Raw genomic sequence first — 57,671 nt, 5'->3', positions numbered from 1 at the left:
TTTTTTAAAAATTTAAACATTATGCTCTTTTACATCAAAGCGATACCCTTGACCACGGACAGTAACAATGACCTCTTCAGGCCATTCATTTAATATTTTTTTCCTCAATCGCCCCATCAACACATCAATTGTATGACTTTCGCGTAATTCAGCATCTGGGTATAACTGGCGCATTAGTGATTCTTTACTGACAACTTTACCGTTATTGCGCATCAAGGTTTCGATAATGGTATATTCAAAAGCAGTCAATTTGATATTGGTGTTATTGATTGAAAACTCTTTCCGAGAAAGATCAATAAGAAAAGGAGAAAGGGCAACAACTTGTGAAGCCAATCCACTATTACGCCGCATTAATGCTTGTATACGAGCGTTAATCTCTTCTAAATGGAAAGGCTTGGTTACATAGTCATCTGCTCCTGCATTTAGCACAGTGACTTTCTCTTGCCAGCTTTCACGTGCAGTAAGTACAAGGATAGGTAAATTAATCTGTTCATTACGCCAGCGACGTAACATACTAAGGCCATCTTCTCCCGGCAACCCTAAATCGACGATAGCAATGTCAGGATGACTTTCTTTAAGATAATAATCAGCCTCTTTGGCATTCTCCGCAGCATCGACTTGATGCCCTATATCCCGCAATTGTACGGTTAAGTGATGGCGAAGTAATGCGTTATCTTCAACGATCAATATCCGCATAGTGATTCCTTATGCTAATCAATAATGTTTACTAAATAAATTTAAAATAGCTAATTAGTCAGTTTCGTCAATAAAGATTAAATGAGATCATAAATATATTATTGGCTAGACTAAGTATAGTCACAATTTATCCTTTATTGGTATGTTAATGAACGGAGCATTTAAAAACAAACATTTAGATTAAAATAACCAATGCATTTACAATTTATTTATATTTTATATAGAATTGCATTCTTGCCAGGTTAGAACTTCACTATCTTTCAGCCCTCAGTTTTATTGGCTTTGTAGGCAAGTTTTCACTATATATATCCAATAGAATTTCGAATTGTAGTACGACGATAAAGGAGTGAGTACAACACAGTTAAAACTTGAAAAACGACGGATATCGTTATCAATGTCCTAACTAACATTGCGAGTTATGTGTTTGAATAATTGATTGAGTAATATTAAAAACAGTAAGCTGAAGAGGTTATTGACTTACCGTTGAACGGTAAATTGAAGTGCACCTTTAAATGGAAATTCTCGTGTTGGGTATGAACGAAACAGATTTCACCCATACCCAAGGGGATAATTTTTTAGCTTTAAGTTACAGCTTGGTTACAGCTTGATTGCAACTTAAAATCTATTGAATAGCAACATTATTTTAATTTGTCGACCAATAAGGCCGCATAACCAATGTAGTTTGCAGGCGTCATAGCTTTAAGGCGTTCTCTTTCCTCTTCAGGAAGTTCAAGACCTTCAATGAAGGTTTTCATGCCTTCTGAATCAACACGCTTACCACGAGTCAGTTCTTTCAATTTTTCATATGGTTTTTCAATACCATAACGACGCATGACGGTTTGAATGGGTTCTGCCAATACTTCCCAGTTGTTATCGAGTTCGTCTAGCAAACGCTGTTTATTCACTTCTAATTTATTCAATCCCTTCATGGTGGATTGATAAGCAATCAACGCATAGCCCAGACCTACACCCAGATTACGCAGTACAGTTGAATCTGTAAGGTCACGCTGCCAACGTGAAACAGGGAGTTTGCTGGCAAGATGCCCCAGAACTGCGTTTGCTAACCCTAGATTTCCTTCAGAGTTTTCGAAATCGATTGGATTAACTTTATGTGGCATGGTGGAAGAACCAATTTCACCCGCAACGGTTTTCTGTTTGAAGTGATTCAGTGCAATATAACCCCATATATCGCGATCAAAATCGAGCAGAATGGTATTGAAACGAGCTAAGCAATCAAACAGCTCTGCGATATAATCGTGGGGTTCAATCTGAGTAGTATATGGGTTCCATTGCATGCCCAGAGATGTTACAAATGACTCGCTGAACTGATGCCAGTCAATCTGTGGGTAGGCAGCAAGATGAGCATTGTAGTTACCGACTGCGCCGTTGATTTTACCCAGAATTTCTACCTGCCCAAGCTGGTGGAATTGGCGCTCCATACGATAAACTACATTAGCCAGCTCCTTCCCAACGGTGGAAGGTGTGGCGGGTTGCCCGTGTGTACGTGACAACAGAGGCAGATCACGGTAGTTATGCGCCATACGTGTGATAGTATCGATTATTTGTCGCCATTGAGGCAGCAAAATTTCTTCACGGGCAGTTTTGAGCATCAGAGCATATGACAGATTATTGATATCTTCTGATGTACAGGCGAAGTGAATAAATTCAGCAACTTGATGCAGAGCAGGAACATGTTCGACTTTTTCTTTCAGAAAATATTCAACTGCCTTAACATCATGATTAGTTGTACGCTCAATTTCTTTGATACGCAATGCGTCCTGTTCATTGAAATTTGTAATAATTTCATTAAGGTAAGCGTTTGCGTCTGCACCAAAAGCAGGAATTTCTTTGATCTCTGCTGTAGCGGCCAGTTTTTGCAGCCAACGTACTTCAACCTGCACACGAAATTTCAGTAAGCCAAACTCACTAAAAATAGCGCGTAGTGCGCTGACTTTATCGCCGTAACGGCCATCAATCGGAGAAACAGCGGTCAGTGAGGATAATTCCATTGGTAGCAACTCCCGGATTTTAATTAACAGTTTTTGTTTAACAATTTTTACTTAGCAATGAGCAAGAATATCTTTTGCTTGTCGGCTCAGGCTTTGACGAGAAAACATAATTTGTAAGCGGTTGCCGCCGACTTGTTTCCATAAAACAACACAGCGAATACCCGCCAATAAAGCGGTTCTGATTTTTGCCTGAATTAATGGATTACGCAATACGTCAGGTGAGCCTGTAACCTGGATGCGAGGCCCTAATGGACTGATAACATCAACATAAATTCCAGCAAGGGCATTGAATATTCCCTCTGACATAGGTTCGAAGTAGGTTTGCTGACGTTCTAACTGGCTGATGCGATTTGCCAGTTCATTGGCTGCAGACTGATTTTTGCTTAGATAGCGCTCCAGCGCCATCAAGCTCAGTACATAGCGAGTCAGATCAGCTGAAACACCCCTGTGCGATGTGTTGAACATGCCCAGCATGGCATCAAGACCAATGCGCAGGTTACAGGCATTGTTGCCAAAAACATCCTGAGTAGATGTAGGGTTCATATTCAAGATACTGTTGACCATTATTTCAAAAGAATCAGTATCACACTGGCCTTCATGGGCAAGTGTTTGTACCAGACGGCCTGACTGGCAGATACCTGCCAATGCCAGTGTAATATCATAATAATTTTTAGCCACAATTACTCCTGTATACGTTGTTCGATCACACCACCGCCAAGACAGATTTCACCTTGATAAAATACGGCTGATTGACCGGGGGTGACAGCGGCAACAGGGCTATCAAAACGAACTTCAATTTTATCTTCGCTCAGGGGAACGACAGTACAAGGAATATCATGCTGACGATAACGTGTTTTCACTTCACAACGAATCTCTGTTTTTAGTGGTTGGCGATCAATCCAATGAAGTTGCTGAGCAATCAGACCGATAGACATCAGGCGAGGATGTTCATGACCTTGGGCGACAATTAGCATATTATTTTCGACATTCTTATCAACAACATACCATGGTTCTTCACCACCATCTTTGGTTCCGCCGATCCCCAGCCCTTTACGTTGACCAAGTGTATGATACATTAAGCCAGAATGCTGACCGATAGTCTCTCCATCCACTGTAACAATTGAACCCGGCTGGGCAGGGAGATAGCGCCCAAGAAAATCACGGAATTTACGCTCACCGATAAAGCAGATACCGGTTGAATCTTTTTTCTTTGCTGTGATCAGACCGATTTCTTTGGCAATGCGGCGTACTTCGGGTTTTTCCAATTCTCCAATTGGAAATAGACTCTTGGCAACTTGCTGATGGCTTAAAGTATATAGAAAATAACTTTGATCTTTATTGCCATCCAGGCCACGGAGCAATTGACTGATGCCCTTTACATCCTGACGGCGGACATAATGACCTGTTGCGATGTAGTCAGCCCCTAAATCTTCAGCCGCGAATTCTAGAAATGCTTTGAATTTAATTTCTTTATTGCAAAGAATGTCTGGGTTGGGTGTTCTGCCTGCTTTATATTCAGCAAGAAAATGTTCGAATACATTGTCCCAATATTCGGCTGCAAAATTGATGGTATGCAGTTCAAGGCCCAATTTGTCACAAACTGCTTGGGCATCAGCAAGATCAACAGCAGCCGAGCAATACTCTTCACCATCGTCTTCTTCCCAGTTTTTCATGAACAGCCCAGCTACCTGATAGCCCTGCTGTTGCAGAAGGTAGGCGGAAACTGATGAATCAACACCGCCGGACATTCCGACAATGACTTTTTTCTGGCTGTTATCTGACATGGATAATCTCACTGCGGAAAAAACAAACGCAATACTCTAACACGTTGGCAGTTTAGGTGCATCAAACGTCTTCATGCTCTTTCAATCAAGAACTTGTTTTCTGCATATACAATACAAGCAACGGTAACGTGTGGACTAAACAAAATTAATTTCTCTCCATTCCCCTGGGGATAATGTTCCCAATTGTATTGAACCCATACTGAAACGGATTAAGCGCAATGTAGGAAAGCCGACATGGGCTGTCATTCTGCGCACTTGACGGTTACGGCCTTCATGCAGGGTAATTTTGAGCCAGCTTACAGGGATGCTTTTCCGTTCCCTGATGGGAGGTGTTCGCTCCCAGAGCCATTCTGGTTCTTCTACCAACTCAGCACCGGCAGGCAGAGTCGGGCCATCTTTTAACGTGATGCCACAGCGTAATTTATTCAGGGCAGATTCATCAGGAATACCTTCAACCTGAACATAATAAATTTTAGCTGTTTTTTTATGTGGTTGCGCCAATTTAGCCTGTAATTTGCCATCATTGGTCAATACTAGCAGCCCTTCACTATCACGATCCAGACGACCTGCGGCATAAACATCAGTAAACGGAATAAAATCTTTTAATGTTGTTCTTCCCATTTCATCGGTGAATTGGGGCAAAACATCATAAGGTTTGTTAAATACTAACACCCGTCTGGGGGCTATTAATTTTTTTGCAGTATTGCCCTTTTTTCTTTGGCTGAATCGGTTAATTTGTGGTTTTTTAAAAGAGATATTTGTCATGATAAGCCATCGCGAAAAATTAGGGTGCGTATTATACCTTAAAACTGTGGCCATTGGCGTTTGCAGAATATTCAAGTAGTATTGACACGTCCCTTACAAAAATTTAACAAGGCATTGCGCTTATTTGAAAGGAGAGGTTAATGGAAAGCAAAGTAGTTGTTCCGACGGAAGGTAAAAAAATTACTATTGATGCCAAAGGTAAATTAAATGTTCCGAATAACCCTGTAATCCCTTATATCGAAGGGGATGGCATTGGTGTTGATGTTACGCCGGTCATGCTTAAAGTTGTTGATGCTGCAGTTCAAAAAGCTTATAGCGATGAGCGCAAAATTTCTTGGATGGAAATCTACACGGGTGAAAAATCCACCCATGTATATGGCAAAGATGTCTGGTTACCGGATGAAACTTTGAATCTGATCCGTGAATACCGCGTTGCCATCAAAGGCCCGCTGACAACACCAGTTGGTGGCGGTATCCGCTCACTGAACGTTGCACTGCGTCAGCAATTGGATCTATATGTCTGCCTGCGCCCAGTCCGTTACTATCAAGGTACGCCAAGTCCTGTTAAGCAGCCTGAATTGACTGATATGGTCATTTTCCGCGAAAATGCAGAAGATATTTATGCGGGTATTGAGTGGAAAGCAGGTTCAGCAGAAGCGGATAAAGTTATTAAATTCCTACAGGATGAAATGGGTGTTAATAAGATTCGTTTCCCTCAACAATGCGGTATTGGCGTGAAACCTTGTTCAGAAGAAGGCACTAAGCGTTTGGTACGTGCAGCGATTGAATACGCCATTGATAATGATCGTGAGTCGGTGACTTTGGTTCACAAAGGCAATATCATGAAATTTACTGAAGGTGCCTTTAAAGACTGGGGTTATGAACTGGCTCGCACTGATTTTGGTGGAGAGCTGCTAGATGGTGGCCCATGGGTTAAAATCAAGAATCCTAAGAACGGTAAAGACATTATCATTAAAGATGTCATTGCAGATGCTTTCTTGCAGCAAATTCTCCTGCGTCCAGCAGAGTATGATGTTATCGCATGTATGAACCTGAACGGCGATTACATTTCTGATGCATTAGCAGCTCAAGTTGGTGGTATCGGTATTGCTCCAGGCGCAAACATTGGTGATGAGTGTGCATTGTTCGAAGCAACACATGGTACTGCGCCTAAGTATGCTGGTCAGGATAAAGTAAACCCTGGCTCAGTTATCCTTTCCGCAGAAATGATGCTGCGCCACATGGGATGGTTCGAAGCGGCTGACCTAATCGTTAAGGGAATGGAAGGTGCAATCGCGGCTAAGACCGTGACTTATGATTTTGAACGCCTGATGGATAGAGCTAAGCTGCTGAAATGTAGCGAATTCGGTGATGAAATCATTTCCCACATGTGATTGATTGTTTAACTGAATAGATAACGGGAGCTTAATGGTTCCCGTTATTTTATTGTTGTAAAAAATCTTTCTGCAAAACCGATCAATTTTTGAGTTCAACTTCGCCACTAAAGTAATCCAATCTTTTTTCTAATCAGCATAATATTTATTTAATAAAAATACTTTTTCTTAAAATATATATTATTGTAGAAATACCATAAAGCTGGTCTCCCAAATCTTTTATGGGAGATCCAGCTTATAAAAATGTGAAACTAAATTAGGATTCGGATTCGGCAGTTAATGAGGATACAGATGCAGAATACAGAAAAGCAGCCCAATCACTATAGCGACAAACAAATATAGAAACAGGTTTTGAGGATAATGGGCTTGCTAACTTTTTAACTTTTTCCCTGATCTCTGCCGCAGAATTTGACGAAATTCCAACGTAAGATCCGGTAGGTAAAGCCATTAATTCTCCGGTATTGTATCTAATTGTGTTCCTAAAATCAATTATTCCCATTGATTCATTCAGGTAACTGTATTCTTTTAAAGTTGCACCAAAGATTTCAACACGAACCATGTAATTAAACATATATAGCCCTCTCTTTTATTTAAGAAAAAATTAGGTTATGTATTTGTGGACTACAGAAATTAGAATCACATTTCCATCTGTTTTTGGGAATGCGGAATGAATATAGCAGATGTTAATATTATCATGTCATATCAATAAATCACAGTAATTTGAGGAAACAGGCATGCAAATGAGAACTAATAGTAACTGAGAATATAAAGTAGACGACAGGTGAGGAATGAATAAAAATGATTTTAAAGTTTTATATTAATAAAATATTTGGATTTAAAGTTCATGGGAGATTTTTAATGTTTATTTAACGCAAGTATATTTTTGTAATAATTCTCAATTTTCAAATTCTATACTCAATGGTTTTGAAGATGCAGCGCGGCGGCAAGGGAGTGACAAATTCGTCGGGAACGAATTTGTTGTGGTCAATAACTTCCTGACACTTTTTTAGCCTCTTCCCACTGCCTTTCATATTCAACGGGAGAAATGCCTCCATTAAAACTATGGGGACGGACGTAGTTGTAATAGCCCCCAAATATTGCGTGATATCCCTTATCGCATCATGGATATCCAGATAACCTTCTGGTGGGTTCCATTCACTTTTCAAACGTCGAAAGACCTGCTCCATCGGCGAGTTATCATAGCAGCAGCCTTTGCGGCTCATGCTTTGGATGATCTTGTTTTGCCAGAGTTTTACCAATATTGATTTTCGCTGTTTATCCGAGGGAACGCCTCTGTGGGCTGTCATGAAAGAGATGAGAGAAACGTTGAGTTATCGTTCTTCTGTTGAGCGCTGGCTGGATGAAATGGTGCGACCGAATAACTTGAGGAATGATAACGAGTGTGCAGGCTGAGTTTTAGCAGTGTGTAATGTGTTCTGCGGTATAACATCAGAAACGATTTTGTTTTTGGGCACCAAAGGCATTTTTCCTAAAAGAGGGGAAAAGTTGTCGCCTGGACTACGCTTATCGCCCAAAAAGCCGGGCGATAAGCTCTGCAGACCAACATAGTGTCGCTGTCCTGCTGGATACCAGGCGATGCTTAAAACCAGAAGGCCTGATTTAGCGTTTGACAAGATTGGCGGTGGCGCGTTTTTTTAGCTGATCTCTTTTCAAATTATCTTTATGGTATAAGATTAAAAATTGTATAAAAATTTTGCCAAATAGCCCCTTTGGTGTTATTGTTGTAGTCAATAAACAGGTAGCTGATAGTCAGCGGCCTATCAACCCCATGAGGATGAAAAATGACAGTCATAACGATGAATATACATAATGCGATTAAATCTCTGAAAGAATCCGGTATGGATGAGGTACAAGCCGAGAAAATTGTAGAAATTATTGCGGATTTACAGAATATAAGTGTAGCTACAAAAGAAGATTTAAGGCAGACTGAAAATAATCTGAAAGCTGATCTTACGTCTATCAAAAACGATATGGATTGGCTGAAAAAATTGATCGTTACAGTTGGGGTTGCGGTTGTTATTGCAGCCATAAAGTATATTTTTATGGGTTGATTCATGTATGGGGCGATTTGCCCCATCTTTAAATGGAAAATGTATGCGCTTAATTGAAAATTACATACCTCCTTCAACAAATGACCTGGCTGATCTGAAATTTAGATTACAATTTACTGGTCAACAAATGGCTGAATTAGCTGGGGTATCTAATAGTAACCAATGGCGAAAATATACGGGGGGGGGGAAACCTCGTGATCTTAACCTACATATTCTATTTTTTATTGCGGCGCAATTGACACTGGATGATGAAAACTTATCCCGTATTTTAAATGAAATGAACAAACTAGGCGCTGAATTTGATCGGTTGAGTGTTGAAGAAAAGTTATCATTACTGAGTCATCAAGGTATAAGGTAAAGCCAGCTAAAATGGTAAGGCGTGTGGTGTTAAAATAGAATAATTGCACTGTAATAAATCGAATTCATTATTTTAACTAAAGGGATTTAATAGCCCTTTAGTTGTTTTCATATCTTATAAAAATATTATATTAATGATGATTTAAATCTGATAGCTCAACAAAATAGAGCGACGACGTGAGTCAGTCGCTCATAAGCATTTATTTGATACTTTGGGATAAAGCATGCCTTGTTTTTTCTTTACATGCTTTGACGGATTTATCCAGTGATTCGTCAAAATTCTGGTTGTTTGGAAATGTCCGCTTATTTTTTCTGACTTCGGTGACAGTTTGTTTGATAGAAGCAATAAACTCATCCTTGTTGCTATGGATTTCTTTAAGATCAAATCCCTTATAATTCAACTTACTGAAAACTCTCTGAGCTATTACATCTGGTGAATCGTTAGTTTTGAATGCATCTACAGAGGCTTTTCCAAATAAATCACAGTAAGTTTCTGCTGTTTTATTGATATTCGCATGAGCGGCATAAGAGAAAAATGGGATAAGGAAAAGTGGCAGTAAAAGACGTTTCATAATTTCCTCTTGATCGACTATGACCATGATAGTGTTGATAATATAAACAATAGTACATTATTAATTGTTTGCGTTGGATCTCAGTGAAAAATCGAACTTATTGAGAATATGTTTATTAGTTTTCCTGTTCCCCACATTTGTCTCTTTTACATAGGGCACGGAGTGATTTTATAGGATCATTTTTACCATTGATGTTAATGCGGACGAGAAGTTTGACATTTTTATCAGTAATTTTGAGAGCATCGACTTCAAGATAATTTCCAGAACCCGCTGAGAGTTTGGATACAACCAATTCTTTGGAACCATCTCCATCAATATCAGCAAAGGTAATTCTCGGTTTATTGTTGTCATCGAACACTGAACCATCCCGGGAAAAAATCTCTCCGGTTTCAAAATCTATGAGTTCTTTATCTCTGAAAACGGCGATGGAATAGCTACCAGCTGAGGCATTTTCCAGATCACCCACTGACAGGACTGCAAACCGTGTATCAGGCAAGTGAATCAATGTCCCATTTTTTGCAATTACTGGTGTTGATAACGATAGGGTGATTAGAGAGAAAACGGCAATATTTTTCATGATGTTACTTATACGCATAAATAATACTCCATTGTCTGCCCATATTCATGGGCTAAGATTTATATCGTAGCACGAATTTTGGAAAACTATATTCCTCATGAAAAATGTCACTCAAAATCTATTTGATATAGGTGGTATTTTGTTCAATTACAAATTAAGTATTAATTAATTTTATTATTTATAGGCGCTTTGTAATAGCGTTCTTGATGATAACGAGATCAATAATAGAGGAATATTTTGTGATGGAGGAGATTTTTGGTGTGATGATTGAATTTTATTTCATTGAAAAGATATCATTAGAATCAGCGGGAGTGGTGACTCCCGCTCCTTTTGTTAACTTCAACATATATTATGCTCTATGTGCTGTTTTTTTCTATTTTTTCGACAATTTTATTGTACTCTTTCCAAACAACCGACACTGGTGAGTTTAAACAACAGATAGAGATTGAACCACCTGTGGCAGGATGGTACTCATACTTTGATTTTCCTCTATAAACTCTTTTTGGCAGTATGTTGTCTGCGGGATTTTTTCTTTTTCGCTCTAACATCACTTATAACCTCGCTTGCAGATTATCTGATAGCCAGATAGTGGAATATTAACATGTCATTAACTTGTTATTGCTGTTTCCTGCTGCAAAAATAACAATCAAAAATTTTAATACGGTATGGTGGCTTTTTCCAACTATCACAGTATTAAAATTTAATAATCTCATTTTGAGAAAAACATTGCTATATGTTTTCAGAAATATTAGAGAGTTCAACATTAAATTTTGTAATTATTTTTATGTTTTTAATTGACTAGGTTATTACAACTTAGGTGATATGACGGAGAGTAACTATCTAAATTTGTTTAATGTACGCATATGACATAGCGCTAATAACTTTAAATTAACACATGTTTTTTGTATGGTTATTATATTGGCGTTGTTTTAAATTAGTTTCATTTTGGTTATAAAATTGCTTCCATTTTAAGTTTGGTTGTTAATTGATTCATATTGTTTGCTTATATTTAGCAAAGAAGTTAGCTCATGCCAATTATTCATAATATACGATTAATAGGCTTGAAATAGGGAATGATGCATTTATGAGTATTAATGTAAATGTTCACGAACGCTAAACTAAATGTAAAAATTTCATTAAAAGTTACCCATTGAAATAGATATTGTGTTACATTCTTTCCGTTTTACTGACTAGTATCTCTGTGTTTCTTGTATACAGCCTTGTGTTACTTGTTAATTATAAAGGAAATTAAGCACAATAAAATTTCGGCGGATACTGCATTATGGTCAGATAATGTTTGCTAATTAGTAAGGGGAAAATATCTTGACGGATCTGATTAACTTCATTAACAATATTCTTTGGGACTATGTACTAATATACTTGCTCCTCGGGGTTGGCCTTTACTTCACATTGCGTTCTGGTTTTATACAGCTTCGTCATTTTGGTCACATGTTTTCAGTTCTGAAAAATAGTAATAAATCAGATAGCTCTGGTATTTCATCTTTTCAGGCTTTATGTACCAGCCTTGCTGCTCGTGTGGGAACCGGTAACTTAGCAGGAGTCGCTATTGCAATTACTGCTGGTGGGCCAGGGGCTGTTTTCTGGATGTGGGTAGTGGCATTTATTGGTATGGCGACTGCCTTTGTTGAAAGCACGCTTGCTCAGTTGTACAAGACGAAAGACGATCAAGGAAATTATCGCGGTGGCCCTGCTTACTATATGGAAAAAGGGTTGAAGAAGCGATGGATGGGGATTCTGTTTTCATTCTTTCTTATTCTCGCGTTTGGTCTTGTATTTAATGCTGTTCAGGCAAGTTCAATTGCGGAAGCGGCTGCTTTTGCTTTTAATATTAAACCATTTTATGTTGGTATTGTATTAGTCATCACTAGCGGTGTAATTATTTTCGGCGGGTTGCGCTCCATCGCCAAAGTCGCGGAATTTGTTGTACCGTTTATGGCGATTGCCTATTTCATACTGGCACTTTGGGTTGTTGGTCACAATATTGAACGTATTCCAGAAGTATTTGCATTAATTATCAAGAGTGCTTTTGGTCTTCAGGAAGCAATAGCCGGAACATTAGGTTATGGCATTTCTCAGGCAATGTTGCAGGGTGTTCAACGTGGATTGTTCTCGAATGAAGCGGGAATGGGTTCTGCTCCAAACGCTGCGGCATCGGCTTCTCCATACCCACCGCATCCGGTTTCGCAAGGCTATGTGCAGATGTTAGGGGTGTTTATGGATACCATCGTTATCTGTAGCGCCACCGCGGTCATCATCCTCTCTTCTGGTGTTCTTAACGAAAATATTACTGCTATCAGCGGAATTGAATTGACTCAGCGGGCACTCTCATCGGCTGTTGGACATTGGGGAACGACATTCATTGCTATTGCTATTTTCTTCTTCGCCTTTACATCTATCATTGCTAATTACGCTTATGCTGAAAGTAATATGATATTCCTTGAGCGTAACCACACTGCGGGCTTATTTATCCTGCGCTTGGCATCACTGGGAATGGTTATGTTTGGCACATTAGCGGATGTTCCTTTAGTTTGGAATATGGCTAATGTATCGATGGCATGTATGGCTACTGTTAACTTGATTGCGATATTCTTGTTGTCAGGTATCGCAATGAAGCTTGTCAAAGATTATAACCAGCAGAGAAAATCGGGGCAGTTACCAACATTCAATATCAAGGATTATCCAGAAATTCAGCAGCAAGTTGAAAAGGGTATTTGGGATAATGATATGTTGAATAATAATCAGAAGACGTAATTGCTGGATATTGGAAGTTAGGGGTTTATATCCAACAGATTTCAGATTATCGCGTAACCAATAAAGCAATATTTGAAAGACAATTGGAATATGAATAACAGAACGTTATTCATATAGGATAATCATAAAAGCCGGATATTCGACTATTCCTTGAATGTCCGGCTTTTATTTGTACGTTAGATCCTGTCTGAAACTAAAAAACATCACATCTTCTTTAGTTTCATCTATTATATATACACAATGGATTTCAAGATTAGCAACTCGAACATGATAAAAAAATTAATGGCATGTGCATTTATTACTCTGTTAGTTGGTTGTTCTTATTCTCCTGAGCGAGAAGAGAGAAATGGTTATATTGTCGATTATTCTTATCCTTATTCGACCAATCAGGATATTGATTCGATTAAATTCCTTGTTTTGCATTATACTGCTTTAAATGATAGAAGATCTTTGCAGGCATTAACGGGAGGTAATGTTAGTGCACATTACCTCATTCCATCTCAGGCAAAATATGAAAATAAAGAGCCGATTATTTTCCAATTAGTCTCAGAAAAGCAAAGAGCATGGCATGCAGGAAAAAGTGAATGGAATGGATATCAAGGTCTAAACCATTACTCTATTGGTATTGAAATTGTTAATTGTGGTTTTAAGCAACAGTTTATTAAAAAAGAGTGGTGTTTATATCATCTATCGCAAATCGATGCAGTGATTAGATTGGCCAAAGATATTATTCAGCGATATCAAATTAAGGCGGTCAATGTTGTTGGTCACAGTGATATAGCTCCACTTAGAAAAAAAGATCCCGGTCCAGTTTTCCCATGGCAGTTACTTTATGAGCAAGGGATTGGTGCTTGGCCTGATCATGGGACTGTTAATAAATATTTGGCTGGAAGAAGTCCTGATATGCCTGCATCAGTGATTTCAATACAGAAGGCACTGTTTCGGTATGGTTATAAAATTCCTCAAACAGGGATACTGGATAATGAAACGCATAAAACGATTCAGGCATTTCAGATGCATTTTCGTCCATCCGATATTAATGGTACACCTGATGCTGAAACTGAAGCGATTGCTTTGGCTTTGGTCGAAAAATATCAAGGATAATTTATGCTTAATTCTCTTGAATGTAGATACATGAATTTCAAAATGCAGCACTTATTCTCTTGAGAAGGCTCCTGAGGAACATAGTTAACCGTATGTTTATAAAAAACGGAGGAGTGAGTTAGGGTAGCCAACAAAGCTGCAACTTGAGAGATGATGAATATAGAGTGCAACCATTTGTTGGGGTAGAAGAGACATTAAAAATGGAAAGTAAGTAAGGCGGCCGAGATAAGTGGCCGCTGATGATATTTACCTCATGATTGACAGTCATAGGTCAGATGCAATGGGAGCTTCACTTCAAGTTCTATATCTATGCTCTGACGAAAATCATAAGGTGTAATGCCATATTCTTTACGGAACATATATGTGAAATGAGATTGAGATCCGAAGCCGAAATCCAAAGCTATATCAAAAATAGGCAAAGAACTGTTTCTCAGCAGAGAAACTGCGCCAGCCAAGCGCCGTTGCCTTATGTACTTTCCAAGCGATATCCCTGTGACTTCTTTGAATATTTTCTGCATGTGCCAAAGGGAATAGCCAGAGTAAGCAGCAAGCTCTTCAAGATGAATGACACGGCCAAGATGGTTTTCTATCCATTTACTCAGTGCGCATACAAGTGCTAAGTGGTTATCTTGTGGCATTAAAATTTTAAATTGGTTAAAGGTGGGGAGAAGTATACACAACTTCTTTTCAAGATGACAAAACCCATCATTGTGGGCAGTGGCAATAATAAAACTAGGTGCTTCCGAGCGTAAAAACTTTTTATCCTATTTCACTAGGATGTTAACTACAATGAAATTATCCCAAGGTGGTTGAATTGAAAAATAAAAAAGTGATTTTAACATTGTGCCTAATAATTGTGCCTAATAGTAGTATGTCTGTTTTTGTATTTGCTGGAATTAGATATGCTTTGTGAACGAGGCAATGGAAAATGTGAATTAGGTGTTTGTTCTATTACCCGCTACATATACCCGCTACATACCTTTTTGATCTCTATCTCAATCATTATCCTGAATGTATGTGTGTTAACATACATCCATGGTATTCATTCTTTGTAAATGGTGTTTTAATATCCATCTAATTCTAATTAATAGACTAAATATCGAGTTAAATCAGCACATAACCAAAATTTATGATAGTTGAGACAATTTAAGTTCGACAAATTTTATGAAAATTGGGAGAGTGGGGTGATTCCTTGCTCTTTTCAGACTCAAAAAATACTCAGGTTCAAAAAAACAAATAGAATAACTTTTAATGAGACGGATTCTAAGCACCGCAAAAAGAGGACTAAATGGCAGGACAACAAGAACAATCCGCGCTTAAGCGTGGTTTAAAGAACAGGCATATTCAACTTATTGCTCTCGGTGGTGCAGTAGGTACAGGGCTATTTTTAGGTATAGCCCAAACCATCAAAATGGCAGGGCCTTCAGTACTACTTGGGTATGCAATTGGTGGATTTATTGCATTCTTGATTATGCGCCAATTGGGTGAGATGGTCGTAGAGGAGCCAGTCGCAGGGTCATTTAGCCACTTTGCTTATAAATACTGGGGCGATTTTGCTGGTTTTTTATCGGGTTGGAATTATTGGGCAATGTTCATTCTGGTCGGAATGGCAGAACTAACGGCCGTAGGCATTTATATCCAATATTGGTGGCCGGAAATTCCGACATGGGTTTCCGCCGCAATATTTTTTGTGCTGATAAATCTTATTAATTTGATTAATGTTCGATTATACGGTGAAACTGAATTCTGGTTCTCTATCATTAAAGTTACTGCGATTATCGGCATGATTTTCTTTGGAAGCTATTTGCTGATCAGCGGTAGTGGCGGGCCACAGGCAAGCGTCACCAATTTATGGCAGCAGGGCGGTTTTATGCCTAATGGGGTTTCCGGCTTGATCATGGCGATGGCGGTAATCATGTTTTCGTTTGGTGGATTAGAAACGGTAGGGATCACTGCGGCAGAGGCGGAAAATCCTGAGGAAAATATTCCAAAAGCAACCAATCAAGTCGTTTATCGAATCCTACTGTTTTACATCGGCTCACTGGCTATTCTGCTTTCACTTTATCCTTGGGGGAATGTAGTAGAAGGTGGTAGCCCATTTGTTTTAATTTTCCATGATCTGGATAGCTTTTGGGTGGCGAATATCCTGAATATGGTTGTATTAACGGCAGCATTATCTGTTTATAACAGTGGCGTATATTGTAATAGCCGGATGCTTTATGGTTTGGCTAAACAAGGCAACGCGCCCCGCATTCTGACCAAAGTGAATAAACGTAGTGTACCTGTTTTATCTATTGGGTTATCAGCGTTAGCAACATCAATGGGTGTACTGATTAATTATGTTATACCGGGTAAAGCATTTGAGTTGTTGATGGCATTGGTGGTAACAACGTTGGTTATTAACTGGATTATGATTTGCCTTGCCCATCTAAAATTCCGCGAAGCTAAGAATAATGAAGGCACTAAGACAAAATTCCGGGCATTGTGGTACCCGTTTGGAAACTACCTGTGTTTAGCATTTCTGGTGTTCATTCTTGTTATTATTCTGATGATGCCATCAATTAGTATTTCAGTTATTTTAATGCCATTCTGGATTGGTGTATTATGGCTGGGTTACTTAGTAGTCAAAGTAAAGAAAAAATCTGCTTAATTGTTAATCTATTCAGCGTATTTTCAGCTGGGTATTATGCCCGGCTGATTATTATCAGTATTCCTCCATTTTTAGCCTAATCTTAAAGGCTATTATGCGTTTTATCATAGCTTACTGACTCATAAGTAAGTAAGAGGTTTGTCATATGATTAAGGATAAATTAAAGTCACTTGATATGAATTATTTCATAGAAATAGTGTCATTAGTAGAACATATGAAGTGGCTAAATGACAAACTTCAGACTTTATAAATCTTATAAAGTTGTTTATCCATATATGGTGTAAAGATAAAAATATTATTATTGAATAATATTTAATAAATGATAAACAAAAAAGTAGTCTGATTATATGCAAGATGTTTATATTTTATGTTAATCAAGAGTTGAATGTAATTAGTGATAACTTTATAGTTATCGAAAATGGATTCTGGGCCATGATAACTCTCTATTCTACTCTGCAATAGGCGCAAAAAACAGCATTATATATTAGCTTAATTAAAGTTGTTTCTTTGGGTTGAATTTTTATTTTTGTGTATATTCATATGGTTAGGTTGATTAAAGATTGTTGTATAATTTAAAATCAGAATAGGTGTTAAGATTTTCAAATATGTGCGTTGGCTCCAGCACCTGAAAAAAATGGCTTGCGATTATATAAAGAGTATGTGATAAAACACATGGGTAAACGGAGTATAGTTCTGTTAATAAATAACAGCAACGAATACTAATTTGTTTATTTTCATGTCAATCGGCGAATTAAGTGATTCAAAGGAAATTTTTGAAATGGCAAAAATCACTGGTACTGTGAAGTGGTTCAACGAGTCAAAAGGTTTTGGTTTTATTACTCCAGCTGATGGTAGCAAAGATGTATTTGTACATTTTTCTGCAATTATGAAAGATGGATTTAAAACATTATCTGAAGGCCAGCAAGTTGAGTTTGAAATACAGGATGGTCCTAAAGGCCCTGCTGCCGCAAACGTCACAATTTTATAGTAATAAATTTATTTTGGTTGGTATTTAACTTCTGACCAAATATATTTATCGTTATTTTAGTTTCATTATCTGACGATAATCTATTGCAAATATCACTCTATTGGGATACTAATAGAGTGATTTTTATTTGGCTCGGGGCGTTCTTTGATTGAACTGAGAAGTACCCGTATTACCTGATCTGGATAATGCCAGCGTAGGGAAGTCATGGTATCTTTTATTTTGATACCCACTTTTCTTTTTCTGGTGAATAGGAGTCACCATCATGAGAATTAACTCACTAACTATCGCAGGGACTGATCCCAGCGGTGGTGCCGGCATTCAAGCTGATTTAAAAACCTTCTCCGCACTTGGCGCTTACGGTACAACGGTCATAACCGCATTGGTTGCCCAAAATACAAGAGGAGTCCAATCGGTTTATGATATTGATCCTCTCTTTGTTTCTGCCCAGCTAGAATCCGTATTTTCGGATGTTAAAATAGACAGCGCTAAAATTGGCATGTTATCCAATTCGGCCAATATCGCTGTAGTTGCAGAATCATTACGCCGTTATCCAGTTTCCCACATTGTATTAGATACCGTTATGGTGGCAAAGAGTGGTGATCCTTTGCTATTACCAGAAGCCATTGCGGCAATGATAGAGCAATTACTGCCAATCGTTTCTTTGATCACTCCTAATTTGCCCGAAGCAGCCGCCATACTGAAATGTAATCCTGCGGAGACAGAAAAGGAGATGCTACAGCAGGGAAGAGAATTACTTTTAATGGGATGTCAGGCGGTTTTACTGAAAGGCGGTCATTTGAACAATGAAGAAAGCCCGGATTGGCTTTTTACCCATGAAGGAGAGTGGCGTTTTACCGCGCCCAGAGTGAATACCCGACATACTCATGGTACCGGTTGTACATTTTCTGCGGCACTTGCTGCATTACGCCCACGTTATTCCGATTGGCAAAGCACTTTACCTTCTGCAAAAGCATACTTGCAAAATGCGCTGGCACAGGCAGATACTCTTGGCGTTGGTCAGGGGATTGGTCCTGTGCATCATTTTCATCAATGGTGGTGAATTAGAAAGATAGGATTGTTATTGAATAATGGGGATACCAGTATCCCCATTGTGAAATATACCTATCTCCTGAAATCCATCGGGTAACGATGAATAAAAAAGCTTGATTAGGCGATAGTAATATTCGTGTCGAGATAGACATCCTGAACGGAGTGAATTAACTCAACACCTTCTTTCATTGATTTCTTGAACGCTTTGCGGCCAAGGATCAATCCCATCCCTCCAGCCCGTTTATTGATAACAGCTGTGCGAACTGAATCACTCAGATCGTTATCTCCGGAAGCACCCCCAGAGTTGATTAATCCAGCGCGTCCCATGTAACAGTTAGCCAGTTGATAGCGAACCAGATCAATCGGATGCTCAGTAGTCAAATTGCTATAGACACGTTTATCAGTATGCCCAAACCCAATGGTTGTATAACCACCGTTGGTTTCTGCCATTTTTTGTTTAATGATATCGGCACCTATTGTTGCTGCCAGATGATTTGCCTGACCCGTTAAATCGGCACTAGTATGATAATCAACGCCATCCTTCTTGAACGCTGAATTCCGTAGATAGGCCCATAACACGGTAACCATACCTAACTCGTGAGCACGTTCGAAAGCAGCTGAAATTTCTTCTATTTGGCGACGTGATTCGGGAGAGCCATAATAAATAGTTGCCCCGACTGCGACTGCACCCATGTTAAATGCTTGCCCGACGCTGGCATATAAAGTTTGATCATATTGGGTTGGATAGGTTAATGCCTCGTTATGATTGAGCTTTACCAGAAACGGGATTTTATGGGCATAACGGCGAGAAACAGATGCGAGGACACCATAAGTTGAAGCAACACAGTTACAACCTGCCTCAATTGCCAATTCAACAATATTTTTAGGATCAAAATAAAGTGGATTGGCGGCAAAAGATGCACTGGCAGAATGCTCGACTCCCTGATCTACCGGCAAAATTGAGAGATAACCTGTTCCGGCCAGACGACCATGATTTAGTAAGGTTTGCATGGAACGCAGGACAGTATTAGGTCGATTATTTTCAATCATTACTCGATCGACGAAATCTGTGCCCGGGAGATAGAGATTTTCTTGTGGAATGGTAGTGCATTTGTGTTGTAATAAATTCTCTGCGTCTTTTCCTAATAACTTAGCGATATCAGTCATGATTAACTCCAGTTTGCAAAAGGCGCTACTGATTGTTGTTGATATTCAGATTAATAACAAGGCAAGTAGAAAGGGAAACAGCAGTGGATCGCTTCAGTTAATATAATAATTGCCAAAATCTGACCATTTTGTAGCAATGGAAAGTGAAATAATTTTTATCTGACAGAATGAAAAATAAACCTTAACCTATTCTATACCCGTCTCCTTTCAAGTTGCAGCTTTGTTGGCTGCGCTCACTCACCCCAGTCACATAGTTAGCTATGCTCCTGGGGCTTCTTCCCTTACTGTCGCGCTGCATCTTGAAATCCATTGGGTATATAACTGAATAATTTGAGTAGTGCTTTCTTAAAATTTCCTTCATGAAACTGAATAAATATTAATGATATTTATTGCGATATGATTCCTTTATTTATAATAAATAATGTTACTAAAAAATAATCAAAAAATAGCCAATGGCAGAGAGGGTAATCATTAAATTAATTTATTTTTATGGGACAGGGTTGAATTTTAACTTTTTGAAAATTAAATATTTTATTTTTTATCAAATAAAAGAAAAGGCCAGCCCAAGGGAGATTGAGCTAGCCAAGGAGGTGGTTCCTAGTCTTACAGTAACACTTTTTTAGTTCTTCATTTTTCAGGGCTGATAATACGAGAAATAAAATAATATTGATGTGATCTATTTCTAAAAAAGCAGAACAATTTCTTTAAAATCTTATTTAGAATTATTTCACTTTTCCTTGATCGTGCTTACCACCATTTTTACATCAAACGGCATATCTCTGCTTCCCAACGATAACCTAGTCCATAAATTGATCGGATAAAAGATTTATCCTCATCCAATTGCTCCAGTTTCCTGCGCAGGTTCTTGATATGGCTATCAATGGTGCGATCATTCACAATACGGTGGTCATTATAAAGATTATTCAACAACTGATCCCGCGAAAAAACTCGCCTGGGCTGGCTGGACATTATCTTGAGTAGTCGAAATTCGACGGGGGTTAGTTCAAGAACCCGTTCAAGATAGCGTGCCTGAAAGTGGCTTTCATCAATAGTCAAAGCTCCTTGTTCGCTAATAATATCCTGTGGACGGTAGCAACGCCGCAAAATTGTCTTTACTCTGGCTACCATTTCCCGTGGGCTATAAGGCTTACAAATATAATCATCCGCACCAATTTCCAAACCGAGCAGCCGATCAATTTCTTCTGTTTTGGCAGTCATTATCACAATCGGAACATCAGAAAATTTACGAATTTCCCGACAGACCGATAATCCATCAAGACCGGGTAGCATTAGATCAAGTAAGATAATATCGGGCTGGTTTTTTTGAACATAGTTAATAACTTCATCACCACGTTTCAGCCATTGGGTTTGATAATCAGCTGATTGCAGATAATCGACCAGCAGTCGCCCTAACTTTGGTTCATCTTCAACTATTAGAACGGTATATTGTGTGAAATACGTGCTCATGGTGTTTCAATTTTAGAGGATTTAAGCAGTGGTAATTCTACGTGGATTTGAATACCGCCTAAAGGCGATCTGGTCGCGCGGATAGTGCCATCATGCGCTTCAACGATATTGTAACAGATTGCCAACCCGAGTCCCGAACCGCCGCTTGAACGATTACGGGAGGATTCGCAGCGGTAAAAACGCTCAAAAACATGGTGGCATTGCTCAATAGTCAGCCCGGGAGCGCTATCTTGCAAATCGAATATCCATTTTTGTTGATCTGAATAACTTTGAATCATCACTTTTCCCTGATCAGCGGTATAGCATAGGCTATTTTCCAATAAATTTTGGAAGAGTTGTGCTAATCGATCGGGATCTGCAAACAGTGTCACATTTTCTTTGAAGCTCAATGACAATGTGATTTGCTTATCAGCAAAACGGCTCTGATAACTTGCGATGGAGATTTGCAATAGTTGATTGATATTTATCAGCTCTTTCCGATAAGACAGAGAACCTCTATCGGAAAGGGACAGTAAATGTAGATCGTTTACCAATTTTGTCAGGATGGTGACTTCCGCGAGTAAAGAATGGATGGTTTCCTGTGTCGGATGGCGTACACCATCCTGCAAGGCTTCTAACTCACCACGCAGAACAGAAAGTGGGGTGCGTAGTTCATGGGAGATATCCGTCATGTAGTCACGGCGCATTTGTTCATTTTTTTCCAGTGTATTTGCAAGCTGATTAAAGTCTGACGCTAATTTACCAATTTCATCTTTGCTGGATGGAATGACCCGAACACTAAAATCACCTGCTGCGAGTTTATGTGTTCCCTCTACCAGCCGTTTAACAGGGCGCAAGAGACTCCGGGAAAGGATAAAAGTAGCAATCAGTGCCAGTAAAGTTGAAAAACCGGCGATAACCCAACTTGTAAATTGTTGCTGATGGGCAAAACTGATATCAGCCTGACTGGTAATTTTGTCAGATTTGCTGACAATCACCCAACCGACAACCTTATCCTGATAAGTGACGGGCTTGCGATAGCTTTCTGCGGGGATATTTCCAGAGTAACCCACCAGACAATTCATCTGAGCATCTACAACCCAGAATTGGGTACGCCAACCCCGGGGCGGAGACCCCTGATGGCTGTCGCTATTTTGCTCAATGGTACGAATAATTTGAAAAATTACTTGATTGTTTTGAGTCAGAAAATCCCAACTACCGTATTGCTGATATTGTTCTGTTAGCGCTTCTGCCAGCGTTCCTGCCCGCATTTGACTATTTTGTTTTATATAGCCGATAAAGCCGTGCTGGAAACTGAGGCGAATGCCCCAGTGCATTGTCACTAATACCAGCATACAGGTGGCAAAAATTGCCAGAAACAACTTACTGCTAATACCTATTTTCATCATAAATTTCATGATGTTTTAGTGAATTGAGTTTTTACTGCCCGATGATTGCGCTTTTTCTCATGTAACCTATCAAAGAATAAATACACAACAGGAGTGGTATATAGCGTGAGAAGTTGACTCATTACCAATCCTCCGACAATAGTAATACCCAATGGGAAGCGCAACTCAGCACCATCCCCATTACTCAATACCAAAGGCAAGGCACCAAACAAAGCAGAAAGAGTTGTCATCATTATTGGCCGGAAACGCAATAAACAGGCCTGAAATATCGCCTCTTGAGCACTGAGTTTACCGTTTCTCTGCGCTTGAAGGGCAAAATCTATCATAATAATAGCGTTTTTCTTGACAATACCTATCAGCAGCATAATTCCAATCATCGCAATTAGGCTAAATGGTGTATTGAACAACTCCAATGCCAGTAAAGCTCCCACCCCGGCAGAAGGTAGGGTGGACAGGATTGTCAGCGGATGAATATGACTCTCATACAGTACTCCCAAAACCAGATAAACTGTCACGATAGTTGCGAGGATCACCAGCAATTGGGAACGTTCGCTATCCTGAAAATCTTGTGCAGTACCTGCAAAAGAGCTGCGCACTGCTGAAGGTACACTCAATTCTGTCATTGTTTTTTCTATCGCACTAATTGCATCGGACAGCGTGTATCCTGGTGCAACATCAAAAGCAATGGTAGAGGAAGCTGAAAGCCCTTGGTGGTACACGTCCAGCGGTGCATTGTCAGGATGCCAGCGAGCAAAGTAGGAAAGCGGAATGCGTTCTCCTTTGGCATTGATAATAAACATTTTTTCCAGCGTGCTTGGATCTTGGGTATATTGCGGAGCAACTTCCATTATCACCCTGTACTGATTTAATGGTTGATAAATTGTGGAGATAGGTTGTTGCCCAAAAGCATTACTGAGTAACTTATTGGCATCAGAGACATTGATCCCCAAACGCGCCATGACATCACGATCATAAGTAATCGCTATTTCAGCACCTTTATCATCTTCGTCTTCATCTGAGTTAACGTCCACCAGCTGGGGCAGTTTTTCCAACGCTCTCTTGATTATAGGACTCCATTTACGTAATTCACCAAAATCATCGGACAACAAACTAAATTGATAAGTAGATTTAGCCCCGCGTCCCCCGGATCTGAGATCTTGAACAGGAACTAAATATAAGCGGACTCCAGCCTCATTGGTGAGTTTGCCTCTTAAACGAGTGATGACTTGTTGGATACTTTCCGTGCGCTCTTCAAGCGGTTTCAGAGCAATAAACATAAAACCTGTGTTGATACTGTCACCACCTGTAAATCCCACGACATTGTCCACGGTCGGATCGGCATCGACTATCTGCATAAAACTTTTTACTTTTTCGCGCATAGATTGGAATGAAATGCTTTGATCAGCAACGATAAAACCCAGCATCTTCCCGGTATCCTGTTGAGGAAAAAAGGTTTTGGGAATACTGATATAAAGCCAGATATTCAGGGCGATAATGCCGGCCAGTGTTAGTAGGACCCAACGCGTATGATTAAGTATCCATTTCAGTGAGCGTCCATAAGCCTGTTGAAGTTTCAACAATACCTTACCGAATCCCCGCTTCTGTTTCTGCGATTTTATGGGTGGTGATTTGAGTAAATGAGCACACATCATTGGAGTTAACGTCAGAGAAACCAACAATGAAATGCCAATCGCGGTGGCGAGTGTAACCGCGAAATCTTGAAACAATCGACCAAGCAGTTCATCGATCAATACAAGAGGTATGAACACGGCAATGAGAGACAGACTCATGGCAAGTACTGTAAATCCAACTTCTCTGACCCCTTTAAGGGCGGCTTGCATTGGTTTTAGTCCGGCATCGAGATGACGGGATATATTCTCCAATACGACAATGGCGTCATCAACGACAAATCCTGTGGCGATGGTCAATGCCATCAATGAAAGATTATTCAGGCTAAAGCCGCACAAATACATGGCGGTAAAGGTGCCAATAAGTGATACCGGAACCGCAATCGCCGGGATAAGTGTAGCGCGGCCTGAACGTAAGAACAGGAATACCACCAGAATGACCAAAGCAACGGCAATGGCAAGAGCGCGTTCGACTTCTTGCAGGGAAGCACGAATAGTTGGCGAGCGATCTTGCGCAATGTTCAACTGAATACTGGCAGGCAGAGATTCTTGCAGGATGGGAAGTTGCTCTCGGATACGCTGAATAGTTGCGATGATATTCGCACCTGCTTCACGACGGATAACAATGGCAATCGCAGATTTATTGCCGGACATACCGGCTGCCCGAATATCTTCGACGGAGTTCTTAACATTTGCAACATCCTGCAAACGAACAGGAGCCCCATTATTATAATGCACAATAATGGAGCGATAGCTGTCTGCTGTTCTCAGCGCGTCATTGGTGTGCAATTGCCAGCTTTGTTTATCTGAATCAATATAACCCGTTGGACTCCTGACATTAGCATTGCTGATAGCGTTGCTGACATCGTTAAGAGAAACGCCTTGATTAAAAAGGGCATTAGGATTTAACTCAACGCGTATTGCCGGTAATGAACTACCACTAACACTGACTTGACTGACGCCTTCTATTTGAGAAAGTTTCTGTGCCATTCTGGTGGACGCGAGATCATACAGTTGTCCTTCACTATAATTGTCTGATGTGAGGGTCAGAATCATGATCGGCGCGTCTGATAAGTTAGCTTTATAATATCCCGGTTTGCTTGGCATACCTGAAGGCAACAAGCTTTGCGCAGCATTAATGGCAGCCTGGACATCCCGTGCTGCTCCATTGATATCCCGATTCAGCTCAAATTCCAGATAAATATAAGAGGTTCCCAATGAGCTGACGGAGGACATCTCTTTGACGCCTGCAATTCTACCTAATGCTTGTTCTAACGGCATTGTTACAGAAGATGCCATAGTTTCGGGTGATGCGCCGGGCAGAGAAGCATTAACTGTAATCACAGGAAAATCGACTTTCGGCAATGGTGATACAGGCAGCAAGATGAAGCTGAGTGCACCACACAGGGTGATGGCTAAACTCAGCAATGTTGTAGCAACTGGCCGCTGGATAAATAGTGCAAAAAATTTCACAGCGACTCCCGATGATTGGCAGAGGATTTATCCAGACTTATTGGATTGGATGGAGTTTCCTGATCATTTTGCTTATTTTTTCGGAAATGATTCGCTAACTGATCAAACAGCAGATAAATAACGGGAGTGGTGAACAACGTTAAGATCTGGCTCATGATCAGACCTCCCACCATACTGGCTCCTAATGGACGGCGCAATTCTGCGCCAATACCGGTACTGAGCATCAGTGGCAAAGCACCCAATAGTGCAGCCATGGTTGTCATCAATATGGGTCTGAAACGTAACAAGCAAGCTTGATAAATGGCCTCATAAGGAGGCATGCCTTGCTCACGTTCTGCTGCCAATGCGAAATCTATCATCATGATGGCATTTTTCTTCACAATACCGATCAGAAGAATAATCCCTATGATGGCGATAATATCTAATTCATATCCACTAACCATTAAGGTCAGTAAGGCGCCAACACCCGCTGTAGGTAAAGTAGACAATATTGTGATGGGATGAATAAAACTTTCATACAATATGCCAAGGACGATATACATCGCAACGACAGCAGCCAAAATCAGCCAAAGAGTATTACTGAGCGCATCTTGGAATGCCAGTGTTGCACCTTGGAATTGTGTGATTATGTTTTTTGGCATCTGAATCGCCCGTTCTGTTTCCTGAACTGCATTAACCGCTTGTTCAAGGGACGAATTCTTCGCAACATTGAACGAAAAAGTGACAGAAGGGAACTGTTGCAGATGGTTGATAGACAAATGTCCCAGTCGCTGTTCGATGGTGGCAATGGTATTAAATGGTACCATTTTGCCATCACTTCCCGTCAGATAGAGGTTATTGAGTGCGTCCAGCCCTGAATTTTTTTTCGTATCCTGCTCAAGAATGACTCGATACTGATTTGATTGAGTATAAATGGTTGAAACCAAACGCTGACCGAATGCGTTATACAACGCACTATCTACTGTTGCCATAGAGATCCCAAACCGACTGGCCAAATCACGATTCACATTAAGATAAGCCACTAACCCCTGATCCTGCCAATTATTGCCGATATCTGCCAGTTCAGATCGCTGTTTCAGCGCGTTTTGCAATCTAGGTACCCAGACACTGAGTTCATCAAGGGAGGTTGCCTGCAATGTAAATTGGTATTGCGTGCGGGATACTTGTGTATCAATAGTTAAATCCTGTGTCGGTTGCAAATACAACCTAACGTTAGGCACGCTGGTAACGCGGGCCTGTAAACGTGGAATAACTTCATCAATGCGCTCATCACGTTGACTGAGAGGCTTTAGCGTAATTTGGATACGGGTGTTATTCAGGGTTGGGTTGTTACCGTCAACACCGATAAATGTTGTAATATTATCCACGGCAGGATCTTGCAATAACAGGCTTGTAACCTGCCTCTGTTTATCCGTTATTGCGTTGAATGAAATGGACTGCGGTGCTTCCAGTGTCCCCTGAATCAGCCCATTGTCTTGCAAGGGAAAAAATCCTTTGGGGATCATGATATAGAGCAGAGCGGTCAAAACCATTGTCCCGAATGCAACACCGAGCGTAATCCAAGGATGATTCAGCACACGTCTCAGAAAAATGGCATATATCTCGATCATGCGTTCAAAGAAACGTTCACAGGCTTGTTCGAAGCGATTATGTTTAATTTCAGCTTCGGCTTTTAACATTCTTGCGCACATCATCGGTGTTAACGTTAGTGACACCACGGCAGAAACTAAAATTGCCACAGCCAGAGTGATAGCGAATTCCCGGAATAGACGACCAACAATATCCCCCATAAACAGCAATGGGATTAGTACAGCGATTAATGAAAAAGTCAGAGAGATAATCGTAAAGCCCATTTCTCCCGCCCCTTTTAGCGCAGCCGTAAGTGGTTTTTCTCCCCGTTCAATATAGCGGGAAATATTTTCTATAACGACGATGGCATCATCCACCACAAAGCCTGTTGCGATAGTCAATGCCATTAGTGTGAGGTTATTGACGGAAAAACCGAAAAAATACATAACAGCGAAAGTACCCATCAAAGAAAGGGGTACAGCAACACTCGGGATTAAAGTTGCAGTGATATTGCGCAAAAACAGGTAAATCACCATGATAACCAGCGCGATGGCCAGCAACAGTTCAAATTGAACATCCTTGACCGAATTACGGATTGTGACAGTGCGGTCGGTCAGCACTTCAACATTGACTGATTTGGGCAGGCTGCTGATCAATTCTGGCAGCATGTTACGGATATTATCTGTTGTCTCAATAACATTTGCGCCGGGCTGGCGTTGAACGTTGATGACAATGGCGGGTTTTTCATTGGCCCATGCGCCCAATTTGTTATTTTCAGCCCCCAGCTCGATAGTGGCAATATCACGCAAACGAATCGGGGCATCATTCTTATATGCCACAATTAAATTTCGGTAATCATCAATAGATTTCATCTGATCGTTGGATGAAATGGTAATTGAGCGTGTCGGCCCATCAAAACTACCTTTTGCTGAATTCACATTGGCCTTCATGATGGCGGAGCGAATCATATCACTGTCTAAGCCTTGAGAAGCGATGGCCTGAGCATTCAATTTCACGCGCACAGCGGGGCGTTGTCCTCCAGCCAGTGTCACCAGGCCAACACCACTGACCTGAGAAATACGCTGGGCTACACGGGTTTCTACCATATCTTGCACCTGCGTCATGGACAGGGCATCAGAGGTTACGGCCAGCGTCAAGATAGGGGGATCAGCCGGGTTAACCTTGCTGTAGATTGGCGGATAGGGTAAATCGTCAGGCAATAGATTACTGGCGGAGTTAATCGCCGCCTGTACATCCTGCTCTGCGACATCCAATGGCAAGGAAAGCTGGAATACCAGTGTAATAACCGAAGTACCACCAGAACTTCGGGATGACATCTGTTTTAAGCCGGACATTTGCCCGAACTGACGCTCCAGCGGAGCTGTAACGATAGACGTCATTACATCTGGGTTAGCGCCGGGATAGAGGGTTACCACCTGAATAGTCGGATAATCCACTTGTGGCAAGGCAGAAACGGGCAGCATCCGATACCCGATGAACCCTGCCAATAATATCGCAACCATAAATAACGTCGTAGCGACCGGTCGCAGTATAAACAGGCGGGATGGTCCCCCGCCTGTTATCGGAGAATCAGGTTGCATTACGGATTCTCCACTTCGTCGTTTTGTTGATTATTTGATTTTGCTGAATTGGTCTTATTGTTCGTGACATCAAGAGAGTTAACTGACAGCGGTTTTACAATCTCGACCTTTGCACCTTCGGTCAATTGGTCAATCCCGTCGGTGACAACACGGTCACCTGCCGACAAACCGCTGCTGATGACCACAAATTGACTATTTTGCAACCCGGGAACGACCTTATGTTTGCTGACTTTATTTTCTTTATCTACTTTCCAGACAAAATGACCAATACTCCCGATTTGCAATCCAGCACTGGGGATCACAATAGCATTTTCAAGTGTGTTAATTTTCATCTGAATATTGATGAATTGATTAGGAAATAGCACGTTGTCTTGATTATTGAACTGCGCTTTCATCTTGATTGTGCCAGTGGTGACATCAATTTGGTTATCAATACTGAGCAATTTACCCTGTGCCAATTGTAGTTGATTATTGCGGTCCCACGCGATGACATTGACATTTTCATGGTCTTTCTGAGCCTTCAGGACAGCGCTGATATCATTTTCAGGCAGGGAAAATATCACATCAACGGGATCGACTTGCGTAATGATTACAATCGGAGTTCCGCCAGCAGCAGATACATAATTACCGATATCAATGCGTTTTAATCCGACACGACCAGAAATAGGCGCAGTGATGCGGCTGTAAGCCAATTGCAATCCTGCTTCGTCCAGATCAGACTGGCTGGTTTTCAGGCTGGCTTCGCTCTGACGAACCAGCGAAATTTGTTTATCCAGATCTTGTTGAGATATCAGCTTACTTTTTGCTAATTGCTGATAGCGAATTAAATCCTGTTTAGCATTGGTCAATGTTGCCTGATCTTTAGCATATTGCCCCTGTGCCCGTGTCAACTTAACTTGAAAAGGACGAGGATCGATCTCCGCCAGCAAATTCCCTTTTTTGACGTATTGCCCTTCATTAAAATGCAGGCTTATTAACTGACCTTCTACAAGACTGGTTACAGTCACTGTATTTGTCGCTTGAACTGTTCCCAATCCTCCCAAGTAATGGGGCACAGATTTTATTTCAGTTGTTGCTACTTGTACGGGGGGAAGTGCTGGATTGTGTGCACTCTGTTGTGATTCTGAATCCTCGTTTTTATCTGATGTTGCAGGCGTGTTGAAATGTTTCCACGCAAAGAAAACTGCCACGACGATCACGGCTAACGCCGCAGCGAGTCGGAAAAAATAGGAACGGCTTTTGTTATTCATTTGCTCGACATTCTCTCAATGTTGTGGCGGTAATCGGTCATGCCGCATCTTATGCCAAAATAGATGCAAGAATATATTATTAGTGTAACTAGAGAGATTTAGTCAATAATGAAGAAAATATGGAGGTTATGTCAAAAAGGTTATGTTTCTGGTAGTAATTTTTCATGAATTTTGTGATAGGGAATGCGATGAGTCATGAAAAAGTGTGTTATGGGGAATATGGGGAATATGGGGAATATGGTGTTGTATTTTAACTGATCGTAAAATGTACTATGTTTATAATCCTGTTTGAGGCTTTGAAAGTGGATATATCAATCAGATATGCTGATATAAATGAGAGAGAATAAAAGCATCTTAAAGTACGCTGGGTATAGCGTCTGGGACGATAGAGTGTATTGATAATTGAAAAAATGCCGATGATTGAATCGACATTTTCTTCCATTGATTGCTTCATACCACATTACGGTATCTATCCACTCGTTATTTGTAATAAACCATCAGATAAGCTAGTCACACCAAAAACAGTGTTGCCAGTCCCAAAAAGATAAAGAATCCGCCAGTATCCGTAATAGCAGTAATCATCACGCTGGAACCAATCGCAGGATCTCTTCCCAGTTTCATCATAATAAACGGGATAAATACCCCCATCAGCGCTGCCATCAGCAGATTCAGTATCATCGCCATTGTCATAACACACCCCATAGCAAGATCACTATAAAGCAGATAGGTGATAACGCCCATTATTCCACCCCAAATGATGCCGTTAATCAGGGCGACCCCAAACTCCCTCAATATCAGATAAGAAAAGCTGCCTGTTTGAATCTGGTGAAGCGCCAGTGCACGAACGATCATAGTAATGGTCTGGTTGCCAGTATTACCACCGATGCCTGCTACGATAGGCATCAAAGTTGCAAGGGCAACAAGCTGGGAAATGGTATGTTCAAACAGGCCGATGACTCTGGAAGCCACAAAAGCAGTACACAAGTTTATTGCGAGCCATGTCCAGCGGGTTTTGACTGCTTGTCCAACGGGAGCGAAAACATCTTCTTCGCGGCTTAATCCCCCCATCCGGCGTATATTGTTGTCGGTTTCTTCATTTAAGGTATCAACAATGTCTTCAACTGTCAGGCGTCCCATCAAACGACCGTTGTTATCTACCACAGCGGCAGAGATTAAGTCGTAACGTTCGAATGCACTGGCGGCATCTTCGCCTTTTTGCTCCGGCGAGAAAGTCACGGTATCCGTATGCATGACTTCGGCAACTAATTTATCTGGCACGTTGATAAGCAATGTGGTGAGGGGAAGTTCTCCCTGAAGACGGTTTTTACGATCAATAACAAAGATCTTATCGGTTGTTTCAGGGATGGAGCCTCGTGAGCGTAAAAAACGTTGAACTGTACTGAGTGTAACGTTTCCTCGTACTGTCACGAACTCAAAATCCATCATCTGTCCGATACTGTCTTTGTGGTATTGCAATACTTCGCGGATGCGGTTGCGCTGGCTCGGCTCCAGATAGGTCAGTAAGCGGCGTGAAGTCTCTCTGGGAAGATGTTCCGCTATGTATGCTTGTTCATCCACATGCAAAGTGCCGATGGCGCGCAATAGTTCAACATCAGACATGTCTTTGATTAGGTTGTCCCAGATAGGAATGTAGGCTTCTACCAAAACTTCACCGCGCTGATTGTTGTCGATAAGCTTCCATAAAGCGAGACGCTCGTCATAGGGCAAGGCTTCCAGAATATCCGCAATATCAGCAGCATGCAGGTCGAGCAGTAATGTACTGACTTCCTCTATTTTCTCTAATAACTGTTCATCGCTGATGGCAGAAGATTCATCAGCTTGGCCTAATAACGTGTCAACAAATAGCTCATCATTAATGAACAGTGAGAACAGGTGTTGGCGAGCATGTGCCAATTTTTGCGAATGTTGATTGGCAACAGTCGCATTATTATTAGGTGTAAAGGTCGGTTGTAACATAATGTACCTTTAAAGCAGAAAATAGGCTAAAACAAGGGTGTTCACAATAACATAACCATAACATAATCTGGTATATTGCTCTTGAAAGCCCCTGTAACAACTATTCTGTTTTCGGGCTACTGAGTAGTTCCACCGATTGCTGTTGGGTTTGCTGGTGATGCTCTAAAGCTGCCATGAATGAATAGATAAAACGCCCAAATAAAATCAGAAAGCTGATAAGCAAGATCAATTTTGTAATTTGAACAGATTTCTTTTTCTTCTTCATAACGTGAGATCGTTAAGTCGATTCCTCTTTAATGTGTAAGTTCCAGCCAGTTACGTCACTCCAGTAATCCTGTTCTTTCTCCAGATCAAGTTGCACCAGAGCATTTTGCGTTAAATAATTTTTGGGCAGGTAGAGTGTCCAATGACTACGATCAGTCCCTAACCTTAGTATATATGGTGTTTTGGTAGATTGGCGTTGGTTATTCAATAATGTTGCCAGCCGCAATATCTTAAGTATAGGAAGATACTGCTTTTTCTTGAACAGATAGAAACGGGGATGCTCATGCACTTTCACTGCCTTGCGGTGATAGCGTACCAGTGTTGCCAGCAATGATTGTTGTTCTTGGTTGAATCCAGGCAGATCAGTATGTTGCAGTATATAAGCGGAATGGCGTTGTAACCCGCTGAGATTAATGCTTAAACCGACTTCGTGTAGCATGGCTGCCCACAATAGAATAGATTCCAGTTGTGGTTGCACCCGTTTAGGGTTTTGTCCTGCCCATTGCTCATAAAGATTTTTGGCGGTACTCCAAACCCGGTCGGCTTGTTCACGATCGATATTATAGTGTTCAGCAAGACTTTTGGCGGTTCTTTGGCGAATATCCTGATGACGGAATCGATCTTCCATCTCGTAAAGTACACCTTCCCTTAAAGCACCTTGAGACAGGTGTAATTCCTCAATATGCAGGGCATCGAAAATACCACACAAGATTGAAAGGCCGGGAACAAAAGTCTGCTTGCGGTCATCAGAAATTCCCGGCAGATCCAGCGCCTTGAAATTTTTATATTTCAGGGCTCGTTTCACCAGCATATTGAGTCGTTCTGGCGTGATCAGGCCATCTTTCTCGCCCAATTCCACTAATAGCTCATGGACAGCTTTAATTGTTCCCGATGTGCCCAAAGCAAAATCCCAGCCTTTTGTGCGAAATTGCCAGACAAGATTTTCTAGCTTTTGTGCTGCCTGAAGGCGTGCTTTACGGAAATTATGTTCATTGATCACATTATCAGGAAAGAATTGGCGGGCAAAACTGACACAACCCATGCGGCGACTTTCGATTAAGAGTGGCTCGAAATCTTCACCGATAACCAGTTCCGTAGAGCCACCACCAATATCAATCACTAATTTCCGGCCTTTTTCCGGTTGGGTGTGTTCAACACCCATAAAAATCAGGCGGGCTTCTTCATGGCCTGAGATGATTTCAATCGGGTAGGGGATAACTTCTTTTGCACGTTTTAAAAATTCTTGTGCGTTGGTGGCTTCGCGTAAGCTATGGGTTCCGACCAGACAAACATTATCAGCAGAAAACCCTTGTAATCGTTCCGAAAATAGGGAAAGACAAGCTAAGCCACGGTTTATGGCTTCTTCGCTTAATTCGTTTTTATTGTTTAAACTATCCGCAAGGAAAACCCGTTTTTTTAAACGTCCAATAACCTGTAGTGCACCGTTAACGATACGGGCGATTACCATATGAAAACTATTAGAACCCAGATCAATAGTGGCAATTTCTTGAGGTTTTGGCATAGGAGTGTCGTGTTTAAACAGCATAAATCAGGCTCTTGGTTCCGGTTGTTCACGATTTTTCAGATAATCATAAATCGCAATTTGAGCGCGGATTTTACGCTTATTTCCCCGTGGAACATAGCGATTGCTCAATTCTTTATCGATATAGCGTGCTTTGACGGTATCATTGAACTGCAATTCAAGGATATCCATAACTTGTTGTTTTAACATAGGATCAAGCAGGCAAACCGCAACTTCAATACGGTAATCGATATTACGGGTCATCCAGTCAGCCGATGAAAGGAAGATGTTTTCATCGCCTTTATTAGTGAAAACGTAAACTCGATCGTGTTCCAGAAACCGATCCACAATGCTGGTGACGTGGATGTTTTCACTAAAACCTGATTGATTCGGAATCAGAGAGCACATACCCCGCACCAGAATACGAACTTTGACGCCAGCTTCTGAGGCATCATAAAGTCTATCTATCAACTCTTTGTCAACAAGGTTATTGATTTTTAAAGTAATACCGGCCACTTCTCCTGCTTGTGCATTTTCGATTTCCTGGGTAATCAATCGATTGAGCATGGCCCGTGAATTTTGGGGTGATACCATTAAATTTTCAAATGTGACCGGGCGATAAGGGTTTTCAATAAAGTTAAATACCCGGCGCACTTCATTGGTGATTTCGGGCTTTGCGGTCAACAGAGAATAATCGGTATATAAACGCGCAGTTTTTTCATTGAAATTTCCCGTGCCGATATGGGCGTAATGGATAATTTTGTCCCCGGCAAGACGGGAAATAATGAATAGCTTAGCGTGAATTTTCAGGCCGGGAGCAGAAAAAATAACATGCACGCCCGCTTCGGTTAATCGCTTCGCCCAATGGATATTGGCTTCTTCATCAAAACGTGCCTGTAATTCCACCACAACGGTGACTTTCTTACCGTTATGCGCTGCATGGATCATGGAGTCAATAATGCGTGAGTCTTTTGCAACGCGATAAATATTAATCTTGATAGAGATTACACTGGGGTCGAAAGAGGCCTGACGTAGCAATTCCAGCACATGTTCGAAAGTGTGGTAAGGGTAATAAAGCAGGACATCCTTCTCCCGTATGGCATCAAAACCGTTACGGAAATGATCAAACCAACTATGGCGCAATCGTGGCATGGGTTTGTTCAGGAGATTCCGGTTCCCTTCATTGGGGAATTTGATGAAGTCTCTAAAATTATGATAGCGGCCACCTGCAATCACCGAGTCATCATTCGATAGTCCCAGTTTACTGCGCAGAAGCTCTACCATTTCATCAGGCATATCACGTTGATAGACAAACCGCACCGGCTCTGCCGTCAGTCTTTGTTTCAGTGTGGAAGACATCAGTTCCAGCAGACTGGACTCCATTTCTGTTGCCAGATCGTATTCGGCATCACGGGTCATTTTCATGGAGTAAACGTTTAAAGCATCGTAATCAAAGAATCCTTTGAAAATTTCATCCAGTGTATAACGCAAAATATTATCAAGTAATATCATTGACTTGCGTCTGCGAGGCATTTCTGGTGGCAAATTGACGAAACGAGGGACTTTATCCGATGGGATCTCCAGTAAAGCATATTGCGTTTCTTGCCCACGGATAATTTCAACGGCCAAATAGGTATAGTCATCCTTCAAAAACTCAACCAGATTGGTTTCTGAATTAATGACAATTGGCGTAATATGCGGTCGCAAATGTTGGCGAAAATATTGCCGTAACCAGATTTGTTGGTTCGGGGATATTTGCCGTTCATTAATCAGAAAAATTTGATTACGGGCCATTTCCAGCAGCAGATCGTTATAGAGATCATCAAATTCCTGATCAGTTTTGGCGACTTTGGCCTGAATTTTTCTCAATAGCTGGCGGGCGCTGGTCGCTGAACCCTGTTCTTCACTGATGAGAATGCGCCGTTTTACATCGACAAAGCGAACCTTGTAAAACTCATCCAGGTTATTGGAGTAGATCCCTAAAAATCTCATTCTTTCAATCAGCGGGTTACTTTTGTCAGCCGCTTCCTGAAGTACACGTTCGTTGAAAGAGAGCCAACTGAGTTCTTTTTCGGTATAGAGACGATCGTGGGACATTACTACTCCGTTTGGTTTTCCATTCAATTTGATGGGCCAGCACGCTGGTCTAGAATTCACGGGTCTTATTGGCAAAATAATAGTGTTGGAAAGTACACATCCGAATGGCCGTATGATAGGAGCCGTGCACAAAAAATTCATCGATTAATTCACCTTCCCGAGATGACAACTTACAGCAAGGTATAATCCTAATACAATGTTACCTTAACACAATATACCCGTCGTCTTTCAAGTTGCAGCCAGTAAAACCACAACTTGAAAGAGGAAAGGAGTAAGCTCTGGATTATTCTGATGCGTAACCTTGCGGCGGTAGAACATATCCATCCATTACGACTGTATTTCCTTTCAGCGTCAAACGCTCATCCAGAAACCAGCGAATAACCAAAGGATAGAAATTATGTTCTTGGATTTGGACTCGCTCGACAATATCTTCCTCTATGTCATCCTCAAAAATAGGCACTTTGGCTTGTAAAATAATAGGGCCACCATCTAACTCTTCAGTAACAAAATGAATGGAAGTACCATGTTCCCTATCACCATTTTCGATGGCTTTTTGATGGGTGTGCAGACCGGGATACTTTGGTAACAGGGATGGATGGATATTAAGCAAGCGACCATGATAGTGCTGTACGAAATCAGGGGATAGAATTCTCATATAACCCGCCAGAACCACTAAATCTGGTTGATATTGATCAATAGCCTTGAGTAAGGCGAGATCATGGCTTGTACGATCTATGTATGCTTTAGGATTGATAAAGTTGGTGGGAATATTTGCCTGTTCAGCACGTTGCAGCCCATAAGCATCCGCATTATTACTGAAAACTGCTGCAATATGCCCATTAATCCGGTTTTGCTGACAAGCATCAATGATAGATTGCAGATTGGTACCATTGCCAGATATTAGAACGACAATTCTTTTCATGGATTATCTTCGTTGAAGGAATTCATTTACCGACATACCCTTCATGTTTCAAGTTGCAGTTGGTAAAACTGCAACTTGAATTTATCGGGCATAAAACTTATTCATTGATAACGACAGGTTGCTCATCAGCGTTGAGTTCGGCAATTGTACCAATCTGCCATGCATTTTCTCCCGCTGCTTTCAAATATGAAATGGCCGATTCCGCTTGTGATTGAGGCAGAGCGATTATCATACCTACCCCACAGTTAAATGTGCGATACATTTCGTGAGTGCTAACATTGCCAGCTTGTTGCAACCATGTAAAGACTGCTGGCCACTCCCAGCTCGCAGAATTGATCCTTGCCTGCGTATTTTCTGGCAAAACGCGAGGAATATTTTCCCAGAAACCACCACCTGTGAGATGTACAATGGCATGCACTTCAACTTTTTCAATTAATTCCAGAATGGATTTGACATAAATTTGAGTAGGAACAAGCAGATGATCAGCGAGAGATTTTCCTTCAAGTTCGGTCGTTTCAGGGGTTGTCTGGCTTACTTCGAGAATTTTGCGGATCAGGGAATAACCATTGGAGTGTGGCCCACTGGATGCCAGAGCAATCAGTGCATCACCAGCTTGAACCTGACTGCCATCAATAATTTCTGATTTTTCAACGACACCGACACAAAAGCCAGCAACGTCATAATCTTCACCATGATACATACCCGGCATTTCCGCCGTTTCACCTCCGACCAGCGCACAACCTGCTTGTTTGCAGCCTTCCGCTATTCCCGTGATGACACTGGTGGCAGTATCAACATCCAGTTTGCCCGTGGCATAGTAATCAAGGAAGAAAAGTGGTTCAGCTCCTTGGACAATCAGGTCATTGACACACATGGCAACCAAATCAATCCCGATGGTGTCATGGCGTTTCAGATCTATGGCCAGACGCAGCTTAGTGCCAACACCATCTGTACCGGAAACCAACACAGGTTCACGATATTTTTGAGGCAGCGCACATAACGCGCCGAAACCACCCAATCCCCCCATCACTTCAGGGCGGCGGGTCTGCTTGACGACACTTTTGATACGATTGACTAAGGTATTACCAGCATCAATATCGACACCAGCATCTTTATAGCTAAGAGAGGTTTTGTTGGTCACTACGTAGCTCCCAGGCGGTTGCACTTGAATGAATAAAATAGAACAGAAATAATTCTAACAGTCTAAGCAAACGTTTGCGATAGCTTTATATGGGTTTTCTGTAAGATAAAAATTGCAGGAAAATATTTATGATTGATAAAAATTAATAGATTGGTAGTGGCTAGATACTAAAAAGGAGGTATAATCCCGCGATTTTTTTATCTGCCGGCTTATATTAGGAGAAACTCATGAAGATCGTTGAGGTTAGACATCCACTGGTTAAACATAAACTTGGTCTGATGCGGGATCATGATATAAGCACCAAACGCTTTCGTGAATTGGCCTCAGAAGTGGGGAGTCTTCTGACATATGAAGCAACTGCTGATTTAGAAATTGAAAAAGTGACTATTGAAGGGTGGTGTGGTCCGGTAGAGATAGACCAGATTAAAGGGAAGAAAATTACGGTAGTACCTATCCTGCGTGCCGGATTGGGCATGATGGACGGTGTACTGGAAAATATTCCAAGTGCGCGGATTAGTGTCGTTGGTGTATATCGTGATGAAGAGACACTGGAACCTGTACCTTACTTCCAAAAATTGGTTTCTGATATTAGTGAACGTATGGCATTGATTGTTGATCCAATGTTAGCGACAGGCGGTTCCATAATTGCCACCATTGATCTTTTGAAGAAAGCAGAGTGTCCTGTGATTAAGGTGTTGGTTTTGGTTGCGGCTCCAGAAGGTATTGCTGCACTAGAAAAAGCACATCCTGATGTCGAATTGTATACTGCTTCGATTGATGAACGACTTAATGAGCATGGATATATTGTTCCTGGTTTGGGAGATGCAGGCGACAAACTATTTGGTACTAAATAATATTCTGAACCGACTGAAAAATCGGCTTTTTTTGTTTCCAGTAAAATAATATATACCCAATAAATTTCAGATAGCAGCCAACAAAGAGGAAGTATATTAATAATTAGATGGTGAATGGATGGGGGGATGGACATTGGCAATAACCTCTCGTTTTAAGTAAAGCATTCGTTTCATTTATAGAGACTTTTTGTGGTAGACTTAGCTTTGTTCGTTATCCATTCTGTTTGAGGTGCTTCTGAATACACCGTCGCAGCTTTCGTTACCATTATATTTGCCCGATGATGAAACTTTTGCCAGTTTCTTTGCTGGTGAGAATATCTCCTTATTAGCTGCAATAAAATTGGCCATTAGTCAGTCACATGGCAGTTATATCTATTTTTGGTCCCGTGATGGTGGGGGCAAGAGCCATTTGCTTCATGCAGCCTGTACTGAATTATCCCGGCAGGAAGAAGCTGTGGGATATGTACCGCTGGATAAACGTGCCTATTTTGTTCCTGAAGTCCTTGATGGTATGGAACATTTATCATTGGTGTGCATTGATAATATTGAATGTATTGCTGGTGATCAGGAATGGGAGATGGCTATTTTCAATCTGTATAACCGCATCGTCGAAATTGGGCAAACTTGTCTGTTGATTACTGGTGATCGCCCTCCACGGCAGATTAACCTAACATTACCAGATCTGGCATCTCGTCTGGATTGGGGTCAGATTTATAAATTACAGCCTTTGTCTGATGATGAAAAAATGCAGGCATTGCAGTTGCGGGCAAAATTACGGGGTTTTGAATTACCTGAAGATGTCGGGCGTTTTGTGTTGAAGCGGCTTGATAGGGAAATGCAAACGCTGTTTAAAACGTTGGATGAGCTTGATCGTGCATCTATCGTAGCGCAACGCAAACTGACTATCCCGTTTGTGAAAGATATCCTTGAGCTTTGACTTAATAAGTTAAACATAAAACGGAGTCGGATAAAAAAGTGATAGAGAATATGTCCTATCACTTTTTTGTTTAGTTTTTATAGAAAAATGAATTTTTATCAAAAAAGATCAATCCAGAATTTCTTTAACTTGCTCTGGCGGGCGGCCTAAACGCGCTTTATCACCTGCAACAACAATCGGACGTTCTATTAATTTTGGATTTTCAGCCATTGCCTTGAGTAACGCTTCTTGGGATAGCGTTTTATCGCCAAGATTTAATTCCTTGTAGAGATCTTCTTTGGTTCTCATCAATTGCCGGACATCTTTGAAACCAAGTTGTTTCAAAAGTAAAGTAAGCTGTTCTACTGTTGGTGGGGTATCAAGATAGTGAATGATTTCAGGTACAATGCCGAGATCTTCAACTAGTTTGAGTGTCTCACGGCTCTTTGAGCAGCAGGGATTGTGGTAAAAAATAATTTGTTGCATGTAAAAAACCTCATTTCTTATATTGGCTATAACTTTCTTGTAGTTGGCGTAATTGATCAATACGGGCATCATACCGTTCTTGATCATAACTCCCCAATTTTGCTAACGCACTGGCCTTACCGAGGTATTCAATAGCCATGTCAAATTTACCTTGCAGTGCCAGGGTTTCAGCATAGGCAGCCAATTTTTCAGCCTGTTTACCTTGTTTTTCGGCAACGTCTATCAATAATGACCAGCCATTGAAATCATTGGGATTATTGAACGTATAACGAAACAGGAGTTGTGATGCCTGCGGGTACTGTTTGGCCTGAAAGTAAGCATTTGCAAGATTGATTTGCAGCACCGGATTGTTTTTTTGTTTCTTAAGGGCATCCTGCAAGCGATTAATCGCGCTGGTATATTGCTTTTTTTCGATATCGATATCCGTCATGGTATCAATAAACCAATTATTATTCGGCTGTTTATCCAATAATGGTGATAATACTGTTCCGGCTTCAGTAAATTTTTTATCTTGGGAAAGCAAAATAGCTCGTCCATAGGCAGCAGCAATCTGTTCTTTGGCAGTGCCTTGGCTATATTTATTCAATAATTGCTCAATATAGGGGCGCTGTTCTGTTGAATACATTGTCAGAATGCGGACGCGAGCGAGCAGAAAATACTGAGACTCAGGGACAGACTTAGTTGGATATTGATTTGCACGGTTACGTGCGTCAGCTAAACGGCTGTCAGGTAATGGATGAGTATATAGTATCTCAGGTAGCTTTGAGCTGTAGCGGGATTGATCTGCCAGAATTTGCATAAAGTCAGGCATACCATTCGGATCAAATCCTGCCTGGCTGAGAGTTCGCATTCCAATACGGTCGGCTTCTTGTTCATTTGATTGAGTAAAACTGATCATACCTTGCTGGAAACCTGCAAGTGTGCCGCTGAGTGCCGCCATCCCTGCTTGTGGATTGGCCATCATAAGCAGGATAGCGCCAAGAGTTCCGGCCCAGGCAAAGGGGCTTTTGCGCTGCTGCTCTTCCATTAAACGGGCTAAATGCCGTTGCGTCACATGAGAAATTTCATGGGCCATGACAGATGCTAGTTCACTCTCATTGCTGCTATAGCGCAGTAGTGCTGAGTGGAGCACTACATTACCGCCGAAAAAAGCGTAAGCGTTAATATTGGGATTGTTGATCAGATAGAAGTGGAAAGGGGTTTTTACTGAATCGGCGTGGCTGACTAATTTTTGACCCAGTTTGTTAATATATTGAGTCAATAAAGGATCATAAATCAGTGGTGCCTGAGCACGTATCAAACGTATATACAAATCACCCATTACCATTTCTTGGTTGATACTGAGGGTTGCCCCAGCCGTGGTACCGATATCGGGCAGTGAATCTTCAGTTGGTGCGGAGAAAACTGAAGTATTTCCCGATAGTAACAGGCTGATAAATAAGGCTATCAGGGTTTTTTGCGGCGTGTTTTTTTTCATAAGGCGATTCTCATAAAATTATCCTCGTAAAACAAAGCGCTCTAATTAGCTATTTGCCATTCCAGAGATAATATTAGCTTTTCAAGAACGTCTCAGGCGGAATTGAATTTCACTCCCTCAGTTACATTGGATTGCGGGAGTGAATTATGTCATCTGATTATTACTGGTTTACGATAAGTGTTGTTTCAGGTAGTCGAGTACAACCTGGTGATGGGTACTGGTTTTGAATGTATCAAAAGTGTGTTCAATATCGCCTTGTGGATTAATCAAGAAACTGATGCGGTGAATTCCGTCATAGGTTTTCCCCATAAACTGTTTCTTTCCCCAAACGCCAAATTGTTCTGCAACTTTATGTTCAACGTCAGAAAGCAATGTGAAATTCAGCCGCTCTTTTTCTGCAAAGCGGGATAGTCTTTCAGATGCATCTATACTTATGCCCAGCACTTCAACATTGAGACTCTTCAGTTCATTCATCGTATCACGCAAACCGCACGCCTGAACGGTGCAGCCTGGTGTCATTGCTTTAGGGTAAAAATAAACTAAAACCCGTTGACCTTTGAAATCAGATAAATTGATGGTTTCTCCATCTTGATCAGGAAGGCTGAATTGAGGGGCCTTATCACCGGCTTTCAATGGACTCATTACGCATTCTCCGTTTGATCGTTTTGATTTGAATGATTTTGTACGCTAATACTACTATACACTTCGTCTTTCAAACTATTTAAATGAATTTCTATGATTCTAAATGGTTTTGTACATTAATGCTGCCCTGCGCATTTAGTTCTGCACACAGATGGTGAAAGGTTTCTTTAAATCTTGTACCGTTATCATCCAATGGATGATGGCCCGTAATTTGAATTTGCAGGCGGGCTGGTTTTTTTCCTTCGGTGGGATGAGTTTTTGATACCAGCTCAGCAATATTAAGATTCTGAGTTGTGAACAGGCTGGTAAAACGTTCAACAATTCCTGGAAAATCATCAACATCAACTTTAACAGTAATCGTTGAAGGAAATTTTTTCTGAACACCACACCGGGTCCGTTTCATCACAATGAGTAACTCAAGTTCTGCGCCTTTCTGTGGCAAAATAGATTCGATCAGCGTAATTGAATTCCAGCTACCGGATAGCAACATAATAAAGGTAAATTCTTCGCCAAACATTGCTAAACGGCTATCTTCAATATTACAGCCGCATGTACTGACAAGGCGGGTAATGGTATTGACAATGCCGGGACGATCTGTACCGAGAGCAGTGATCACTAAAAAGTGTTGTTCTGATGTTGGCAAAGCGATTTTCCTTTAATTGTATTAGGTGCTTGCTGTGTATATGTTCTGTTTAAACATAAAAAATGATCAAGAGAAGGTCAATCGTATTTGTCTTGAGAACACGATTATAATTTTTGTTTAATCGGCTACACTTGGTATTAACAAAATTCATCGAAATCGCGTGTCTAAAGAGTTTTCTTCTGTATAACAAGAAAGTACCATGAACCTCTCATGTGCGGTTTAAGGCTTAATTAAGAGGAAATGGCAATGGTGAGCGAACATTCTGGTTTTACAGGCAGTATAGTTGCATTGATAACGCCAATGGATTCCGCTGGTCAGATCGATAAAGGCAGTTTGAAAAAATTGGTTGATTATCATATCGCCAATGGTACATCTGCGATTGTGTCTGTTGGAACAACAGGCGAATGTGCAACACTTAGCCATGATGAACATGTTGATGTCGTACTGGCAACACTGGAAATGGCCGATGGGCGCATTCCTGTGATTGCGGGTACAGGGGCGAATGCCACGGCTGAAGCTATTTCTCTGACTAACCGTTTCGAAAACACGGGCGTTGTGGGTTGCCTGACAGTGACACCTTACTATAATAGACCATCACAGGAAGGATTATATCTACACTATAAAGCGATAGCTGAGAATACTGACTTACCACAAATTCTGTATAATGTGCCATCTCGTACTGGATGTGATTTACTGCCGCCGACGGTCGCTCGCCTGGCGAAATTAAGAAATATTGTTGCAATTAAGGAAGCGACGGGGAACTTAAGTCGTGTTAGTCAGATCCAAGAATTGGTTAATGATGAAAATTTCATTTTGCTAAGTGGTGATGATCCAACTTTTGTCGATTTCATGCAGCTTGGCGGCAAAGGGGTTATTTCTGTGACGGCGAATGTTGCAGCAGCGGAAATGGCACAGATGTGTGAATTGGCTGGGCAGGGCGAATTTTTGAAGGCTCGTAGCTTGAACAGCCGATTGATGGAATTGCATCATAAATTATTTGTTGAACCTAGCCCGACGCCAGTCAAGTGGGCTTGCCGTCAACTGGGATTGATTGCCGATGACACACTGCGTCTGCCAATGATTCCGCTGACGCAAGAAGGGCAAATTCCAGTTGGCAATGCCTTGAAAGTGACTGGATTACTGTAAAATTTAGGGAATTTTAATGGCAACATTATTGCAAAAATCGAAGGTCATGAAGATTGCTGGCCTGTCATTGGTGGTTTTTTTGGCAGCTTGCTCCAGCGATCAGAGCTATAAACGTCAGGTAAGCGGAGATGAATCCTATCTTGAAACCCCTCCCCTTAAAATATTGAGCATCCCTGAGGGAATGACTTTACCGTTACAAAACGGTGAATATGATATTCCATCAGCGACTTCAACAGGCGCAGTGGGTAAAGAATTGGATATTCGTCCACCCTTGCAGGCTCTTGCGTTATTGACCGGCTCCCGTGTTGAGAATAGCGCACAAAGCAGTAAATTGTTGCTTGAAAATACCTCGGAATACAGCAAGTTGTGGTCACAGGTAAATGATTTGTTGGTGAAGAAAAATTATCAGATCAGTCAAAAAGATGATGCAGCCAGAACATTGACGACTGATTGGATCACATGGCAACGTTCGGATGAAAATATTCCTTATCAAGGGCGTTATCACATTTCGGTTGCTGAACAAAATTACCAAACAACGTTGTCTGTTTCGAATGATGGATTGAAACAGGGTGAAAAAAATATCACAGATCCGGCAGAAATCCAGCGTTACAATGTCTTGATGCTTAATGAATTAGCTGATGGTTTAAGTCAGAAACAAGAGGAAGCCAGTCAGAATAATGCCAAAGATTCTGGCGCGTTAACCGTACAAAGTGGCAGTGATAACACAGGATTAGCACAAATTATTGTTCGTGCGCCATACAACTTAGTCTGGAACAGATTGCCATATGCGTTGGAAAGCGTAGGAATGCAAGTAACGGATCGTACTCGCTCGACAGGTTCGATAGCCGTGACTTACAAAGGACGTAGTTCTTCGGATTGGAAAGCGTTGGGAGTAGAAGAACCCTCCATCAGCGAAGGTAGTTACAAATTACAGGTAGGTGATTTGGATAACCGAAGCAGCCTGCAATTTATCAGCGAGAAAGGTAAACCGCTGACCCAGTCTGAAAATGATCAAATGGTGGCTATGCTGGAAGCCGCATTTAGCAAATCCACAAACAAGTAATATATAAAGGGGCCTAAGGCCCCTTTATATATTGAGTTAAATTTTTTGTTTGATTTTTTTACGTTTAAAGATGTCACACATTTCTGGAGTATAAAATGCAGAAAAAAGCTGAGTTGTATCGTGGAAAGGCAAAAACGGTGTACGCCACTGATAACCCTGACCTGCTTGTACTGGAATTCCGTAATGATACATCAGCATTGGATGGTGAACGCATTGAACAGTTTGATCGCAAGGGGATGGTGAATAATAAATTCAACCATTTCATCATGAGCAAACTGGAAGAAGCGGGCATCCCGACGCAAATGGAACAGCTATTGTCAGATAATGAATCTTTGGTGAAAAAACTCGATATGATACCCGTAGAGTGTGTTATTCGTAACCGTGCTGCGGGTTCCCTCGTGAAGCGATTGGGCATTGAAGAGGGCATAGTGCTTAATCCACCCCTGTTTGATCTGTTCCTGAAAAATGATGCCAAGCATGACCCAATGGTTAATGAATCTTATTGCGAAACATTCGGTTGGGTTAGCAAAGCGCATCTGTCTGAGATGAAACGCCTCAGTTATAAAGCCAATGACGTATTGAGTAAATTGTTTGATGATGCTGGTTTAATTTTGGTGGATTTCAAATTGGAATTTGGTCTGTTCAAAGGTCAGGTCGTATTGGGAGATGAATTTTCACCGGATGGCAGCCGCTTATGGGATAAGCAGACAATGGACAAAATGGACAAAGATCGTTTCCGACAGAGCCTTGGTGGTTTAATTGAAGCCTATGAGGAAGTCGCACACCGCATTGGTGTTATTTTGGACTAATAACGCAAACGATTACTTAAAATTTATTGCGTAAAATAAAAGGATGCCCTGAGTTATACAGGGCATCTTGCGGTTATTTGCTGGTTTGGTGAACATTAGAACAGGTATTTAATTTTTTGCTTCCAGCCTTTTTGCTGCATGCAATTGTAATAGTATTGGTTTCTGGAATCTCGATTCACATCAATAACGTAGCTTTCAGTGACAGGAACGCTCTGATTGTAATAACAATCTTTTTCGTACTTGACACCATTCACACAGGATTGTCGCACTGTCTGGAGCACTGATTTTTGTGCAACCTCATTTTTTACAGGAAATAGTCTTGATGAGACATCGTTACATATTTGGTTTGCTTCATTGAAAGGTGTCGGGTTACCTGTTGCGGGTACCCATTGGGTGGTGCAGGCCGTTAATGGAACACAGATCATGATGGAGAATATTAGTTTTCTCATATTGATTATACGAACGCATCCTGTTTGCAAGGCATTTCTTACAACCTTTCCGCATTCACCTTGGTAATTGTATTGATATTTATCAGTAAAGCATGATTAATTCGATTTTTTACTGATGTTATGAGTAAATTATTCCTGCTGTGATATTTCTATTATCAAGAGTCAAGATTATATCATGCTCAGGTTTTGTAATTATTTATCATTGTTACTATTTAAAGCAAGGATATTAAAAAACACGAATTGCTACATGATTAACCCATTTGATTCTATTTTCATCCATTTATGATTCTTCACCATGTCAGAATCTATGTTGTCTGCAGTACTGGTGTAGTGAAGACATCAAATTTTGTCTTGTAAGACTTATTTTGTAGGAAATTAAAAATCCATGAGCCATATTGATCCGACGTTACTTATTTTACTCGTGCTGGCAGGGCTTGGTATTATCAGCCATAACATGACTGTCACTTTCGCCATGCTATTTTTGCTGGTGGTTCGCATCACACCATTAAATCAGTTTTTTCCCTGGGTGGAAAAGTATGGCTTGACGATAGGCATCCTGATTCTGACCATCGGAGTCATGGCTCCTATTGCAAGTGGAAAAATCTCTGCACAAGAAGTTTTTAGTTCCTTCCTGAATTGGAAATCCCTGCTCGCTATTGCTGTTGGTGTAATTGTGTCATGGCTGGGAAGCCGTGGCGTAGCTTTAATGTCCAGTCAACCGTCCACAGTGGCGGGGTTATTGGTCGGCACAATATTGGGTGTGGCTCTATTTAGGGGAGTTCCCGTTGGCCCACTGATTGCTGCCGGTATTTTATCAATGTTGATTGGTAGGTCATGATTGTGTTGGAAAATGTGCTGGATAGTGAATGGGCAGGGTTGCAAGCACAGATGCAACAACAGGGTCATCGCCGTTTAGTCGTATTGAGTGGTGATCTTCAATGGAGTGAATCGATGGTTACTCATCTGAAAAAACAGTTTCATGGGGATTGGCTAACGGTTTCATCTTATATCCCTGAGGCTATTGAACCGAGAAAAGCTGTCAGTTTGCTGGGGCGTGAATTTGTGCATGGTATTTTTGATGCGACTCGTGGTTTTAATGCTGAGGCGTTGGCAATACTGGCTGGTGCCCTGAAAGCAGGGAGTTGGTTGGTTATGCGTATACCCCCTTGGTTACAGTGGACTGAACAACCGGACGAAGATAGCTCGCGCTGGAATGAGTCGGGCGGGATTATTCCGACACCTCATTTTATTCGTCATATTCAGCGGCAGATCCTCGCATTTCCTAATGTCTTATTATGGCGACAGGAAATTCCTTTCAGGGCGCAGCCCTTGCCTCAGGCTCAGTTGTGGCAGATGCCTGACGGGAATCCAACAGTTAGTCAGCAAGCTATTTTGGATGAACTGTCACAGGTTTCACGAGGTGTTTGGGTTATTACTGCTCCGAGAGGGCGTGGAAAATCCGCATTGGCGGGAATGTTGGTGCGGCATTGGCATGGTCAATGCTGGTTATGTGCGCCTGCAAAAATTACCACAGAGGTGATCCTGCATTACTCTGGGCTTTCAGAACAGGGTTCTTCAGAGCAAGAAACGCCATTTTGGTCGGTAGATAATTTACTGAAATATTGCCGATTGAAAAAAAATGGTAAGGAAAATAAAAATAACGTTGACTGGTTACTGATTGATGAAGCTGCGGCGATCCCAATACCACAGCTGTCTGAATTGATACGATATTTTCCACGGGTACTGCTGACTTCAACAGTTCAGGGCTATGAAGGTACGGGGCGGGGCTTTTTGTTGAAACTTTGTGCTGAATTACCTGAATGCCAAATTCGGGAATTGAAAACACCAATGCGTTGGGCTGAAAACGATCCACTGGAAACTTGGCTGGACAGCGCCCTATTATTCGATGATAAAAAGCTCTTTGATAATAAGTTGTGGTTTGATGAACAATCCGCATATTTCAATTTTGAAAAAGTACTGAATTTTTATCCCATTAAACAACCCATGTGGTCAGAACAACCGACATTATTGCGCCAATTTTATGGATTATTAACCAGTGCACATTACCGTACATCCCCCCTCGATTTGCGTCGATTGCTGGATGGTAACGGAATGACATTTCTTGCTGCCAGGTCTTGTTTCCCTGCGGATAAGCAACAATTGATCGGGGCGCTGTGGATGATAAATGAAGGTGGTTTATCTCCATCATTGGCACATGAGATATGGGCAGGGCGCCGCCGTCCAAGGGGAAATCTGGTGGCTCAATCCTTGGCAGCACATGGTGGTTTTCCACTTGCTGCCACACTGAAATCACAGCGGGTTAGCCGAATCGCAGTGCAAGCACAGTATCGCCGCCGCGGGATTGCCCAACATTTGATAACCCAACAATGTCAGGAAGCCAATAAGCATCGGTTGGATTTTCTTTCTGTCAGTTTTGGCTATACCGATGAACTTTTAGCCTTTTGGCAAAAATGTGGTTTTCAGTTGGTGAGAATGGGAACACATCGGGAAGCAAGCAGCGGTTGCTATTCCGCGATGGCTATCTTGCCGTTGAGTGCACAAGGGCATCAGCTTGCTCAATCTGCACAGCAACAATTATCCCGCGATGCCCAGAGATTGGGGATGTTGCTTGGGTTTTCCCTACCCATTAAGTATGATGATGACGAACAACTCAATGCGCGTGATTGGCAGGAGTTATCCGGGTTTGCATTTGCTCACCGCCCCTTGTCCGCCTCTTATTTTGCACTACAGCGGCTATTGCTGATGAGCAATTTGGCATTGCCTGCTTTGCGAAAATATCTTCAACAGCGGATAGATATTGAACAGTGCGCACGTGATTTATCGTTGAGTGGGCGTAAGGCGTTATTGAAACATTGGAGAGCCGAAGTGGCCCACGCATTGGCAAGCATAGATAGAATACTTGCCAATCAGTGGAAAAATTGGGTTATTTCTTACGATCCTGTTGAGGCCAATCGTCCTCATCATCCCATTGAGCATTAAGATCCCGATGTGGAGGTAAGTCTGGTTTATTATCTAAAAAATGTTTTTGATCGACACGACTTAATGCTTTTACCGCATTAATAACAATACCGATCAGAACCAACAGAACAATCCACCAATAATCTTTTATCAACCAATGCATGGTATTTTCCTCAGAATGTTAAGAGTCTCCTCCATAAGGCTCTTAGTGTTTATACCCGTCGTCTTTCAAGTTGCAGCTTTGTTAGCCGCGCTCACTCATCCCAGTCACAGAGTTAGCTATGCCCCTGCTTGCCGTCGCGCTGCATCTTGAAATCCATTGGGTATAGCTGACCATTACCCTAACCTACAACTCTGATGTATCTTTCAAATATATAGGATAGATTGATTTTTAACCAATCAATGCCGGCAATATCACGATCTTGCCAAGCACTTAGTAGCACTTGTTCATTGAATAAATTTTCGGCTTTATGAGATGTAGGCCAATAACTGATATGCCACGGTTCATAAGCTACACCAGCATCGTGTCGGGTAAATGGACGATAGAAATCATAATGAGACATGTTTTCTGTTAGCCAATTAGTCAATGGCTCAAAATACCCTCCATTTTCATATTCCCACGGTTCCAGTAGCAGTTTTTTACCCTGCGGTAGCAAAAATGGATCATATATATCCAGTTCGGTGCCCCAATGATGGCGGCTTGCTCCTGGCAGGGCAGACCAGCGGAGAATGGCTTCACTCACTTTACTTTCACTCATTTTTGAGATGTCAAGCGGTTGGCTATTATCATCCAGAACTGGACGCTGACCGCGAAACTTCTCATTCCAGATAGTTTGCTGGCGTGTAAAATCACGAAACGAGCTGGCGGGTTGTAACTTAAAGCCTGCTTTGGTGGCATCTTTCTGCATGGCAAGAAATGCTTTGGTGGCATTGAACTGTAAACGATGGCTACCCGCAAGTGTTACCAGATGATCTGTGGACAGGCCAGTTAACATTTCAGGTGTCATCATTTTATCAATTGTTCCATGATGCGTTGATAAATAAGGCTTAATCTTTGTAAGTCAGACACGTTGACGCACTCATTGACTTTATGGATTGTGGCATTAATTGGCCCTAATTCTACGATTTGGGCACCCATCTTGGCAATAAAACGCCCATCTGATGTACCGCCACTGGTTGATAGCTCTGGCTGATATTCACAAAAATGCTGGATGGACTCAACCGTCGCGTCAACAAGTACACCTTCACAGGTCAGGAAAGGTTCGCCTGATAGCCACCAATCAAGTTCATATTTCAGGTTATGCTTTTTCAGCATATCTTCAACCTGCTGCTTGATCTCGGTATCTGTCAATTCAGTGCTAAAACGGAAATTAAATTGAATCCATAATTTACCCGGAATCACATTATTGCTGCCGGTTCCCGCTTGAATATTGGCGATTTGCATACTTGTTGCAGGGAAGAATTCATTTCCGTTGTCCCATTTGGTATTGACCAGCTCTTGTAGAAAAGACAGAGAATGGTGGATAGGATTATCTGCCAGTTGAGGGTAGGCAACATGTCCTTGGGTTCCCAAAATAGTCAGACTGGCGGTTAACGAACCTCGTCGCCCATTTTTGATAATATCGCCAAGACGCTGTTGGCTGGAAGGTTCGCCTACCAAACAATAATCCAGACGCTCATAGCGTGACATCAAGGTTTCAATGACTTTGACTGTTCCGTTTACCGCTTTCGCCTCTTCATCTGATGTGATCAAAAAAGCAAGGCGGCCTTGATGATCCGGGTTTTCCATTACAAAACGTTCAGCGGCTACAACCATTGCAGCCAAGGAGCCTTTCATGTCAGCTGTACCACGACCATACAGCATTCCGTCGCGGATAGCGGGTTCAAAAGGAGGTGTTTGCCACTGTGAAATATCACCAGCAGGAACCACATCGGTATGTCCAGCAAGGGCAAACGTTATTCCCGTTCCACGATAAGCCCAAAAATTCAGGGTATCCCCGAAAGGCATTCGTTCTATTGTGAAGCCGATATTTTGCAAACGCTGAATAATAAGCTCCTGACAGCCTTGATCATCGGGGCTAACGGAAGGACGCTTGATTAACTGTTGAGCAAGATCAATGACTGGACAAATCATGATGGAGTCCTTATCTATTCATGCGAAAGTATTGTTGATATTGTTCGGCCTTGAAGCCGAGCAAATACTTTTCTGCTGATTCCTCTGCTGTTGTTTCCTCTGTGGTTGAGACTAAGAGAGGACGTTTTATTATTGCAGGTTTTTCCAACATGAGTACTTTAGCAGCCTCCGCATTATTGATGGCTGCTTTTTGTTCATCAGACAACTGACGCCAAGTTGTACCTCGGGTATTCAAAAGGGATTCCCAACCTATGTGCTCAATAAATGATTGAAGTAACTCAGAAGATAAACCATCAACACGATAGTCATGAAATTGATAAGGGATCTCTTGGTCTTCTAACCAGTGACGTGCTTTTTTTATGGTATCGCAATTTTTGATACCGTAGAGAATGAATGCTTTATGGGGAATAGTATCTGACATGGTGAGATCCTTGATCTTATTTTACATACTCAACATAATGCGTGAAATTTGGCAGTTTATCCAGATAACACGTATCTGTGCACGCTTTGCCGTTTTTTCTTCTGATCCTTATGTGATACCACAAGCGGTGGATAACCATAAAAAATGGTAGAGCAGAGATAAATAAATCCCATTGGAAATAATAAATTAAATAAATAGTGTATTAATTTACTATATTTGAAATTAATTTATTGTAAATTAATTTGTAATTTTTCATAATCCACAATTTCCCCATCGGAAGAATTTAGGGAAATTGTGTTGCAACTGAGAAGATTAAGAAATAACTCAGTTAGATCAATACTGTTTTTCTATGTTTTAGATAGATGATAGTGGCTTCTAGACGGGAGCGGGATTTAAGTTTTTTCAATAGGTTACGTGTGTGGACTTTCACGGTCTCTTCTGAAATAAAAAGGAAGTCAGCTATTTCTTTATTTGTCATGCCTTCTGAAATTTCTTTTAAGACATCCAATTCACGTTTGGTTAATTTTGATAACGGATCAATATAGAGATGGCGAGTGGATAAATATTGATGGACTTTCTCACTGAACACAGACTGGCCATCTATGGCTTTTTTTATGTTGCTCAACAGAGGGTCAAGTTCAATATCCTTTAATAAATAACCATTTGCACCTGCGTCAACTGCATCATAAATATCACTGCGATTATCTGAATCAGAAAGTACCAGAATATAGGTGCTTAGCCCTTTTCGGCGAAGAGATTTAATCGTATCAACTCCAGAAATGCCATGAATATTCAGATCTATCAAAATAATGTCAGGCTTTATTTGGCAAGCGATATTAATCGCATCTTCACCATTGTCAGTTTCGGCAGTCACAATAAGTTCTCGTTCTAATTCAATCAAACCTTTTAGCCCGTGACGAATGATAGGATGATCATCGACTATCATGACTGAATGATTATGCATGTTCTTTCTCCCATATAGAAATGCAGATTTTATGTTTTATAAAACATAAAAGACAGGATTCTGCTTTATGTTAAATTGCTGTGTGATTTTTATAGAGTATATTGAATCATAGCTAATGAGATTCTGAAAATATATCCTGATATAAAAATAGAAATATCGCAAACAGGTTTATCCATATAGATGAAATAAAATTCACATTCATAAGAAAATGCGTTTCCTTAATTGCTAATAATTTTCTAAATAAATTTCAGGAATATTTTATAGATTAAATTTTGTTTTTGTAAGCTTATTTTAAATGCTAATTTAAAAATACTTCTTTAATTAATTTATCAGGTTATTAATTGATAAATTAATAACTCTAATTGGGTATCTTTGGGATAATATCTATACACAATGGATTTTAAATTGTATCGCGACGGCAAGAGAGCAAATCCCCGGGAGCATAGATAACTATGTGACCGGGGTGACCGGGGTGAGCGAGTGCAGCCAACAAAGAGGCAGTTTGAAAGACGAAGTGTATATAATATTGGTTAACATAAAATCATGCCTTGATTATTTTTTATCCTTTGTTTTTGGTGGTTATGAACAAAATGCTGTTAACATCATGATTTAACTTTCTATAACTATTATACTGGGCAAATTTTTACCTCGACAGACGCGTAAAGGATCAGATGATGGACGAAAAATTAAAACAAAGTGCTCTTGATTTTCACGAATTTCCACAGCCAGGAAAAATCACAATTACCCCGACTAAGCCACTGACAACACAACGTGATCTGGCACTGGCATATTCTCCGGGAGTGGCGGCTCCTTGCCTTGAGATAGTAACAGATCCTTTGGCGGCCTATAAATATACTGCCCGTGGCAACCTTGTTGCAGTGATCTCCAACGGCAGTGCGGTCTTGGGGCTGGGTAATATCGGTGCGTTGGCTGGTAAACCTGTTATGGAAGGTAAGGGCGTTCTGTTCAAAAAATTCTCGGGCATTGATGTTTTTGATATTGAAGTGGATGAGTCCAACCCAGATAAATTGGTTGATATCATTGCTGCATTGGAACCGACTTTTGGCGGTATCAACCTTGAAGATATCAAAGCACCGGAATGTTTCTACATTGAACAGAAGCTTCGTGAGCGCATGAAAATTCCTGTATTCCATGATGATCAGCACGGTACAGCCATTATCTGTACTGCCGCAGTTTTAAATGGATTACGGGTCGTTGAGAAAGACATCAGCAATGTGCGTATGGTTGTATCGGGTGCCGGAGCGGCTTCGATTGCCTGTATGAACCTGCTGGTGGCACTGGGTCTGAAACGTGAAAATATTGTCGTCTGTGACTCGAAAGGGGTTATCTATCGTGGCCGCGAAGAAAATATGGAAAAGACCAAAGCGGATTATGCTATTGAAGACAACGGCAGCCGTACATTAACGGATGTGATCCCGGATGCTGATATTTTCCTCGGTTGTTCAGGGCCGGGTGTGCTGACACAGGACATGGTAAAGACTATGGCAAAAGCGCCCCTTATCATGGCATTAGCCAACCCAGAACCAGAAATACTACCTCCACTGGCAAAAGCAGTGCGTCCTGACGCGATTATTTGTACTGGTCGTTCTGATTTTCCTAATCAGGTAAATAATGTTCTGTGTTTTCCATTTATTTTCCGCGGAGCACTGGATGTTGGTGCAACGGCCATTAATGAAGAAATGAAGCTTGCCTGTGTTCGCGCCATCGCAGATTTGGCGCTGGCTGAACAAAGTCAGGAAGTGGCTTCCGCTTATGGTGATCAAGATCTATTCTTTGGCCCTGAATATATCATTCCCAAACCGTTTGATCCTCGCCTGATTGTAAAAATTGCGCCTGCTGTGGCGAAGGCTGCAATGGAATCAGGCGTTGCAACACGACCGATTACTGATTTCAGTGCGTATATTGAGAAACTCAATGAGTTTGTCTATAAAACCAACTTGTTCATGAAACCCATTTTCTCCCAAGCGAAAAAAGAGAAAAAACGTATTGTGTTGGCAGAAGGAGAAGACATTCGTGTACTGCACGCTACACAGGAACTTGTTTCTCTTGGATTGGCATTCCCTATCCTGATTGGCCGTCCTAGCGTTATTGATATGCGGATCAAGAAGCAGGGCCTGCATATTGAAGCCGGTAAAGATTTTGAAGTAGTCAACAACGAAAATGACCCGCGTTTCAAAGAATATTGGCAAGAATATTATCAAATGATGAAGCGTTGCGGTGTTTCTCAAGAACAGGCGCGTCGTGCCGTGATTGGCAATCCAACGCTGATCGGGGCCATCATGGTACATCGTGGTGAAGCAGATGGCCTGATCTGTGGCACTGTTGGCAGCTATAGTGAGCATTACCAAGTTGTGAAAGATGTTTTTGGTTTCCGTCAGGGAGTACATACTGCGGGTGCCATGAATGCCCTGATGTTGCCAATGGGGAATACTTTTATTGCTGATACTTATGTCAATGAAGACCCAAGCCCGGAAGAATTGGCGGAAATAACGCTCATGGCAGCTGAAACAGTTCGTCGTTTCGGTATTGAACCTAAAGTGGCTCTATTGTCACGCTCAAGTTTCGGTTCTTCAGAGTGTGATTCAGCACAAAAAATGCGTAAGACATTGGAATTAGTTCAGCAAGTGGCTCCGTCACTTGAAATTGATGGTGAAATGCACGGGGATGCAGCGTTGGTGGAAAGTATCCGCCGTGACATCATGCCGGACAGTCCTCTGAAAGGCTCTGCAAATTTATTGATTATGCCAAGTATGGAAGCGGCTCGTATCAGCTATAACTTGCTGCGGGTTACTAGCTCGGATGGGGTAACCGTTGGGCCAGTTTTGATGGGGGTATCGAAGCCTGTCCATATTCTGACACCGATTGCTTCTGTGCGTCGTATCGTGAATATGGTGGCATTGGCTGCTGTTGAAGCACAAACCAATCCTCTATAAATAATATGTGTGACTGTCCTGACTTCAGCAATGAGATCGGGAACAGAGTAATGAGTAAGCTACCTTGTTAAGTCACTGCTTAATAGGGTAGCTTTATTTGTAAATAATTCTCATTATCTATAATATGCGGGCAATTTTTCTTTTTATAATGAATAAATATGAAAACATCTACCCGTATAAAATCAACTTTTTTAGCCTGTTCTCTCCTGTTTGGTACTGGTGTACTCGGCGGCTGTGCCGTAACTCTTAATGGTGCTGAAAGTACCTCTAAAACGTCATTTCAAATTCTCCCTGATGAGTTAATGCAACCCGGCGCAGTGCTTGATATGAAAACAGGGAAGGCTATCACTCCTGATGAGTTGCTTGAACAATTGGCTGGCTACTCTCGCATTGTTGTTGGTGAGAAACACGACAATCCCTACCATCACCAAATCGAGTTATGGCTGGTTCAGCAACTTGATCAAAAACGCCCCCACGGTTCCGTATTACTCGAAATGATTAACCCGAATCAGCAAGAAAAAGTGAATAAAGTCAAGAATTGGCTGCAAGGTAACCCGATTGTCAGGAATGAACGCGTTGAAAAACTATTGGCATGGCAGCAGGGCTGGCCGTGGGCGTGGTACGGAAATTTGGTTATGGAGCTGATGAAAGCACCTTATCCGCTGTTAGCTGCAAATCTGGATCGCAGTGAAATTGATCAGGCATATAAAAGCCATAAAGCGGGTAATAGAACAACATTAGTCTCTGATGAAGCTAAAAGACTCATTGAAATAACGATTAAAAATTCCCACGGTGAAGAGATTGATGAGCAACATCTTTCCGCTATGTCTCAGATCCAGCAAATGCGTGATCAACGTATGGCCGAACAGTTGGTTAAAGCACCATCACCGGCTGTATTATTTGCGGGTGGATATCACGCGGCAAAAGCGATGGGCGTTCCCCAGCATGTGAAAGAAATAGCACCAAATGAAAAAATGGTTGTATTCATGATTGCTGAAGAAGGCATCGTCTTGAACAATGAATATGCTGATTTTATCTGGTTTACGCCAAAAAAGAGTGAAAATATAATCAAATAATAGTAGTTATCACAAGGAAGTGAATAACTAATAAATAAAAATAGTTTTCATTTATATATACAATTGATTATCATTCATATTTGGATTCACATATTAAGCGCAACACCGTAATGGACGAAGTAAATGAGTGGGTATTCCTTTAAATAACTCATTCGGTGTTTTGTAATCTCGTGTTTTACGAGGGCGATTATTTAATCGGTTTGCCACAAGGTTAATCTCCCGCTCTGATACCTTATTAAAATCAGTTCCTTTTGGGAAGTAATCTCGGATTAATCCATTCGTGTTCTCATTTATCCCTCTTTCCCAGGGGGAATACGGGTGAGCAAAATAAATTTTTGTCTCTAAATTTTTACTGATCAGTTCGTGTTCGGCAAATTCGAGGCCGTTATCAAAGGTCATTGT

The 57,671-nt window shown here is 41.3% G+C and carries 53 protein-coding genes, 1 pseudogene and 1 riboswitch (1 of these 55 running past the window's edge); of the genes and pseudogenes, 19 read left to right on the top strand and 35 right to left on the bottom strand.

Features of this window, described 5'->3' with window-relative positions:
* The 6 genes from phoQ to rluE form a co-directional block, all read right to left on the bottom strand.
* Nucleotides 1–20, bottom strand: the start of a protein-coding gene (gene phoQ / locus BM329_RS04290) for a two-component system sensor histidine kinase PhoQ (RefSeq protein ID WP_092549420.1). The gene continues 1,414 nt to the left of window position 1, outside the view; the window shows 20 of its 1,434 coding nt (coding positions 1–20); its start codon is at nt 18–20; the stop codon falls past the left edge of the window.
* Nucleotides 13–696, bottom strand: a complete 684-nt coding sequence (phoP, locus tag BM329_RS04285; protein WP_092549417.1) for a two-component system response regulator PhoP — start codon at nt 694–696, stop codon at nt 13–15. The genes phoQ and phoP overlap by 8 nt, the downstream gene beginning before the upstream one ends.
* Before the next feature lie 638 nt (nt 697–1,334).
* Nucleotides 1,335–2,705, bottom strand: coding sequence for an adenylosuccinate lyase (purB, locus tag BM329_RS04280; protein ID WP_092549414.1), 1,371 nt, complete (start codon nt 2,703–2,705; stop codon nt 1,335–1,337).
* A gap of 51 nt (nt 2,706–2,756) precedes the next feature.
* Nucleotides 2,757–3,383 (bottom strand): high frequency lysogenization protein HflD, encoded by a 627-nt coding sequence (gene hflD / locus BM329_RS04275; RefSeq protein WP_092549411.1) that lies wholly within the window; start codon nt 3,381–3,383, stop codon nt 2,757–2,759.
* Between the two features lie 2 nt (nt 3,384–3,385).
* Nucleotides 3,386–4,489: a tRNA 2-thiouridine(34) synthase MnmA gene (gene mnmA / locus BM329_RS04270; RefSeq protein WP_092549408.1), complete on the bottom strand. Its 1,104-nt coding sequence runs from the start codon at nt 4,487–4,489 to the stop codon at nt 3,386–3,388.
* Between the two features lie 135 nt (nt 4,490–4,624).
* Nucleotides 4,625–5,254, bottom strand: a complete 630-nt coding sequence (rluE, locus tag BM329_RS04265) for a 23S rRNA pseudouridine(2457) synthase RluE (protein ID WP_092549405.1) — start codon at nt 5,252–5,254, stop codon at nt 4,625–4,627.
* Nucleotides 5,255–5,394: 140 nt separating this feature from the next.
* On the opposite strand from rluE, the gene icd reads away from it, so the two are divergent.
* Nucleotides 5,395–6,648: an NADP-dependent isocitrate dehydrogenase gene (gene icd, locus BM329_RS04260; protein ID WP_092549402.1), complete on the top strand. Its 1,254-nt coding sequence runs from the start codon at nt 5,395–5,397 to the stop codon at nt 6,646–6,648.
* A 256-nt stretch (nt 6,649–6,904) separates the two neighbouring features.
* Here icd and ghoS read toward each other — a convergent pair whose 3' ends face one another.
* Complete coding sequence (gene ghoS / locus BM329_RS04255) at nt 6,905–7,219, bottom strand: type V toxin-antitoxin system endoribonuclease antitoxin GhoS (RefSeq protein ID WP_092549399.1); 315 nt, start codon at nt 7,217–7,219, stop codon at nt 6,905–6,907.
* Between the two features lie 331 nt (nt 7,220–7,550).
* Complete coding sequence (locus tag BM329_RS04250; protein ID WP_143101209.1) at nt 7,551–7,871, bottom strand: hypothetical protein; 321 nt, start codon at nt 7,869–7,871, stop codon at nt 7,551–7,553.
* Here BM329_RS04250 and BM329_RS14355 point away from each other — a divergent pair.
* The 3 genes from BM329_RS14355 to BM329_RS04240 all read left to right on the top strand — a co-directional run bounded on the left by BM329_RS14355 (nt 7,870) and on the right by BM329_RS04240 (nt 9,078).
* On the top strand, nt 7,870–8,061 hold the full coding sequence (locus BM329_RS14355; RefSeq protein WP_143101208.1) for a hypothetical protein: 192 nt from the start codon (nt 7,870–7,872) through the stop codon (nt 8,059–8,061). The two genes, BM329_RS04250 and BM329_RS14355, sit on opposite strands and share 2 nt — an antisense overlap.
* 389 nt (nt 8,062–8,450) lie before the next feature.
* The gene (locus tag BM329_RS04245; protein WP_092549394.1) at nt 8,451–8,720 is read left to right on the top strand and encodes a CCDC90 family protein; all 270 of its coding nucleotides are present in this window, start codon (nt 8,451–8,453) and stop codon (nt 8,718–8,720) included.
* A gap of 43 nt (nt 8,721–8,763) precedes the next feature.
* The gene (locus BM329_RS04240) at nt 8,764–9,078 is read left to right on the top strand and encodes a transcriptional regulator (RefSeq protein WP_092549391.1); all 315 of its coding nucleotides are present in this window, start codon (nt 8,764–8,766) and stop codon (nt 9,076–9,078) included.
* Nucleotides 9,079–9,277: 199 nt separating this feature from the next.
* On the opposite strand, the gene BM329_RS04235 is transcribed toward BM329_RS04240, so the two are convergent.
* Together BM329_RS04235 and BM329_RS04230 are read right to left on the bottom strand one after the other, a co-directional pair.
* Entirely contained in the window at nt 9,278–9,649 is a 372-nt protein-coding gene (locus BM329_RS04235; protein WP_092549388.1) for a hypothetical protein, read from the bottom strand.
* 115 nt (nt 9,650–9,764) lie between these two features.
* Nucleotides 9,765–10,226 carry a PliI family lysozyme inhibitor of I-type lysozyme gene (locus BM329_RS04230; protein WP_245759006.1) on the bottom strand — a complete coding sequence of 154 codons (462 nt, stop codon included), beginning with the start codon at nt 10,224–10,226 and terminating at the stop codon, nt 9,765–9,767.
* 1,323 nt (nt 10,227–11,549) lie between these two features.
* Between BM329_RS04230 and BM329_RS04220 the strand changes: the two genes are divergently transcribed.
* Both BM329_RS04220 and BM329_RS04215 read left to right on the top strand, forming a co-directional pair.
* Nucleotides 11,550–12,998: an alanine/glycine:cation symporter family protein gene (locus BM329_RS04220; protein ID WP_092549382.1), complete on the top strand. Its 1,449-nt coding sequence runs from the start codon at nt 11,550–11,552 to the stop codon at nt 12,996–12,998.
* A gap of 270 nt (nt 12,999–13,268) precedes the next feature.
* Nucleotides 13,269–14,102: an N-acetylmuramoyl-L-alanine amidase gene (locus BM329_RS04215; RefSeq protein WP_177216182.1), complete on the top strand. Its 834-nt coding sequence runs from the start codon at nt 13,269–13,271 to the stop codon at nt 14,100–14,102.
* 251 nt (nt 14,103–14,353) lie between these two features.
* On the opposite strand, the gene BM329_RS04210 is transcribed toward BM329_RS04215, so the two are convergent.
* Entirely contained in the window at nt 14,354–14,740 is a 387-nt protein-coding gene (locus BM329_RS04210) for a helix-turn-helix domain-containing protein (RefSeq protein ID WP_092549524.1), read from the bottom strand.
* A gap of 216 nt (nt 14,741–14,956) precedes the next feature.
* On the opposite strand from BM329_RS04210, the gene mgrB reads away from it, so the two are divergent.
* The 4 genes from mgrB to thiD all read left to right on the top strand — a co-directional run bounded on the left by mgrB (nt 14,957) and on the right by thiD (nt 18,800).
* Nucleotides 14,957–15,157: a PhoP/PhoQ regulatory lipoprotein MgrB gene (gene mgrB / locus BM329_RS14350; RefSeq protein WP_143101207.1), complete on the top strand. Its 201-nt coding sequence runs from the start codon at nt 14,957–14,959 to the stop codon at nt 15,155–15,157.
* A gap of 233 nt (nt 15,158–15,390) precedes the next feature.
* A complete protein-coding gene (locus BM329_RS04200) occupies nt 15,391–16,752 on the top strand; it encodes an amino acid permease (RefSeq protein ID WP_092549376.1) in 1,362 nt (453 codons plus the stop codon).
* Nucleotides 16,753–17,530: 778 nt separating this feature from the next.
* The gene (gene cspE, locus BM329_RS04195; protein WP_092549373.1) at nt 17,531–17,740 is read left to right on the top strand and encodes a transcription antiterminator/RNA stability regulator CspE; all 210 of its coding nucleotides are present in this window, start codon (nt 17,531–17,533) and stop codon (nt 17,738–17,740) included.
* Nucleotides 17,741–17,863: 123 nt separating this feature from the next.
* Nucleotides 17,864–17,957, top strand: a riboswitch (TPP riboswitch).
* A 42-nt stretch (nt 17,958–17,999) separates the two neighbouring features.
* Nucleotides 18,000–18,800, top strand: coding sequence for a bifunctional hydroxymethylpyrimidine kinase/phosphomethylpyrimidine kinase (gene thiD, locus BM329_RS04190; protein WP_177216181.1), 801 nt, complete (start codon nt 18,000–18,002; stop codon nt 18,798–18,800).
* A 107-nt stretch (nt 18,801–18,907) separates the two neighbouring features.
* Here the strand turns inward: thiD and fbaB are convergent, their stop codons facing one another.
* The 13 genes and pseudogenes from fbaB to purM form a co-directional block, all read right to left on the bottom strand.
* Nucleotides 18,908–19,957: a class I fructose-bisphosphate aldolase gene (gene fbaB, locus BM329_RS04185; RefSeq protein WP_092549367.1), complete on the bottom strand. Its 1,050-nt coding sequence runs from the start codon at nt 19,955–19,957 to the stop codon at nt 18,908–18,910.
* A 759-nt stretch (nt 19,958–20,716) separates the two neighbouring features.
* Nucleotides 20,717–21,424 (bottom strand): envelope stress response regulator BaeR, encoded by a 708-nt coding sequence (baeR, locus tag BM329_RS04180; protein ID WP_092549364.1) that lies wholly within the window; start codon nt 21,422–21,424, stop codon nt 20,717–20,719.
* Complete coding sequence (gene baeS, locus BM329_RS04175; protein WP_092549361.1) at nt 21,421–22,809, bottom strand: envelope stress sensor histidine kinase BaeS; 1,389 nt, start codon at nt 22,807–22,809, stop codon at nt 21,421–21,423. Before baeS ends, baeR begins: the two co-directional genes overlap by 4 nt.
* 8 nt (nt 22,810–22,817) lie before the next feature.
* A complete protein-coding gene (gene mdtC / locus BM329_RS04170; RefSeq protein WP_092549358.1) occupies nt 22,818–25,913 on the bottom strand; it encodes a multidrug efflux RND transporter permease subunit MdtC in 3,096 nt (1,031 codons plus the stop codon).
* Nucleotides 25,910–29,083, bottom strand: a complete 3,174-nt coding sequence (locus BM329_RS04165) for an MdtB/MuxB family multidrug efflux RND transporter permease subunit (RefSeq protein WP_092549355.1) — start codon at nt 29,081–29,083, stop codon at nt 25,910–25,912. Before BM329_RS04165 ends, mdtC begins: the two co-directional genes overlap by 4 nt.
* Nucleotides 29,083–30,333 carry an MdtA/MuxA family multidrug efflux RND transporter periplasmic adaptor subunit gene (locus tag BM329_RS04160; protein WP_092549352.1) on the bottom strand — a complete coding sequence of 417 codons (1,251 nt, stop codon included), beginning with the start codon at nt 30,331–30,333 and terminating at the stop codon, nt 29,083–29,085. The genes BM329_RS04165 and BM329_RS04160 overlap by 1 nt, the downstream gene beginning before the upstream one ends.
* A 510-nt stretch (nt 30,334–30,843) precedes the next feature.
* Nucleotides 30,844–32,310 (bottom strand): magnesium transporter, encoded by a 1,467-nt coding sequence (gene mgtE, locus BM329_RS04155; protein ID WP_092549350.1) that lies wholly within the window; start codon nt 32,308–32,310, stop codon nt 30,844–30,846.
* 100 nt (nt 32,311–32,410) lie between these two features.
* A complete protein-coding gene (locus BM329_RS04150; protein WP_092549347.1) occupies nt 32,411–32,575 on the bottom strand; it encodes a YfgG family protein in 165 nt (54 codons plus the stop codon).
* 12 nt (nt 32,576–32,587) lie between these two features.
* Nucleotides 32,588–34,120, bottom strand: a complete 1,533-nt coding sequence (gene ppx / locus BM329_RS04145; RefSeq protein ID WP_092549344.1) for an exopolyphosphatase — start codon at nt 34,118–34,120, stop codon at nt 32,588–32,590.
* A gap of 3 nt (nt 34,121–34,123) precedes the next feature.
* Complete coding sequence (ppk1, locus tag BM329_RS04140) at nt 34,124–36,193, bottom strand: polyphosphate kinase 1 (RefSeq protein WP_092549341.1); 2,070 nt, start codon at nt 36,191–36,193, stop codon at nt 34,124–34,126.
* A 49-nt stretch (nt 36,194–36,242) separates the two neighbouring features.
* Nucleotides 36,243–36,350, bottom strand: a pseudogene (locus BM329_RS14980) (spermidine acetyltransferase); the annotation flags it as partial.
* Nucleotides 36,351–36,476: 126 nt separating this feature from the next.
* Nucleotides 36,477–37,115: a phosphoribosylglycinamide formyltransferase gene (purN, locus tag BM329_RS04130; protein ID WP_092549339.1), complete on the bottom strand. Its 639-nt coding sequence runs from the start codon at nt 37,113–37,115 to the stop codon at nt 36,477–36,479.
* 97 nt (nt 37,116–37,212) lie between these two features.
* Nucleotides 37,213–38,256 carry a phosphoribosylformylglycinamidine cyclo-ligase gene (gene purM, locus BM329_RS04125; protein WP_092549336.1) on the bottom strand — a complete coding sequence of 348 codons (1,044 nt, stop codon included), beginning with the start codon at nt 38,254–38,256 and terminating at the stop codon, nt 37,213–37,215.
* A 227-nt stretch (nt 38,257–38,483) separates the two neighbouring features.
* On the opposite strand from purM, the gene upp reads away from it, so the two are divergent.
* Nucleotides 38,484–39,110 carry a uracil phosphoribosyltransferase gene (gene upp, locus BM329_RS04120; RefSeq protein ID WP_092549333.1) on the top strand — a complete coding sequence of 209 codons (627 nt, stop codon included), beginning with the start codon at nt 38,484–38,486 and terminating at the stop codon, nt 39,108–39,110.
* Nucleotides 39,111–39,339: 229 nt separating this feature from the next.
* Complete coding sequence (hda, locus tag BM329_RS04115) at nt 39,340–40,047, top strand: DnaA inactivator Hda (protein WP_177216180.1); 708 nt, start codon at nt 39,340–39,342, stop codon at nt 40,045–40,047.
* Nucleotides 40,048–40,155: 108 nt separating this feature from the next.
* On the opposite strand, the gene arsC is transcribed toward hda, so the two are convergent.
* The 4 genes from arsC to BM329_RS04095 all read right to left on the bottom strand — a co-directional run bounded on the left by arsC (nt 40,156) and on the right by BM329_RS04095 (nt 43,274).
* Nucleotides 40,156–40,512 (bottom strand): arsenate reductase (glutaredoxin), encoded by a 357-nt coding sequence (gene arsC, locus BM329_RS04110; RefSeq protein WP_092549327.1) that lies wholly within the window; start codon nt 40,510–40,512, stop codon nt 40,156–40,158.
* 10 nt (nt 40,513–40,522) lie between these two features.
* The gene (gene bepA, locus BM329_RS04105) at nt 40,523–41,989 is read right to left on the bottom strand and encodes a beta-barrel assembly-enhancing protease (RefSeq protein WP_092549324.1); all 1,467 of its coding nucleotides are present in this window, start codon (nt 41,987–41,989) and stop codon (nt 40,523–40,525) included.
* A gap of 168 nt (nt 41,990–42,157) precedes the next feature.
* The gene (gene bcp, locus BM329_RS04100) at nt 42,158–42,631 is read right to left on the bottom strand and encodes a thioredoxin-dependent thiol peroxidase (protein ID WP_092549320.1); all 474 of its coding nucleotides are present in this window, start codon (nt 42,629–42,631) and stop codon (nt 42,158–42,160) included.
* A gap of 91 nt (nt 42,632–42,722) precedes the next feature.
* Entirely contained in the window at nt 42,723–43,274 is a 552-nt protein-coding gene (locus BM329_RS04095) for a glycine cleavage system transcriptional repressor (RefSeq protein WP_092549317.1), read from the bottom strand.
* Between the two features lie 246 nt (nt 43,275–43,520).
* Between BM329_RS04095 and dapA the strand changes: the two genes are divergently transcribed.
* The 3 genes from dapA to purC all read left to right on the top strand — a co-directional run bounded on the left by dapA (nt 43,521) and on the right by purC (nt 46,292).
* A complete protein-coding gene (gene dapA, locus BM329_RS04090; protein ID WP_092549314.1) occupies nt 43,521–44,420 on the top strand; it encodes a 4-hydroxy-tetrahydrodipicolinate synthase in 900 nt (299 codons plus the stop codon).
* Nucleotides 44,421–44,436: 16 nt separating this feature from the next.
* Complete coding sequence (gene bamC / locus BM329_RS04085) at nt 44,437–45,483, top strand: outer membrane protein assembly factor BamC (protein WP_092549311.1); 1,047 nt, start codon at nt 44,437–44,439, stop codon at nt 45,481–45,483.
* 95 nt (nt 45,484–45,578) lie between these two features.
* Complete coding sequence (gene purC, locus BM329_RS04080; protein ID WP_092549308.1) at nt 45,579–46,292, top strand: phosphoribosylaminoimidazolesuccinocarboxamide synthase; 714 nt, start codon at nt 45,579–45,581, stop codon at nt 46,290–46,292.
* 95 nt (nt 46,293–46,387) lie between these two features.
* On the opposite strand, the gene BM329_RS14650 is transcribed toward purC, so the two are convergent.
* Nucleotides 46,388–46,741 carry a hypothetical protein gene (locus BM329_RS14650; protein WP_177216179.1) on the bottom strand — a complete coding sequence of 118 codons (354 nt, stop codon included), beginning with the start codon at nt 46,739–46,741 and terminating at the stop codon, nt 46,388–46,390.
* A gap of 385 nt (nt 46,742–47,126) precedes the next feature.
* Between BM329_RS14650 and BM329_RS04070 the strand changes: the two genes are divergently transcribed.
* Nucleotides 47,127–47,579 (top strand): DUF441 domain-containing protein, encoded by a 453-nt coding sequence (locus BM329_RS04070; RefSeq protein WP_092549305.1) that lies wholly within the window; start codon nt 47,127–47,129, stop codon nt 47,577–47,579.
* Nucleotides 47,576–49,741: a tRNA(Met) cytidine acetyltransferase TmcA gene (locus BM329_RS04065; protein ID WP_092549302.1), complete on the top strand. Its 2,166-nt coding sequence runs from the start codon at nt 47,576–47,578 to the stop codon at nt 49,739–49,741. The genes BM329_RS04070 and BM329_RS04065 overlap by 4 nt, the downstream gene beginning before the upstream one ends.
* Here the strand turns inward: BM329_RS04065 and BM329_RS04060 are convergent.
* The 5 genes from BM329_RS04060 to BM329_RS04040 all read right to left on the bottom strand — a co-directional run bounded on the left by BM329_RS04060 (nt 49,686) and on the right by BM329_RS04040 (nt 53,239).
* Nucleotides 49,686–49,883 (bottom strand): YpfN family protein, encoded by a 198-nt coding sequence (locus BM329_RS04060; RefSeq protein WP_092549299.1) that lies wholly within the window; start codon nt 49,881–49,883, stop codon nt 49,686–49,688. The genes BM329_RS04065 and BM329_RS04060 overlap by 56 nt on opposite strands.
* 178 nt (nt 49,884–50,061) lie before the next feature.
* Nucleotides 50,062–50,730 carry a M15 family metallopeptidase gene (locus BM329_RS04055; protein WP_092549296.1) on the bottom strand — a complete coding sequence of 223 codons (669 nt, stop codon included), beginning with the start codon at nt 50,728–50,730 and terminating at the stop codon, nt 50,062–50,064.
* The gene (gene dapE, locus BM329_RS04050) at nt 50,727–51,854 is read right to left on the bottom strand and encodes a succinyl-diaminopimelate desuccinylase (protein WP_092549293.1); all 1,128 of its coding nucleotides are present in this window, start codon (nt 51,852–51,854) and stop codon (nt 50,727–50,729) included. The genes BM329_RS04055 and dapE overlap by 4 nt, the downstream gene beginning before the upstream one ends.
* 10 nt (nt 51,855–51,864) lie before the next feature.
* A complete protein-coding gene (locus BM329_RS04045) occupies nt 51,865–52,275 on the bottom strand; it encodes an ArsC family reductase (protein ID WP_092549290.1) in 411 nt (136 codons plus the stop codon).
* Nucleotides 52,276–52,603: 328 nt separating this feature from the next.
* Nucleotides 52,604–53,239 (bottom strand): response regulator, encoded by a 636-nt coding sequence (locus BM329_RS04040; RefSeq protein WP_092549287.1) that lies wholly within the window; start codon nt 53,237–53,239, stop codon nt 52,604–52,606.
* 674 nt (nt 53,240–53,913) lie between these two features.
* Between BM329_RS04040 and maeB the strand changes: the two genes are divergently transcribed.
* Nucleotides 53,914–56,193 carry an NADP-dependent oxaloacetate-decarboxylating malate dehydrogenase gene (maeB, locus tag BM329_RS04035; RefSeq protein WP_092549284.1) on the top strand — a complete coding sequence of 760 codons (2,280 nt, stop codon included), beginning with the start codon at nt 53,914–53,916 and terminating at the stop codon, nt 56,191–56,193.
* Nucleotides 56,194–56,351: 158 nt separating this feature from the next.
* Nucleotides 56,352–57,269, top strand: coding sequence for a ChaN family lipoprotein (locus BM329_RS04030; protein ID WP_092549281.1), 918 nt, complete (start codon nt 56,352–56,354; stop codon nt 57,267–57,269).
* Between the two features lie 93 nt (nt 57,270–57,362).
* Here BM329_RS04030 and BM329_RS04025 read toward each other — a convergent pair.
* A partial coding sequence (locus BM329_RS04025; protein WP_143101206.1) for an IS30 family transposase occupies nt 57,363–57,671 on the bottom strand: 309 nt, incomplete at its 5' end.

Source organism: Xenorhabdus koppenhoeferi, from assembly GCF_900116635.1.
Lineage (GTDB): Bacteria > Pseudomonadota > Gammaproteobacteria > Enterobacterales > Enterobacteriaceae > Xenorhabdus > Xenorhabdus koppenhoeferi.
This window is presented reverse-complemented; position numbering and strand designations above follow the sequence as displayed.

Coding starts and splice junctions, on each gene's coding strand:
- ghoS (WP_092549399.1), bottom strand. CDS start 7,219: ATGTTTAATTACATGGTTCGTGTTGAAATCTTTGGTGCAACTTTAAAA.
- BM329_RS04245 (WP_092549394.1), top strand. CDS start 8,451: ATGACAGTCATAACGATGAATATACATAATGCGATTAAATCTCTGAAA.
- rluE (WP_092549405.1), bottom strand. CDS start 5,254: ATGACAAATATCTCTTTTAAAAAACCACAAATTAACCGATTCAGCCAA.
- bepA (WP_092549324.1), bottom strand. CDS start 41,989: ATGAAAAAAAACACGCCGCAAAAAACCCTGATAGCCTTATTTATCAGC.
- BM329_RS04200 (WP_092549376.1), top strand. CDS start 15,391: ATGGCAGGACAACAAGAACAATCCGCGCTTAAGCGTGGTTTAAAGAAC.
- maeB (WP_092549284.1), top strand. CDS start 53,914: ATGGACGAAAAATTAAAACAAAGTGCTCTTGATTTTCACGAATTTCCA.
- BM329_RS04150 (WP_092549347.1), bottom strand. CDS start 32,575: ATGAAGAAGAAAAAGAAATCTGTTCAAATTACAAAATTGATCTTGCTT.
- BM329_RS04040 (WP_092549287.1), bottom strand. CDS start 53,239: ATGCATAATCATTCAGTCATGATAGTCGATGATCATCCTATCATTCGT.
- dapE (WP_092549293.1), bottom strand. CDS start 51,854: ATGATTTGTCCAGTCATTGATCTTGCTCAACAGTTAATCAAGCGTCCT.
- BM329_RS04045 (WP_092549290.1), bottom strand. CDS start 52,275: ATGTCAGATACTATTCCCCATAAAGCATTCATTCTCTACGGTATCAAA.
- mnmA (WP_092549408.1), bottom strand. CDS start 4,489: ATGTCAGATAACAGCCAGAAAAAAGTCATTGTCGGAATGTCCGGCGGT.
- cspE (WP_092549373.1), top strand. CDS start 17,531: ATGGCAAAAATCACTGGTACTGTGAAGTGGTTCAACGAGTCAAAAGGT.
- fbaB (WP_092549367.1), bottom strand. CDS start 19,957: ATGACTGATATCGCTAAGTTATTAGGAAAAGACGCAGAGAATTTATTA.
- arsC (WP_092549327.1), bottom strand. CDS start 40,512: ATGCAACAAATTATTTTTTACCACAATCCCTGCTGCTCAAAGAGCCGT.
- phoP (WP_092549417.1), bottom strand. CDS start 696: ATGCGGATATTGATCGTTGAAGATAACGCATTACTTCGCCATCACTTA.
- mgtE (WP_092549350.1), bottom strand. CDS start 32,310: ATGTTACAACCGACCTTTACACCTAATAATAATGCGACTGTTGCCAAT.
- BM329_RS04060 (WP_092549299.1), bottom strand. CDS start 49,883: ATGCATTGGTTGATAAAAGATTATTGGTGGATTGTTCTGTTGGTTCTG.
- BM329_RS04055 (WP_092549296.1), bottom strand. CDS start 50,730: ATGATGACACCTGAAATGTTAACTGGCCTGTCCACAGATCATCTGGTA.
- BM329_RS04250 (WP_143101209.1), bottom strand. CDS start 7,871: ATGAGCCGCAAAGGCTGCTGCTATGATAACTCGCCGATGGAGCAGGTC.
- BM329_RS14355 (WP_143101208.1), top strand. CDS start 7,870: ATGCTTTGGATGATCTTGTTTTGCCAGAGTTTTACCAATATTGATTTT.
- BM329_RS04160 (WP_092549352.1), bottom strand. CDS start 30,333: ATGAATAACAAAAGCCGTTCCTATTTTTTCCGACTCGCTGCGGCGTTA.
- ppx (WP_092549344.1), bottom strand. CDS start 34,120: ATGCTGTTTAAACACGACACTCCTATGCCAAAACCTCAAGAAATTGCC.
- upp (WP_092549333.1), top strand. CDS start 38,484: ATGAAGATCGTTGAGGTTAGACATCCACTGGTTAAACATAAACTTGGT.
- BM329_RS04070 (WP_092549305.1), top strand. CDS start 47,127: ATGAGCCATATTGATCCGACGTTACTTATTTTACTCGTGCTGGCAGGG.
- BM329_RS04065 (WP_092549302.1), top strand. CDS start 47,576: ATGATTGTGTTGGAAAATGTGCTGGATAGTGAATGGGCAGGGTTGCAA.
- icd (WP_092549402.1), top strand. CDS start 5,395: ATGGAAAGCAAAGTAGTTGTTCCGACGGAAGGTAAAAAAATTACTATT.
- BM329_RS04235 (WP_092549388.1), bottom strand. CDS start 9,649: ATGAAACGTCTTTTACTGCCACTTTTCCTTATCCCATTTTTCTCTTAT.
- BM329_RS04240 (WP_092549391.1), top strand. CDS start 8,764: ATGCGCTTAATTGAAAATTACATACCTCCTTCAACAAATGACCTGGCT.
- BM329_RS04230 (WP_245759006.1), bottom strand. CDS start 10,226: ATGAAAAATATTGCCGTTTTCTCTCTAATCACCCTATCGTTATCAACA.
- purC (WP_092549308.1), top strand. CDS start 45,579: ATGCAGAAAAAAGCTGAGTTGTATCGTGGAAAGGCAAAAACGGTGTAC.
- purN (WP_092549339.1), bottom strand. CDS start 37,115: ATGAAAAGAATTGTCGTTCTAATATCTGGCAATGGTACCAATCTGCAA.
- BM329_RS14650 (WP_177216179.1), bottom strand. CDS start 46,741: ATGAGAAAACTAATATTCTCCATCATGATCTGTGTTCCATTAACGGCC.
- dapA (WP_092549314.1), top strand. CDS start 43,521: ATGGTGAGCGAACATTCTGGTTTTACAGGCAGTATAGTTGCATTGATA.
- ppk1 (WP_092549341.1), bottom strand. CDS start 36,193: ATGTCCCACGATCGTCTCTATACCGAAAAAGAACTCAGTTGGCTCTCT.
- BM329_RS04165 (WP_092549355.1), bottom strand. CDS start 29,083: ATGCAACCTGATTCTCCGATAACAGGCGGGGGACCATCCCGCCTGTTT.
- baeS (WP_092549361.1), bottom strand. CDS start 22,809: ATGAAAATAGGTATTAGCAGTAAGTTGTTTCTGGCAATTTTTGCCACC.
- BM329_RS04030 (WP_092549281.1), top strand. CDS start 56,352: ATGAAAACATCTACCCGTATAAAATCAACTTTTTTAGCCTGTTCTCTC.
- purB (WP_092549414.1), bottom strand. CDS start 2,705: ATGGAATTATCCTCACTGACCGCTGTTTCTCCGATTGATGGCCGTTAC.
- bamC (WP_092549311.1), top strand. CDS start 44,437: ATGGCAACATTATTGCAAAAATCGAAGGTCATGAAGATTGCTGGCCTG.
- baeR (WP_092549364.1), bottom strand. CDS start 21,424: ATGAGCACGTATTTCACACAATATACCGTTCTAATAGTTGAAGATGAA.
- bcp (WP_092549320.1), bottom strand. CDS start 42,631: ATGAGTCCATTGAAAGCCGGTGATAAGGCCCCTCAATTCAGCCTTCCT.
- BM329_RS04210 (WP_092549524.1), bottom strand. CDS start 14,740: ATGCCACAAGATAACCACTTAGCACTTGTATGCGCACTGAGTAAATGG.